General features: G+C 34.0%; 44 protein-coding genes and 1 pseudogene. 29 read left to right on the forward strand and 16 right to left on the reverse strand.

The genetic code is table 11. The features are described 5' to 3' along the window. The first annotated feature begins 1025 nt into the window (after positions 1–1025). From WKH56_RS33880 to WKH56_RS33895, 4 genes are all read left to right on the forward strand, one after another. Positions 1026–2366, forward strand: coding sequence for an FAD-binding oxidoreductase (locus WKH56_RS33880; RefSeq protein ID WP_049166408.1), 1341 nt, complete (start codon positions 1026–1028; stop codon positions 2364–2366). Positions 2367–2860: 494 nt separating this feature from the next. Then, a complete protein-coding gene (locus tag WKH56_RS33885) occupies positions 2861–3142 on the forward strand; it encodes a hypothetical protein (protein WP_014462143.1) in 282 nt (93 codons plus the stop codon). A 72-nt stretch (positions 3143–3214) separates the two neighbouring features. After that, positions 3215–3457, forward strand: coding sequence for a hypothetical protein (locus WKH56_RS33890; RefSeq protein ID WP_342837712.1), 243 nt, complete (start codon positions 3215–3217; stop codon positions 3455–3457). Between the two features lie 208 nt (positions 3458–3665). Next, a complete protein-coding gene (locus WKH56_RS33895; protein WP_014462141.1) occupies positions 3666–3854 on the forward strand; it encodes a hypothetical protein in 189 nt (62 codons plus the stop codon). 152 nt (positions 3855–4006) lie between these two features. Here the strand turns inward: WKH56_RS33895 and hepT are convergent. Next, positions 4007–4410, reverse strand: a pseudogene (gene hepT, locus WKH56_RS33900) (type VII toxin-antitoxin system HepT family RNase toxin). Positions 4411–4584: 174 nt separating this feature from the next. Here hepT and WKH56_RS33905 point away from each other — a divergent pair. From WKH56_RS33905 to WKH56_RS33935, 7 genes are all read left to right on the forward strand, one after another. Continuing rightward, on the forward strand, positions 4585–4728 hold the full coding sequence (locus WKH56_RS33905) for a hypothetical protein (RefSeq protein WP_176551773.1): 144 nt from the start codon (positions 4585–4587) through the stop codon (positions 4726–4728). Positions 4729–4965: 237 nt separating this feature from the next. Next, positions 4966–6213, forward strand: coding sequence for a S8 family peptidase (locus tag WKH56_RS33910; RefSeq protein WP_342837714.1), 1248 nt, complete (start codon positions 4966–4968; stop codon positions 6211–6213). A 212-nt stretch (positions 6214–6425) separates the two neighbouring features. Further along, a complete protein-coding gene (locus WKH56_RS33915) occupies positions 6426–7106 on the forward strand; it encodes a DUF1796 family putative cysteine peptidase (RefSeq protein ID WP_042992647.1) in 681 nt (226 codons plus the stop codon). A gap of 140 nt (positions 7107–7246) precedes the next feature. Beyond that, positions 7247–7942 carry a DUF1796 family putative cysteine peptidase gene (locus tag WKH56_RS33920; protein ID WP_098627427.1) on the forward strand — a complete coding sequence of 232 codons (696 nt, stop codon included), beginning with the start codon at positions 7247–7249 and terminating at the stop codon, positions 7940–7942. 403 nt (positions 7943–8345) lie between these two features. Further along, the gene (gene wecB / locus WKH56_RS33925; RefSeq protein ID WP_098627428.1) at positions 8346–9437 is read left to right on the forward strand and encodes a non-hydrolyzing UDP-N-acetylglucosamine 2-epimerase; all 1092 of its coding nucleotides are present in this window, start codon (positions 8346–8348) and stop codon (positions 9435–9437) included. Beyond that, positions 9430–10416, forward strand: coding sequence for a polysaccharide biosynthesis protein (locus WKH56_RS33930; protein ID WP_098627429.1), 987 nt, complete (start codon positions 9430–9432; stop codon positions 10414–10416). The genes wecB and WKH56_RS33930 overlap by 8 nt, the downstream gene beginning before the upstream one ends. Further along, entirely contained in the window at positions 10417–11241 is an 825-nt protein-coding gene (locus WKH56_RS33935; RefSeq protein WP_154992539.1) for a dTDP-4-dehydrorhamnose reductase family protein, read from the forward strand. 204 nt (positions 11242–11445) lie between these two features. On the opposite strand, the gene WKH56_RS33940 is transcribed toward WKH56_RS33935, so the two are convergent. The 4 genes from WKH56_RS33940 to WKH56_RS33955 all read right to left on the reverse strand — a co-directional run bounded on the left by WKH56_RS33940 (position 11446) and on the right by WKH56_RS33955 (position 14963). Beyond that, a complete protein-coding gene (locus tag WKH56_RS33940) occupies positions 11446–11634 on the reverse strand; it encodes an SPOR domain-containing protein (RefSeq protein WP_099000273.1) in 189 nt (62 codons plus the stop codon). A 310-nt stretch (positions 11635–11944) separates the two neighbouring features. Next, positions 11945–12571 (reverse strand): DUF1796 family putative cysteine peptidase, encoded by a 627-nt coding sequence (locus tag WKH56_RS33945; protein WP_342837717.1) that lies wholly within the window; start codon positions 12569–12571, stop codon positions 11945–11947. 137 nt (positions 12572–12708) lie between these two features. Beyond that, positions 12709–13626, reverse strand: coding sequence for an NAD-dependent epimerase/dehydratase family protein (locus WKH56_RS33950; protein WP_098112992.1), 918 nt, complete (start codon positions 13624–13626; stop codon positions 12709–12711). A 113-nt stretch (positions 13627–13739) separates the two neighbouring features. Then, entirely contained in the window at positions 13740–14963 is a 1224-nt protein-coding gene (locus tag WKH56_RS33955) for a glycosyltransferase family 4 protein (RefSeq protein WP_098112991.1), read from the reverse strand. Positions 14964–15178: 215 nt separating this feature from the next. Here WKH56_RS33955 and WKH56_RS33960 point away from each other — a divergent pair, with 215 nt between their 5' ends. The 3 genes from WKH56_RS33960 (at position 15179) to WKH56_RS33970 (ending at position 18890) form a co-directional block, all read left to right on the forward strand. Next, on the forward strand, positions 15179–16069 hold the full coding sequence (locus tag WKH56_RS33960; RefSeq protein ID WP_098112990.1) for an NAD-dependent epimerase/dehydratase family protein: 891 nt from the start codon (positions 15179–15181) through the stop codon (positions 16067–16069). Positions 16070–16349: 280 nt separating this feature from the next. Next, positions 16350–17081, forward strand: coding sequence for a glycosyltransferase (locus tag WKH56_RS33965; RefSeq protein WP_098112989.1), 732 nt, complete (start codon positions 16350–16352; stop codon positions 17079–17081). A gap of 564 nt (positions 17082–17645) precedes the next feature. Beyond that, complete coding sequence (locus WKH56_RS33970) at positions 17646–18890, forward strand: glycosyltransferase family 4 protein (protein WP_342837718.1); 1245 nt, start codon at positions 17646–17648, stop codon at positions 18888–18890. A 34-nt stretch (positions 18891–18924) separates the two neighbouring features. Here WKH56_RS33970 and WKH56_RS33975 read toward each other — a convergent pair whose 3' ends face one another. After that, positions 18925–20007 (reverse strand): glycosyltransferase family 4 protein, encoded by a 1083-nt coding sequence (locus WKH56_RS33975; protein ID WP_342837719.1) that lies wholly within the window; start codon positions 20005–20007, stop codon positions 18925–18927. 154 nt (positions 20008–20161) lie between these two features. On the opposite strand from WKH56_RS33975, the gene WKH56_RS33980 reads away from it, so the two are divergent. The 3 genes from WKH56_RS33980 (at position 20162) to WKH56_RS33990 (ending at position 21782) form a co-directional block, all read left to right on the forward strand. After that, a complete protein-coding gene (locus WKH56_RS33980; protein WP_205827165.1) occupies positions 20162–20878 on the forward strand; it encodes a glycosyltransferase family 2 protein in 717 nt (238 codons plus the stop codon). A 145-nt stretch (positions 20879–21023) separates the two neighbouring features. Then, on the forward strand, positions 21024–21548 hold the full coding sequence (locus tag WKH56_RS33985) for a hypothetical protein (protein WP_014462121.1): 525 nt from the start codon (positions 21024–21026) through the stop codon (positions 21546–21548). 15 nt (positions 21549–21563) lie between these two features. Next, complete coding sequence (locus tag WKH56_RS33990; RefSeq protein ID WP_014462120.1) at positions 21564–21782, forward strand: hypothetical protein; 219 nt, start codon at positions 21564–21566, stop codon at positions 21780–21782. Position 21783: 1 nt separating this feature from the next. Here WKH56_RS33990 and WKH56_RS33995 read toward each other — a convergent pair whose 3' ends face one another. Beyond that, positions 21784–23067, reverse strand: coding sequence for a glycosyltransferase family 2 protein (locus WKH56_RS33995; RefSeq protein WP_342837722.1), 1284 nt, complete (start codon positions 23065–23067; stop codon positions 21784–21786). Positions 23068–23329: 262 nt separating this feature from the next. Here WKH56_RS33995 and WKH56_RS34000 point away from each other — a divergent pair, with 262 nt between their 5' ends. Then, entirely contained in the window at positions 23330–23764 is a 435-nt protein-coding gene (locus WKH56_RS34000) for a hypothetical protein (RefSeq protein WP_014462118.1), read from the forward strand. 206 nt (positions 23765–23970) lie between these two features. On the opposite strand, the gene WKH56_RS34005 is transcribed toward WKH56_RS34000, so the two are convergent. The 3 genes from WKH56_RS34005 to WKH56_RS34015 form a co-directional block, all read right to left on the reverse strand. Next, positions 23971–24399 (reverse strand): spore coat protein, encoded by a 429-nt coding sequence (locus WKH56_RS34005; RefSeq protein WP_014462117.1) that lies wholly within the window; start codon positions 24397–24399, stop codon positions 23971–23973. A gap of 25 nt (positions 24400–24424) precedes the next feature. Further along, a complete protein-coding gene (locus tag WKH56_RS34010) occupies positions 24425–24985 on the reverse strand; it encodes a spore coat protein (protein ID WP_048022224.1) in 561 nt (186 codons plus the stop codon). Between the two features lie 138 nt (positions 24986–25123). Then, entirely contained in the window at positions 25124–25339 is a 216-nt protein-coding gene (locus WKH56_RS34015) for a spore coat protein (protein ID WP_048022222.1), read from the reverse strand. A gap of 317 nt (positions 25340–25656) precedes the next feature. Here WKH56_RS34015 and WKH56_RS34020 point away from each other — a divergent pair, with 317 nt between their 5' ends. Beyond that, positions 25657–26457, forward strand: coding sequence for a beta-propeller fold lactonase family protein (locus tag WKH56_RS34020; RefSeq protein ID WP_165574251.1), 801 nt, complete (start codon positions 25657–25659; stop codon positions 26455–26457). Between the two features lie 142 nt (positions 26458–26599). Here the strand turns inward: WKH56_RS34020 and WKH56_RS34025 are convergent, their stop codons facing one another. Beyond that, on the reverse strand, positions 26600–27343 hold the full coding sequence (locus WKH56_RS34025) for a hypothetical protein (protein WP_154974752.1): 744 nt from the start codon (positions 27341–27343) through the stop codon (positions 26600–26602). 168 nt (positions 27344–27511) lie between these two features. Here WKH56_RS34025 and WKH56_RS34030 point away from each other — a divergent pair, with 168 nt between their 5' ends. The 6 genes from WKH56_RS34030 (at position 27512) to WKH56_RS34055 (ending at position 32694) form a co-directional block, all read left to right on the forward strand. After that, positions 27512–27667 (forward strand): hypothetical protein, encoded by a 156-nt coding sequence (locus WKH56_RS34030; protein WP_342837725.1) that lies wholly within the window; start codon positions 27512–27514, stop codon positions 27665–27667. A 244-nt stretch (positions 27668–27911) separates the two neighbouring features. Continuing rightward, positions 27912–28568: a PIG-L deacetylase family protein gene (locus tag WKH56_RS34035; RefSeq protein WP_342837727.1), complete on the forward strand. Its 657-nt coding sequence runs from the start codon at positions 27912–27914 to the stop codon at positions 28566–28568. Beyond that, complete coding sequence (locus WKH56_RS34040) at positions 28565–29869, forward strand: glycosyltransferase family 4 protein (RefSeq protein ID WP_342837729.1); 1305 nt, start codon at positions 28565–28567, stop codon at positions 29867–29869. The genes WKH56_RS34035 and WKH56_RS34040 overlap by 4 nt, the downstream gene beginning before the upstream one ends. Positions 29870–29872: 3 nt before the next feature. Continuing rightward, positions 29873–31048, forward strand: coding sequence for a carboxylate--amine ligase (locus tag WKH56_RS34045; protein ID WP_342837731.1), 1176 nt, complete (start codon positions 29873–29875; stop codon positions 31046–31048). A 6-nt stretch (positions 31049–31054) separates the two neighbouring features. Then, complete coding sequence (locus WKH56_RS34050) at positions 31055–32110, forward strand: ecdysteroid 22-kinase family protein (protein WP_226556546.1); 1056 nt, start codon at positions 31055–31057, stop codon at positions 32108–32110. Positions 32111–32250: 140 nt separating this feature from the next. Beyond that, positions 32251–32694, forward strand: a complete 444-nt coding sequence (locus WKH56_RS34055) for a hypothetical protein (protein WP_342837733.1) — start codon at positions 32251–32253, stop codon at positions 32692–32694. 200 nt (positions 32695–32894) lie between these two features. Here the strand turns inward: WKH56_RS34055 and WKH56_RS34060 are convergent, their stop codons facing one another. Both WKH56_RS34060 and WKH56_RS34065 read right to left on the reverse strand, forming a co-directional pair. Further along, entirely contained in the window at positions 32895–33407 is a 513-nt protein-coding gene (locus WKH56_RS34060) for an exosporium protein D (RefSeq protein ID WP_226556544.1), read from the reverse strand. 428 nt (positions 33408–33835) lie between these two features. Further along, positions 33836–34312: a hypothetical protein gene (locus WKH56_RS34065; protein ID WP_033580848.1), complete on the reverse strand. Its 477-nt coding sequence runs from the start codon at positions 34310–34312 to the stop codon at positions 33836–33838. 598 nt (positions 34313–34910) lie between these two features. On the opposite strand from WKH56_RS34065, the gene WKH56_RS34070 reads away from it, so the two are divergent. Further along, on the forward strand, positions 34911–35498 hold the full coding sequence (locus WKH56_RS34070; RefSeq protein ID WP_342837734.1) for a DUF4183 domain-containing protein: 588 nt from the start codon (positions 34911–34913) through the stop codon (positions 35496–35498). 85 nt (positions 35499–35583) lie between these two features. Here the strand turns inward: WKH56_RS34070 and WKH56_RS34075 are convergent, their stop codons facing one another. Beyond that, positions 35584–35868, reverse strand: coding sequence for a DUF4183 domain-containing protein (locus tag WKH56_RS34075; RefSeq protein ID WP_028412741.1), 285 nt, complete (start codon positions 35866–35868; stop codon positions 35584–35586). Positions 35869–36186: 318 nt separating this feature from the next. Here WKH56_RS34075 and WKH56_RS34080 point away from each other — a divergent pair, with 318 nt between their 5' ends. From WKH56_RS34080 to WKH56_RS34090, 3 genes are all read left to right on the forward strand, one after another. Next, complete coding sequence (locus WKH56_RS34080) at positions 36187–36591, forward strand: DUF4183 domain-containing protein (protein WP_028412740.1); 405 nt, start codon at positions 36187–36189, stop codon at positions 36589–36591. A 246-nt stretch (positions 36592–36837) separates the two neighbouring features. Next, the gene (locus tag WKH56_RS34085) at positions 36838–37494 is read left to right on the forward strand and encodes a DUF1796 family putative cysteine peptidase (protein WP_342837736.1); all 657 of its coding nucleotides are present in this window, start codon (positions 36838–36840) and stop codon (positions 37492–37494) included. A gap of 108 nt (positions 37495–37602) precedes the next feature. Continuing rightward, entirely contained in the window at positions 37603–38091 is a 489-nt protein-coding gene (locus WKH56_RS34090) for a spore coat protein (protein ID WP_033580849.1), read from the forward strand. A gap of 420 nt (positions 38092–38511) precedes the next feature. Here the strand turns inward: WKH56_RS34090 and WKH56_RS34095 are convergent, their stop codons facing one another. After that, the gene (locus WKH56_RS34095; RefSeq protein WP_098112975.1) at positions 38512–39039 is read right to left on the reverse strand and encodes a P-loop NTPase family protein; all 528 of its coding nucleotides are present in this window, start codon (positions 39037–39039) and stop codon (positions 38512–38514) included. A gap of 152 nt (positions 39040–39191) precedes the next feature. Continuing rightward, a partial coding sequence (locus tag WKH56_RS34100; protein WP_342837740.1) for an Ig-like domain-containing protein occupies positions 39192–43238 on the reverse strand: 4047 nt, incomplete at its 5' end.

The raw sequence follows: 43238 nt of genomic DNA on the forward strand, positions 1-43238 counted from the left end.
GAAATGTTTGACTTGCTCATTTAAAAAATAAAAATTAACGTTGACGTTTGTCGCTTTGTTCAGTTTTCAAAGTTCAAGCGCCGCCCTTAAGCGACTTTAATATCATAACAATCCATTAAACAAATGTCAATAACTTTTTTAAAAATCGTTATCAACGCTTTCTCTCTTAACGACGCTCTACTATTATAACTCACTTATTTTTAAAAATCAATAGTTTTTTATTTTAGTTGTATTTTGATCTCCTACCTGAATTGGTAACGATTATATTTCAGTTGTAAAATTTATAACTCAACCCAAAATAAGAGATTTGATGAAATAGTGTTCCATAGCTTAAACGAGACTTAATTAAAGTACCGTACCCTTCAGAATATATGTTGAAACAAGAAAAAAGCAAAAAGATTAATCTTTTTGCTTTAAATTAACTATTGCTCTATTCTATAAAAAATAAAAACGATTAGTCTTTAGAAGTACAAGGTATATTAGGTACACAATTTGGAACGTCAGGTACACAGTTTGGTATCTTAGGCATACAGTTTGGCACTTTAGGTAGACAATGCGGTATCTTAGGCATACAACGTGGAACATCAGGTATACATCTTGGCATCATTTTTGTCCCTCTTTTCAATATTCATTTACTTATTATATGTATAAACCTAAGGACAAGCTTGTACGCTCGTCCAATATCATAGAAATTTTTCTAACTTAATATATTGACGCAGATAGAAATAAACTTAGTATAATTCCTTAAATCGCATAATCTTCAATTAACGTAATTCATTCAAAGAAATTAGAATCATTCAGTTCAATAATTTTTATCATGTCTAAATAGGTGCAACCTCTTTTTTTTTCTTAATCCATAACCTTTCTAATAATAAAAATTTCTTTTCTAAAACATATTTATTACAAACAATACCTTTAACAACCTTGGCATATATTTTTTAGTTACTAGATAACTCACCCAAGAGTTTGTCCTATTTTCACATATACTAATATTAGAAATCTAACCTTTATTGGGAGTGAAATACATGTCAACACCGTTAACAGGACGAGTCATCTTTAAGGGAGATCCTGGCTATCAACAAGCGATTAAGAACTGGAACCCTTATGTTGATGTCTATCCTCTTGTCTTTGTTTTTGCACAAAATTCTTACGATGTCAGTAATGCTATTAAATGGGCTCAGGAAAATAAAGTACCTTTACGTGTCAGAAGCGGACGCCATGCTTTAGATAAGAACCTTTCAGTAGTAAATGGCGGAATTGTTATTGATGTAAGTGACATGAATAGAGTTTGCCTTGATAAAAAAAGTGAGATTGCAACGGTTCAAACAGGAATTCACGTGGGTCCACTTGTAAAGATGCTAGCTCGAGAAGGCTTTATGGCTCCGTTTGGAGATAGCCCCACTGTTGGAATTGGAGGAATTACGATGGGAGGAGGATTTGGAGTAGTCTCACGATCAATTGGCCTTATAAGCGATAACCTTCTTGCCCTGGAAACAGTAGATGCCAAAGGCCATATTCTTCAAGCAGACCAATCTTGCAATAAAGACTTATTTTGGGCTTCTAGAGGTGGTGGCGGTGGGAACTTTGGATATAATACCGAATACACGTTTAAAGTTCACCGTGCCCCTAAAACTGCAACCGTCTTCAATATTATTTGGCCATGGGATCAATTAGAAACAGTATTTAAAACTTGGCAAGAATGGGCACCATTTGTAGACGAACGATTAGGGTGCATACTTGAGATTTACAGCAAAGTAAATGGTTTGTGTCATGCAGAAGGGATTTTCTTAGGTTCAAAAAAAGAACTGACTAAATTGTTAAAGCCTTTACTAAATGCTGGAACCCCAACACAAACAGTTATAGAAACATTGTCCTATCCAGATGCTATAGATTTCTTAGACCCTGACGAACCAATCCCTGGCAGATCCGATCAGAGTGTTAAATTTTCATCGGCTTGGGGACTTGATCTGTGGTCCGAAGAGCCTATTTCATTTATGAAAAAGTTTTTAGAAGAAGCTACTGGTACAGAAGCCAATTTCTTTTTTATAAATTGGGGTGGTGCTCTAAGCAGAGTACCAAGTAATGAAACAGCCTTCTTTTGGCGCCGTCCATTGTTTTATACAGAATGGACATCTAGTTGGGAAAATAAATCCCAAGAAGCTTCCAATCTTGCATCAGTTGAAAAAGTACGTCAGCTAATGAAACCATATGTAAAAGGGTCCTATGTTAATGTTCCAGACCAAAATATTGAAAAGTTCGGAAAAGCATATTATGGGTCAAACTTCGCAAGACTTCGAGAAATAAAGGCTAAATATGATCCTGAAAATTTATTTCATTTCCCTCAAAGCATCCCACCATCTTGTTAATTACTCAAAATTCAATCAAGCCTCAACCTATACAACTGAATATTTAATATAGAAAGAACTATTGACGGAAAAAAGCAGCAATAGTTCTTTCTATATTTAAACCCTATATAGTATAGAAATCTCTTCAATACAATGGCCTGTATATCACACCTAAAAATCTTTCACCTTAAAAAATTTATCCAAATATATGAAAAAGAGCTTTACTATTACATATAACCCCTAAACCCCCTTGGCTTTTATAACAGGCTGTTTTAGAAGTCGTAGTTTCCTTAGGAAGGAAATGTTCATCCAATTAGATCTTTTAACAATAAAAACACCCCTTGTACATTTAAATGTACTTACTCTCGTATCACAACAGCCACTAGACCTAATATGAAAGGCTCTTTTTACCAAATATAGGCTTTTTCATATTGCAGCTTGTCTACCTATGAATACACTATTAATGAGTAAAAGTGAATTTACTCACGTCTTCTCCCTAACTTATCAGAAAAGAGGTGATCGAAATAGAAAGGAATAATTCTCATCATAATAAAAAATCTAATTGCAGCTCAAAAAACAAAAAGAAAAAAAGAGAAAAAAACTGCACCTATATTAGCATTTATATTTATAACCATGCAGAAACTGGAGGACAGATTAGTGGTAACCACAGTCAAAATGCTAATCAGGGCGGTCAGGTTGCTAAACATGGGGGACAAAATGCGAACCAAGACGGTGTAATTGTTAAAGAATGTGGAAGAAGAAATAAAAATGCTAAAGTAAAAAAAGTTCAGTTTTGAAGAGAAGTGAAGAAAAAACCATTCTAATAATATCTCGCAAAATCCCTCTAAAATATAAGGGGTATAGAAAAGGTGATTAAAATACAAACATATTATATGAAGTATAATTTTAAAAATGGTATGTATTATGTAGACAAGTCCTTCCCACAAAAAAAGAAGAAAAGAAGTGTAAGTATTAATCCCCCAGCAGAAACAGCCAGTAAGAACCTTAATTCTAAAATAGCTACTCATGCTTATAACGTAGGAATGGGATTTACAAACACTGAGATAATTTCTTCAAGGATAATTGTAATAGATGGCGGTATGAAGTTTTAGCTAGTATGAAAACTCCATTATATGTAAGGGCTTAAAAGAGATTTCATATAACAATTCCCTCTTAAAGTCCTTATTTTCAATCACAAAAAAAGATTAAATGAAAATGATTAAATAGTACAAGCCTTTGCTTAAAACTTACATATAATAAATTAAATATAGATTCATATGATCTGTATTTAATTTGGTATAGCAAGGGGGGACACCGCGTATGATTCCAGAGGTTTTGAGAATTCTTGATCCTGGCACACCGATTGCAAGTGTACTTTTAAGCGGTACTCAAATTAATAACGTTATTTTTTCAAGCTTCGATGAGGCAAGATCTTTAGCTTATTTCGCTACTTCAGCAGGAGTGATTGTTTTAGACGCTGAAGAAATCCAAGGTCTGCAAACAGCTTAATTATTTAAATTAGGACAAGCATTTAGTAGGGAAGCTTGAAAGTATGCTTCCCTACTGTCTAAATATATATTAGATACAACTTTAAGAGATATAACTATTCATTTAGAACAAAAACGAAGATTGTAGGCCTAAAGGTTCTAACACAAACTTAATTACATAATATGTAAGTTTCTACACACCTTATATTTACCAATGCCTTTCCAAAGCCCATAATAAAGAATTTGCTTTGTATAGGTAGTAAAATCACTTAAATGTTTGTCCAAAATTTGCTGAAGAATATCTTGATTAATGGCTTGATAATCGTGAACAGCAATATTTTTGAAACCTACCATAGCTTTCATTCTATAAACAATCTCGCTTGTAATAATAGATTGAGACTCCTACATGTCAAAAGCTTCTCTGCTCGTTTTGGTAAAACCCAAACGTTCTTCAGCTACAATGTGCATCGCTAAATCAATAAAAGCTTGGCAAGCGCGTTGTATATTTAAAATAATAGAGTCCTGTTTCGTATAATCCAGTAAGTTTTGGAAATTTTGCTGGTATACGTGTAGGACATATTGCATGTTTCAATCACATTTATTTTATTTAAAATGATATCATTTTAAATAAATACTCCCAGTCTCATCTACTTTCTGCAGTACACCTTTGCACACACCTTTAAAGCCATCATTTGCTCATTCATACGCAGCGTGTCATCATCTGAATAAATAACAATGCCTGTCGTATAATTTTGGCTAATGGCTTTTCTCATACACAAAATGACGTAGAACAACCTGTAGGAAATCAGGGCATTAAAGAAGGCAAAATTGCAGATTTAGAACACGTTTCTGGACCTTTAGATGACGATGACCTCGAAGAATTTAGCGATTTTTAAAGACTAAGCCACTAGATATACTAGTGGCTTTCTTTCTAATTACAAATTTGGTGCTTTAAAGCGAAACATAACACTCATTATCTAAAGATAAATTAGTAATATGACAGATAGGATAACTTTTCACTTTTAATAACTCTCTTAAAATACACAATTATTTGTTTAAATAAAGACTCTGTCCAAGCCCTTTTAATGCATCGTGAATACTCTATAAAGAGTGCGATTTCTAGGAGGGAACAAATGCTTCATTTATTAACTACTACTTTATCAGTTTCTGTTGTTATCCTGTTGTTTTATGCAGTGAAATATATTATTAAGATTTTAAAACAACAATCAGTCAAAAACCTAAAAACCATTCCAATAAAAAAGGCATCACCACTATTTAAGCGCCGTATCAACGCTAGTACTAAGGAATTTACAGCTGATGATTTTCAGAACTCAAGCCAAATCATTGTAAAGTTCAAAAAGAATGTGTGCTTTGAAAAACAAGTAAATATTCATCGTAAGAATAAATGTACACTAATATATCACAACAAAGATCTTGATTTTCAGGTCTTACATTCTAAAAAAAAGATTAATGACTTAATTAAACGCTATAGTGAATTAACTGAAGTAGAATATGCAGAACCAGATTATACATTTAAAGCTTCATATACCCCGAATGACCCCTTTTTTCCTTATCAATATGGTCCTCAGAAGGTACAAGCCCCAGATGCTTGGGATGTTACTACTAGTAATGGAAATATAAAAATTGCTATTGTAGACACGGGAATTCAGTTAAATCACCCTGAACTATCTATTAAGCTTTGGCCTGGCTATAATTTTGCAGATGGAAATCTAGTTCCTAACGACGGTAATGGACACGGAACTCACGTAGCAGGCATAGCTGCAGCCCTTACAGAGAATGGTTTAGGCATTGCAGGAATGGCTCCGTCAGCATCAATAATACCCGTTCGTGCTCTTGACAACAGTGGAAATGGTCTATTGAGTAACATTGCAAATGCAATTACCTATTCAACAAATGCAGGAGCAAAAGTTATTAATTTGAGCCTAGGTTCAACTCAAAGTTCAATCACTTTAGAGAATGCCGTGAATTACGCTTGGAGCCAAGGAGTAGTAGTTATAGCTGCAGCCGGAAACGAAGCTTCTAGTACCCCAACATACCCAGCTGCTTATCAAAATGTAATCGCTGTGGCCTCTACAGATAGCAATGATCAAAAATCTGATTTTTCCAATTTTGGCACTTGGGTAGATGTTGCTGCTCCAGGTTCAACAATTTTGTCTACTTATATAGGCAGCTATTACGCATATCTAAGCGGTACTTCTATGGCTGCCCCTCATGTTTCAGGACTTGCAGCCTTGCTAGCAGCTCAGGGAAAAACCAATCTCCAAATTAGAAATACTATTCAATCCACGTGCGATGTAGTACCAGGTACAGGATTATACTGGACTTATGGAAGAATTAATGCAAATCGAGCAGTTCGCTAGCATTAAACTTTAAAGAATTCATCTATTGCGGGTGTTAACAATTTTATTTAACACAGGTCTATAAAGGGTATAAAAAGCGCTGAAACCCCGATTATCAGTGCTTTTTATATTATAAGAGCAACTTACTGAATAACCATGTACATGTATGTCTTCTAAGTAAATCTACCAATCAAATATGTGTATATAAAAATTTAAATAATAGGAGAATTAATGTGAATTTACAGGATGTTAAAGGGCAATATGATTTAATCATTAGCTTAGGTAGTGCTTGTAATCCTGCACTACAACTGAATCGATTAAATTTGAGAAGTTTTACCTCAAGTCCACTTGACTGGAGCTATTCTCCGTATCTTTCAGATGTAAATAGACTACTTCAGAATAAGTTTAATGGATTTATGCAGATTGAGAATATGAGTTTAGTAGATGACAGCGGAGATTATGTATATTTTAATGATAAAATGCTTAGATTCCCTCATCAAAATCTATATAAATCAACTAAATCTTATATTATACAGGACACTTATTACAATATCTTCTCAGCTCATGATTTTGCTATAGTGCCTAATAAAGATTGGACCGATATGTATCCAAAATTCAAAAAAAACCTTGATTACAGAGTTAACAGGTTTATGAAAAAGATGATGAGCAGTAAATCAATTTTGTTTATAAGGTGGGGAGCTAAATATGAGGAAGCAACTGAATTACAAAAAATCTTATCCTCTCTTACAAAAGCGCAGATTAGAATACTTATCCTTAATCCCGTAGACGGTATACAGACTCCTACCGAAGTTGACTGGGAAATTAATAATGTATGTATGGTCAATGTACCACACGATCCAAATAATGTTTCGACTTGGGACTATGTTCTAGATGGAATATTACTACGTCACTAGATGGGCGCCACATGGAAATCCCTCCCATTCAGTCCCAGTGTCTTTTTAACTAAGACTTTCTTATAAATATATAGTTACTTTGTCCAATCAAATGTACAAGGTTTAGCATTTACTATAATAGAATTGCTAAATAAAAAGGGATGATTATATTGAATTTACAGGATATTAAAGGATCTTATGACTTAATGCTAGGGCTAGGTAGTTGGTGTGGTCCCTCCCTTAATTTAAGAAGACACAATTGGAGAAGGTTTTCATTCCCTCTAGACTGGATGATATCTAATTCAATTGCTGATGTCAGTAGGTTGTTACAAAACAGATTTAGTGGATTTATGGACCTTGAAAACCTGCAGCGAACTGATGGATATGCTCATTTTCTTGATGACGGAGTCGCAATTTTCCCTGAAGAAGGTGGAACAGAACCGGTTAATGCTCACTTTATTCACGATATGCATTATAATATTATTTCTGTTCATGATTTTCCTATTATTCCAAATGTAGACTGGACTGTAATGTATCCTTCTTATAAAGAGAAGCTTAATCAACGTATCACGAGATTTTTCGAAAAAATTGAGAATAGCCCTTCTGTTTTATTTATTAGATGGGGAGCAGCTACTCCAGAAGAAGCGATAGAATTAAAAACCACATTATCAGAATTAGTAAACGGTCCATTTAATATACTACTACTTCAACCTTTAGACGGATTAAAAGGCGTAATAGATATGAACTGGACAATTGATGGAATTTGTTCAGTTCAAGTACCTCTAGACAACCCAAATGATGAAGCTGTTTGGGACTATGTACTGAGTGGATTAAGTATAACTAATTTTTGGGCGTAATTCCCACAACTATTTTCATACAATTTTATGTAATAAGAATAAAATTAAGCACCAAAGACCTTGTTTCTTTTTAAAAAGGAAGCAAGGTCTTTTCTGATTTTCACCCCCCTGTATTTACTCTTTAAATATTCGTACTTGACGGCCTAAAATATAAGATTTTAGCCACTAGAAGAGAACTTACAGAGAAAGATTTAAACATTGAACCACAAAAAAGCAGTCATCATTCTTATTAATTTAAAGAGGAGGGCTTATTATTTTAGACTTATCACTTTTTATTGGGAAGATTAATAGATTAGCCTATAGCAAGAAAAAAGGAAAAGCATATTTTAATAAATAAGGGGCCGAATGCGAATTAGGAGAGGGTAATTATGCTTATAAATAAGGTGAATAGGGTGTGTAAAGAATGAAAGTTATGACTATTTTGGGTACAAGGCCCGAAATTATACGTTTAAGCCTCATTATTAAAAAGTTAGATGAGTATGCTTCACAGCACGTTTTAGTGCATACAGGACAAAATTTCACTCCTTCATTAAGTGAGGTATTTTTTCAAGAGTTAAACATACGCAAACCAGACTATATATTGGCTAATCAGCAGCTCTCATTAGGTGAACAGTTATCGAAGATGTATAAAGAGCTCGAACAGCTATTTTTAAAAGAAAAGCCGGACAAAGTTTTAATATTAGGCGATACTAATAGTGGTTTAAGCGCAATTCTAGCAGAAAGAATGGGTATATCAGTCATTCATATGGAGGCTGGAAACCGTTGTTTTGATTTAGAAGTGCCAGAAGAAAAAAACCGCCGGATTATCGATGCAATCTCAAGCTTCAATCTACCCTATACTCCTCAAAGTAAAGAAAATTTAATTAAAGAAGGTATCCCCTCAAATCGTATTATTACTTCTGGAAATCCAATTAACGAAGTTTTAAAACATTATGAACCTGCTATAAAAAAAAGCAGCATTCTTGAGAAACTGTCCTTAAAAGAAAATGACTACTTTCTGGTTACAGCCCATCGTGCGGAAAATGTAGATCATGAAGATCGACTGTTGGAAATCATGAAAGGCATCAATATGGTAGCTGAGTTTTACCAAAAGAGAATAATATGTAGTATTCATCCTCGTACTAAATCTCGAATAGAAAATATTTCACTGCTAGAAGTCCATCCGTTAGTAGAATTTCATGAGCCTTTTGGTTTTTTCGATTTCGTAAATTTAGAAAAAAATGCTTTTTGTGTCTTAACAGACAGCGGAACAGTTCAAGAAGAATGCTGTTTGTTTTATGTTCCTACGGTAACTATTCGTAAAACAACTGAAAGACCAGAAACCATTCAATGTGGAAGTAACATGCTGTCAGGCATAGATGCTAACCAAATCTTGACTTGTGTTCATGTAATGGTGAACCAATTAAAAAATTGGTCTTACCCTGAAGGATATGGTGATGTAAATGTTTCAGACAAGGTAATTAAAGTTGTACTAGGAGGAATGAAAGGTGTTTAATAATAAGACAATTTTAGTAACAGGTGGCACAGGTTCTTGGGGATATGAACTTGTTAAGCAACTACTAACACATAACCCTAAAGAAATACGTATTTTTTCGAGGAATGAATCAAATCAATTTACCATGAAACAAGAATTTGATAACCATCCTAAATTGAATTTTATTATTGGAGACATTAAAGAAAGAGAAGCGCTAATTGAAGCATGTCAAGGCGTCAATTATATTTTTCACTTAGCTGCTTTAAAACATGTTCCGGTATGTGAAGATCAACCAATTGAAGCCTTAAAAACCAACGTACATGGTACTCAAAATGTAATAGACGCAGCAATAAGCTGTGATGTAGATAGAGTAGTTTATATTTCCACTGATAAAGCGTCAAATCCAGCTAATTTTTACGGTTTATCAAAAGCAATGGGGGAAAGATTAATCATTCACGCTAACACATTAAATACTAAAACTAAATTTGTTTGTATACGTGGAGGAAACGTTCTAGGAACTAACGGAAGCGTTATTCATGTATTCAAGAAACAAATTCAAGAAAAAGGGAAAATCGGTATTACTGACCCTGGTATGACTCGTTTCTTTTTAACATTAGAGGATGCGATAAAGCTGGTTTTTAAAGCCACATTTGAAAGTCTAGGTGGGGAAATATTCGTCATGAAAATGCCTACTTGTCGAATTATTGACTTAGCAAATGTACTAATAGAAGCTTCTGGAAAAGACAAGATTGAAATTGAAATATTAGGTATAAGACCTGGAGAAAAAATTCACGAGCTTCTGTTATCCGAATATGAAAGCGCAACAACTGTTACTTATGATGATGAGTATTATGTGATTCTACCTCCAATTTATATTAAAGGCTTAAAAGAATATTATTCAAACTATGCTCAAGTAAACTTAGAAAAATATGATTCAAGTAAACAAGTGATTAGTAAAGAGGAAATTAGAGAGATGTTGCTGAAAGGCGGGTTTATCTAAATGAAAGTACTAATTCTTGGTGGAAAAGGAATGGCAGGGCATGTAATTACTAAATATTTTATACAGCATACAAATCACGATGTTTTCTGTACATCAAGAGACCCGAAAGATAAAGATGCTATTTACTTGGACGTAACTAACTTTAAACATGTTGAGGAGACCATAGAATCTATTAAGCCAGACGTCCTTATTAACTGTATTGGAATTTTAAATGAACACGCTAGCCATAATCCAATGCATGCTTTTCAAGTAAATAGCCTACTTCCACATCAGTTAGCTAAATTTGTTGAACGGCATCAAGGAAAATTAATTCATATTAGTACAGATTGTGTGTTTTCAGGAAAAAAAGGAGATTATACAGAAAACGATGTTCCAGACGGTACCTCTGTATATGCTCAGTCTAAACAGCTAGGTGAAATTATTGACGAAAAACATTTAACAATCCGCACTTCTATAATAGGACCCGAGTTAAAGAAGGATGGCATTGGTTTATTCCTATGGTTTATGACACAAAAGGGCTCAATTAAAGGGTATAAAAAGGCACTGTGGAATGGAGTAACAACGTTAGAATTAGCTAAAGCAATTAATTTCTTCTTAGAAAATAATACTTCCGGACTATATCATTTGCACTCACCGAAGAAAATATCAAAGTTTGCATTACTAGAATTGATTAAAGATATCTTTAAAAAAGATGATGTCAAAATTATTCCTGATGAGGATGTAATATTAGATCGTACTATTATTAGTACTCGGACAGATCTTTGTTATCCAACTCCTAGTTACCAGCAGATGTTAATGGAGCTAAAAGAGTGGATGTCAAAATAACTAGTACTCACCATATGTAAGAAAAACATGATAAGATGGGAAACACTAAAAATGATTTCTCTCATACTAGCTTATGATAAACAGATAATAAAATTCATTGTATACTTCTACAAGAATAAGAATAGACAGCTAGACTATTTCTATAAAAATAGCTTAGCTGTCTATTCTTATTCTAATTTATAGTAAAATGAAAATAAAGTTACATTAGAGATTAGACTCAGCTTTTTCAACGTGCTCAGGTATCACGTATACAGTAAGACCATAGCGTTCTTTTATTTCCTTTGCAACTTGTTCTGCTATAATCTTATCAATAAATGCTCCTGTTATAATTCGATAACGTTGCTTTCCAGTTATATCGTATCCTTGTTTCAACTCTATTTGTTTATTATCCATATCCTTTCCCCCCTTATCCGGTTAACAAATTAGTTTTTTTAACATTGACTTTTATATAGGCACCTCGAAAAGCACCTTAACCTTCGCAAGGAAAAGTTTTTTGCACTGTATCCATTTCAATTAATACAACTTGTCCATTAGTATTGTATAGAGATTATATGTATAGAAAATATTAAATAAGCTTCAAGAGGCAAGTGAGTACATACACCAAATAAGTATGGTGGAGGTTTTCTTCCCATTCAAATCTCCTAAAGATGTCATTTGAAAAACATAACCTTTTATAAATACATTAAAGGGAAAGCTAACGTACTTATAAAAGGGAAACACCATCAAGTATCCTTTTCCAATAATGATTATTTGCGTTCCATTTATCTTGTTGATTGGGTAATTCAATAGCACAAACTTTATTTAGCGACCATTCTTTTTCAACTAAATCATTCACATCCGTATGATTAATAATTAGAATGCTAAAGTCACTTTCAATCATAGTAGATAAAATGCTCTCAAGCTCTGCAGCTTCTTCACGATTAGCTTCCGTTCTAATAAACAGAATACGCTGGCCAGTAGATAAATTCTCTAAAAACCGGTGAATTCTTCTATCGTACTTCTCTTTAACCTCCCCGTATCCTCCTAAGTGAGAAAGTGTATTTTTATCAGTCTTAAAATCGTGGTTAAACCCTATATTATAAATTTCATCCCACACTAATAAATCCCAATCAGATACGTACTGGATTATCCTTAAATTATCCGGGTTTAAAAAGTCAGCAAACTGATCTTTCAAAAGCATGTTTACCTTTTTCAAATCCGGTGAGGATACCCAATCTAAAATCCCCGCAAATTTTCTTAAGTTATTGTCTCTCAGTTGAAGAGATGTCAAACATAAATCGCCTAAACTAAAAATGGCGCTATATGCCCCTTTTAAATCTTCTAGTTTCATATGGGTTGCTCCTTAAAGGGTCTTATTGTACAAGGCTATACAATATTAAATGCAGGCCTATCCTAAAATGTTAGGGCTAATGAGCATATAGTTAATAAAATAGACAACTAGTTAAGAAATGTAGAAAAGCTTAAATACTAAGCTTTTTTTCTAGAGAAAGTATATGTTTCCTTTAACCCCTCTAAAACAGATACTCTTGAAGACCATTCTAATAGCTTTTGTGCTTTCTCACTGTCGAGACAACTATGTTTGATATCCCCAGGTCTTCCTTCTGTATAAACAACATCAATATTAGAACCATGAATATACTCAAGGTTTTTTAATAAATCGTTCACTGAAGTTTTGTTTGTAGTACTGGCATGAACAACCTCTTGGTTCCCTTTTTTAATTGCTGCAATATTAGCTTGAACAATATCTTTTACATATATAAAATCACGTGTCTGTTCCCCATCACCATGAATATTAAATGAAAGCCCTTTGCTCAACCTTTCTAAAAAAACTGCTACTACTCCGCCTTCTCCTTTTGGCGTTTGCCGTGGCCCATATACATTTCCGTATCGAAGAATTGTATATGGTAAATTATACAAATAATGAAATAGACGTATATACGATTCAGCAGCTAGTTTCGACAGACCGTAATAAGAAGCTGGCACAGTTGCATCTTGTTCAGTAATTAAGTCCTTTTGTAGATTTCCATATACAGCTGAAGTAGAGGCAAATATAAACTTACCTACCGAAGCATCTCTACAGGCTTCCAGCAAATTTATAGTTCCTTTTATGTTCACATCTGCGTCATATTGAGGCGATTGGATAGATCGTGAAACATCTGCCTGAGCAGCTAAGTGAAAGACTACGTCAGGCTTTTCATCTAGAATGATTTGTTTGGCTTGATCACTACATATATCTTCTATATGAAAAGTAGCAAGAGGGTGTATATTATCATACTTTCCAGAAATTAAGTTATCAATTATGTGGACATTAAAGCCTTGTCTAATGAGCTCTTCTACAAGATGGGAACCAATAAATCCCGCCCCACCAGTTACTACAGCCTTCATATACTATTCTCTCCTCTTTAAAGTTTTAATAGTATATGTCACCTATAGGGCTCCTGTATAAGCTACCTACCCAATAATTTCCAAAAATACATTTAGCTTCCTTTTCGATATATTTACATTTCACTCTTATGTGAAAGCACCTCTTTATAAACATCTAGAACTTTTTGAACTGCATCTTTCTGATCCCAATGTTTTAAAGCCCATTCTTGTGCATTGGCTCCTAACATGCCTCTATATGCTGGATCTATTAGCAAATTATAAAGATTTTCACATAACGATGTGGCATCACCTGCCGGGAAAATTAATCCTGTGGATCCATGCTGAACCATTTCAGGTAATCCCCCTGCGTCACTTACTATTACTGGTTTTTTAGCAATCTGAGCTTCAATAACTGATAAAGGTTGATTCTCTATAAGACTTGGCAAAACAAAAATGTTAGCAAGAGAGAGTAAAGAAGGCACATCGTTTCTATTACCTAAAAATAAAACCCTCTTACCTAAACCGAGCGCTCTACTCTGAGCCTTCAACTCAGCTTTTTGATCTCCATCTCCAACGACCCAGCAGACCCAGCCTTTCTTAATTTTTTTGAGTTCACTGAGAGCCTTTAATAGATGATGAATACCTTTAATTTCAGCTAATCTCCCTGTATAAATAATTACTTGTTGACCAACTGGTGGATGAACCTTAGATGGTGTTTGCATTCGCTTTAAAAAAGAATCTATATCATATCCGTAATGAAACACTTTAAGTTGATGCTCATTAACCCTAAATTCCTGAATTAAAATTTCCTTTAACCAATGATTTGCAACTATAGTACAATCAGCAGCCATAGCACCTGTATGTTCAAGTTCATTAAAATATTTAGTAGCTATATCAGCTGTAGGAGCCTTCAAAATGTCTTTGATGTAGCGATTTAACTCGTGAGCAACACAACCATGTATAGTTGCTACCACCGGCGTTTTTACACTCTTTAAGGAACGAATACACGCAGTTGCTACAACGTCTTGTGTGTGAATTAAATCATATTGGTTGATATTTAACCGAGAAACACCTCTTGTATAACCAATACGTTCTTTTTCATAAAATTTCACTACTGGATCTTTATATAGAATAGGAGTATTTTTCTCATGTTGTTCCAATTCTTCTACTAATGATAGTTCATCTTTAATTACCTCTATATTTTTATTAACAATATGAACTGATTTATTTCCAAGTCCATGTCCAAGTAAATCTACTTCATGACCTAACCCTTCAAGTTCTTGCTTTAATTGCTGCATATAATTCCAAACTCCACCTACATGGGGAACTTCCCAAAATGTAGCAAGCAGTATTTTCATTATGTTCTCTCCTCTTCCCATAGCATTCACGTTCTAAAAGTCTCTCTATATAGGTATTCATGGAATTTGGTAATGCTATAGACCTCTGCCTGTATTTTTACCCTATGTTTTAGGATCGTGTCTTGTTGAGCATTAGATGAAATATTTAGCTTTTTAAGCATACATCTATAATAAGTTTTATTTATTAGATTATTATTCAGAGTGGGGTGTCGTTAGTGGATAAGAAACCTACGTTACTAATTACCGGTGCTAGTGGATTTACTGGACTTCACGCATGTGATTATTTTTCAAGATTAGAGTTTGACGTCGTAGCTATCACAAACATGAATTCATTTTCTAATAAGCAAATTAAATGCAGAACATGCAATCTATCTAATAATGAGTCAGTAAAGGAGTTAATTTCAATAACCAAGCCGGACTACCTCCTTCATTTGGCAGGTCAAAACGCTGTGGGATTATCCTGGGATAATCCCATTCAATCTCTAGAAGTAAATGCAATGGCTACAGCATACTTACTCGATGCTCTTAGAAAAGAGATGCCTTCTTGTAAAGCTGTTATTGTAGGTTCTGCTCTTCAGTTTGATCCAACGGTTCCAGCCACGTTTAATCACCCCTATGGTCTGAGTAAGACCATTCAAACCCTCATTTCGCAATTTTGGTCAAATCAATACAATATGAATGTTGTTGTCGCTCAACCATCAAATCTTATAGGTCCTGGCTTCTCTAAAGGAGTTTGTTCCATTTTCGCTAAAAAAATTATAGATATGGAGAAAGCAGGGGAAGAACAATATCTGAGGGTCAGTAACTTAAATAATCATTTTGACTTCTTAGACGTACGAGATGCCGTTAGAGCCTATGATTTTCTACTTAGAAAAGGAGAGAATGGGCGTTCGTACAATGTCTCCTCCGGAAAAAATCATTCTTTACAAGATGTTATAAATATCTTCAAAAAGATAACTTCTATCAAGTTTCAAGTGAAAGTAGATGATACAAGTCCGTTAAATACTTTTGTTACTTTAAACCCTACAGCACTAACTGAATTGGGTTGGCAACCAACTATAACATTAGAATCTACTATCCAAGACATTATTGAATTTTATCGTTAAAGAACCTTTCTATCGTTAGAATCCCTTCCCCTTTACCTTTATGGAGAATCAAAATTCAAGTGCGTAAAAGTAACCATTCTCTTATAAAATCGAATGTTTTATGTAAATGAAGTTTCTGAGAAAGCATGTCACTTAAGGAGGTTTATGCATATTCTAATCAAGAGTGTGCTTTCATTAATAAACTTAAAATGATCATCTTCACCTTTTATTCACCTGCAAAAGTCGTAATTTAGACTACGTTTCACTTATGCTATTAAAAATTTTTTTCGGAGGGGAAACAATGGGTCCAAAAGTATCAATAATTATTCCTTTTTACAACTGTGCCTTTGTCGATCAAGCGATCGAAAGTGCCTTAAACCAAACTTATGAAAATATCGAAGTAGTTGTGGTAGACGATGGTTCAACGTCCCACACTGCGAAGATAGAGTCATTTAAAGATAAAATTGTTTATATAAGAAAAGAAAACGGTGGAACGGCTACTGCAATAAATACTGGTTTATTCGTTGCTACAGGAGAGTATATAGCTTGGTTAAGCTCAGATGATTATTTTGTTCCTGAAAAAATTTCTAAACAGCTAAACTTTATGACGCAAAAGAACATAGATGCCAGCTTTACTAACTTTGACTACATTAATAAAGATAATGAAGTTTTAATACCTTGGTGCTGTAAACGTTTCTCCAGTTTAGAAGAAGTGTATAACGCCTACTTAACGTATAATGCTATCAACGGTTGTACCATTCTTATAAAAAAGAAAATCTTTGATGAAATTGGGATTTTTTCTCCGGATTTTCGCTATACTCAGGATTATGAGATGTGGTTTCGTATGCTTGTTAATGGCTATGAAATCCATTATTATGATGAAGCACTTACAAAATTTCGTTCTCATGAACATTCGGGCACCAGCAGATACCAAAATGAGATGAGAGAAGAAATGAAAACTATCGAGTTTCATTACCGCCCTCTGCTGCAAAAATATATCAGCAAGTCAAAATCACACCCTTCGCAAGATTAGGTGAGCTTACTCTTCTATGATTACCCTTCCCCCCCTATTTATTCCTTTTATAAGCATTCCACTCGTTACTTTCATTTAATAAATGAAACGCATTATTAGGACACAAGTTTATCTTTCACTCTAAAAACTTTACATGGAAATGTGTAAAGTTTATTACATACAAATCTGTATGGAAACTTTAATAAACACACTTTGTAAAAAAATTTGCAAAACTTGTCATTATATTTATCTACTATCAGCGTGCACTCGTCCGTGCCAATTAAAAATTTTGGACATATTATATAAATAGGGATTTGCAAAACAATAAAAATTTAAGCATATATCAATTTTGAGAAAAGAAGGGACATACATGAAGGATAATAAGGATTCGTTATTTGATGAACATCTAATTGAGTTTTTAAATGAAATAAAAACTAATTTACCTACCAATTATAAGATACCTGATCCTGGGGTTGTAAGTATAATTCTTTCTCATACTAAATGAAGTGCTTTAGACGTTGAAAATTCTTATTCTTCTCCTCTTCCTATTGAATAGAGAGAAAATAATTAAAGGATGATTATAAAATGAAGATTTTATTAGTTTCCTATTACCCACTCCCCTATACCGGAGGCGTTTGGACATTTGTCTCCTCACTCCAACAGTCACTGAAAGAGTCAGGTCATACAGTTCATGTCCTTAGTCAGACGCCTGATTTAAATAAATATCGAATCATTGGACAAAAGCCAGAAATAGATATTGAAGTTTTTTCCTCCTATATTGAAGAAAAATTGCTTACTGAGCTTCCTTCACTCCCAGTGAAGAGTTGGATATACAACACTGAGTTATTTCGTTATAGCTTAGAGCTTTCGGCAGCATATTATAATCTTCAGCAATATGACCTCATACATGCGCTAGATGTCACAGCGGCAAACGCTATAAATCGAGTTAAACCTTCTCATACCCCACTTGTGACTAGTGCTCTTGGAAATCTGTCAAAAGATATTTTTTTCACACTCAAAACCATGCATCCTCATAAAACAGACAAACAAATAGAGGCCACATTTGAATATCAATATCACCAGGTAATTGAGAAGTTAGGATATGAGGCAAGTGATTTCATTCATAGTCCAACCGAATGGATGTCTCATAATATCGTAGATAATTTTTCTATTCCTTCAGAAAAAATTGTTACCTTCCCATATGGAATTAATATCCAAAAGTTCCATATGGATGCCATAGAAAGGCCATTTATCGGGCCTAAGCAGAGTAGAAAAATTATCCTTTATATGGGAAGGCTCGTCTATTTAAAAGGCATTCATCACCTCTTAGATGCCCTTTCCCTCTTAAAAGAAGATAGAGAGGATTGGGAATGCTGGATACTGGGGGAAGGCGAAATTAAAGGGGCATTAGAAAAACAATGCACAAACTTAGATCTAAAAGATAAAGTTAGATTTTTAGGTGCTTCGAATAATGTTCTTCATTTCCTTAGAGAAGCCGATATCTTTGTTCACCCTAGTATTCACGATACTCAGCCTTATTCTGTTATGGAAGCCCAGCTTGCAGGTCTTCCTGTTCTTATTAGCGATACAGCTGGATTACCTGAAATGATTGAAGTGGGAAGGAGCGGGCTAGTCTCTTCTGTAGGAAATATTTATGAACTGTATGAGCAATTAAAGTATTTGCTTGCAAATGATTTACTTCGAAACCAGCTAGCTTCTTGTACAAAAGAGTGGGCTCAAGATAAATGGGACCTTAACAAAATGGTTACTAATTTTTTGTCGCTTTACGAACAAGCAGAAAAACTTAACACAGAAAATCAAGAAAAATAAAATACCAGATACTAGAAAATATCTGGTATTTTATTTACTTACTGAGGTTTAGTCCCAGTGATTGAATCATTGAAATAAAATTCACACAGTATAAATCTGGGTTGAAATTTACTTTTACGTGCTCAAAAGCATCTTTACGTATCTTTTCTCTTAACTGAGAATCCGTCATTAACTCCTTTGCCTCTTTAACAGCTTCGGTAACGTCACCTAATGTATAGTATTTCCCCGTTTTATTATGAATAATTGAGCTTCTTACGCCATCGGAGTCAGTGGTTAAAACCGGACATTTACAACTCATCGCTTCAAGAAGAGAATATGGGGCTCCTTCTACCTTTGAAGTAGAGCATAAAAATCCGCCTGATTCCCCTATCATGGAAAAATAAACGGCCATTTGATCATTCGGAACGTTTGCATGAAGAAAAAGATGTTTTTCTAAATCTAACTGTTTAATTAATTTTTCAAATTGACCTCTTTCCTTAGCTTCGCTTAGAGTAGGGTCTTCAAACATATGTAATCGTATGTTTGAATTGTGATTATGGATTAATTCGCTACCGATTTTTAAGAACTCTCTCCAATTTTTGTTATCTTCGATTCGCCCAATCCATGCGACGTTAGGCTGATGACTAGTAGGTACAGCTTTATAGGAGAACTGATTAGTATCAAAACAATTGTTGAAACTAAACTTTGGAAATGAGGGGTAGAGTTCATCTAGTAATTGCACGATATGAGGAGTCTTGGGATTAAGAAATCCTGAAGCATAGTTAGTGACAAGAGGTATAGCATCTGTAAGAGCAGATTTCGCTGTACTTTTTGGGCCGTATCCTTGTATTTCAATAATCATTTTCCCTTGATATCCAAGCGATCTAAACCGAGGAAGAGCTTGAAAATCTGAGACAACGACAATGAGACTATAATCTCCTTCATCAAGTATTTTTTTAATTTCATGGTCTTCATTCGTTACAAACGTTTGGGTCCCATGGTCATTTATGCTTTTCTTTCTATTTTCATAATAAAGGCAATGAGCATTAATGTTGTACTTTTTAAGGGCTTTACACCTTTGACGATTTAACGTTTCTACTCCTCCACTTGGAACATAAAACACGAATAATACATTCATTTTCCCTCTCCACCTTTACGTGTAGAATTAATAAACTTCTATTTCATATGTAAACCGTGTTACATATGTTAATAAATGCGATGTAAATTTAAAAATTGTTATTTTTCCTAAAAACATAATCACAGATTTTTAATTCTTGAAAGGAGAAGTGAATATGTCAAAAGTATCTATTGTTGTGCCATTCTTTAATTGCTCTTATATCGATCATGCACTAGATAGTTTAACTAAACAGACCTACACCAATATTGAAATTATAGTAGTAAATGATGGATCTACTAAGCATACGGATAAAATCCTTCCCTATTTAGATAAAATCATCTATATTATAAAAGAAAATGGTGGCACAGCGAGTGCTTTAAATGTAGGAATTCAGCAAGCAACAGGTGATTATATATGTTGGCTTAGTTCTGATGATATTTATGATCATCGTAAAATCGCCATACAACTAGAATCGATGAAAACTCATAATGCCTTTTTTAGTCACACAAATTACTACGCCATCAATTATAGAGGACGAATCATTAGTCCGCCTTTAGGTATTCAGACGTTAAATAAATTAGATCTTATCACTAGAATAAGCAAAGGAAATATTATTAACGGCTGCTCAATTATGATTCACAAAAGTGTGTTTGACCATGTGGGTCTTTTTGACGAGACACTTCTTTATACTCATGACTATGACTTATGGTTACGAATCATTCAAATATTCGATTTACAATACATCCCTCAGCCCCTTTTGTTATCAAGGATACATGAAAATATGGGGAGCAAAAAATATGCTTCTTTTATAAAAGAAGAAAACAAAATTGTAATTAATAGTCATAAACACGTAATGGAACAGCTAGCGTTAAAATATAAAGAACACTCTTAATTACTATTTAGTTCTTGCTACTGTATAAGAAAGGCGGATTTTTAAGTAAATTAGGTAAACCGCCGAGCACCTTAAAATCGGATAAGCATATTATAAAACATAGATAATAATGCAAAAACTTTGCTTTAAGAAAGGATGAATTCTATTGGCACTATCAAGTGAAGCAAGAGCAGCGTTGTTAAAAAACCTGCTTTCATTACCTCAAACAGTCAACACAACTACTACTTCTGCTACAGACCTTTTAAATGCTGTCAACCCTGCTACTACTGTAACTAACGCCTTAAATACTATTAATCCTACTACTGTCGTAACAGATCTTTTAAATACTGTTAATACAACTACAACTGGCCTTTTAAATACCGTTAATACGACTACAACTGATATCTTAAACACTACTACGGGCCTTGTAAGTACTACTACTACTTCTGCTAGTGATCTTTTAAGAAATCTTCTCTCCATATTAGCAGGACTACCAATTTCATCTGGTTCAGCCCCGATTAGAAACGACTTAAAAAATCGTGTTAATCAAACAGTTCAACTATCTACACCAAATGAAACCATTACAGGTGTTTTACTTGCTGTTTTATCAGACTACGTGGCAGTTGCCGAAAGTGACGGATCGTTAAACTATATCCCACTTTCTAAAGTTGAAACAGTATCATCACTTTAAGGAAGGAGTCATACTATGTTTGAAAGTACTTTAGTAGCTGAATTAACAAAGCGTATTGGTACACCAGTCGAAATCGCACTAGCAGATGGCTTTGTTGAAGGAATTATCACTGCTGTAACAAATGGCCTTATTACAATCCTTCAAACTGTGGGATATGGATATGGCGGAACTACTCTTCCTTTAACTATTGCTCTTCCATCAATTACTTCAATTAAAATTTCACCAGTTGCGTAAACTAGTCAAGGTATTTTAAGAAATCACTCCAACTGGAGTGATTTCTTTTCGTGATACTTAACGGATGTTCCCTGACGTTATAAACTGTCATATCCTTATATAACAATCGATGTGTTTTTATTAGATCATTTAATACACTTACATCCTCATACATTCGTCCTCCTTCAAAATCAATTAAAGGAAACCCGTTATTTTGTTTTAAAGTCGACGTGCGATAGATGCGAGGTCCTAAGGGAAATACATAAGAAAGAAGGTCGTTTCTATTGAGAATCGCTCGTCCTTTCCTTAACCCTTTATACCTTATATTTTCTTCTCCATTCTGCTTCCATGCTCTTAAATTACCGTAGAGAACAGCTACATCTTCCTTTAAATTTTCTAAACATCTTCTTATAGTGTAAAATGCATCTGGGTCTAGCCAGTCATCGGCATCTAACTCCATGACAAATTCTGTTTCAACATATGATAGAGCCGCATTAAGAGCCTTTGCTTTCCCACCATTATCTTTACTAAGAAACCTAAAACCTGGTGTGTTTTTAAAACTTTTTATAATCTCTAGGGAATGATCGTTTGATCCATCATCAACGACTAGTATTTGCTCTGGAAGGCTACTTTGTAGAATGCACGAGTTAATAGCTATTCCTACGTAATTACCCATATTGTAATTAGCTATCATAACCGTAATTGAAGGAGGTATGTTCTGTGTTTCTAATTTTTGCTGATACTTTTCGATAAAATTCAATTTTTGAAGGTGACTACTGGTCTTATCTATAGATACCTGATTAACTAATTTATTGGGTGAAGGAAGGATAGATAGTTCATTTATTTGTGAAAGCCAAGATGGAAGAACTGATTCTTTAAATGGAAGATAACTCTTAGATAAGAAAGGGTTTTGCTTCAGAAAAGATGTTTTTATGAGAAACGGTCTTTTTATAACTTTATTATTAATTATAAAATCGTAAGTCATAGCACCTTTTTTATCATTTAAAGTTAATGTGTGCTTCATTACATTATCATTCAAATAATCATAACTATACAAAAACATAACATATTCACACGACAATCCGTGAATGTAATAATTTAACGTTAATCCTAGGTCATTATTTATTAAGTTTATACATTGTATCTTTGTGTCTTCAAAAGTCATTCCTGATTGCAGTAAAGTCTCTGGTATGTCCAAGATTATAATTTCATTTATGCGGTTATTGATAAAATGTAACGAGTCCACGGCCTTTTTTATCGAACTTGAGTTTACATAACCAACTAAAAATATCTGAATATCCCTCATTTATATTCCTCCGTCCTTAAGAACGCTAACTATGCTGCAGCTTCATGATACCTTATTTATTGTTTTTCATACCTTCAGTTTATGTGTATTGATCTATATGTATGGTTTAAACCTAAACGCTTTTTATAAAAAAGCATTCTTAATTGTATCTTGATTTAATTGAGAACAGTTTAATTAACCTTATAAATTAATTAGTTTGTCCAATCACTGGGGGACAAGTTTTCATATAGTAATAGTACAAAGAAAGGGGGTTTAAAATACCATGACAATATTATTAGATTCTAGAACATCTCAAAATGCTAGTATTGCTAACTCTATTTCTATCCCTATTACACTTCTCTCTAATCCAGGTCTATTCGGTCAAATTGGCCTCAACGTTACAAGTGCTACAGGTGCTATCCGTACTCAATTAAGTGGTACTGTAGCTTGCCAATTACCACTCCTCCCTGTCGCAACTACTGTTACAATTACTATTGTAAGAGGTACTGCCTTTAACGACCCAGTTGTCTACTCTTCGTCGGAGGCGTTGAATATTAATCTTTTAGGACCACAGCTTTTTACGTTTACTGCTTCAGATTTTAACGTACCAAAGCCAGCTTCTAACCTTTTAATTTACACAGCTTTTATCACTTGTAACATCCTAGGAACTGTGAGAGTTGGACCAGAAAGTTTTAATGGAGTTGCTTATTCGGATTAAGGATATTATTGAATTTTATTTAATAAAAAAGTCTTCGCTTTTGCAAACGCGAAGGCTTTTTTACTTTCTTTTATTTACTAAAACACGCACGAATAAATTTAGCTAAATGCATTCACAGAATAAAAATTCCTCTTTATTCTGTTTTCCTATATAGGATTAAAATGATTTCCCTTCCTTGTTTTTACGCTCAGAAGGTTAGTTACATATTAAAGGATGTCTAATGTAACTAAGATAGCGATTAATACTTGTAATAGTACTTGAAGGTTTACAGCGATATCTGTGTCAGTAGCTGTAACATTTACATTTGTAGAGTTTTCAATAATTGTTTTTTGAGAATTTTTTTGTTTAATGCTAGCGAATTGTTTTAGTTCTTCAACGACGCTGTTTCCTTGAACATTATCACCGATTGTAATACGAACTACTACTGCAATAGCTATTTGTAAAGCTACTTGAATAGTTGCTGCTATTTGAGTATCTGTTGTTTGTACTCTAACACCTTCTGAATCTTTAACAATAATTTTCTCAAAAGATTTTTGTTCAGTAGCTGCTATTTGATCAGCTTCTTGCCATACGTCTCTACCACTGAACCGTTTATTTTCACAATGGTCTAGTGCTCTCCATTTTCTTTCACCCATTTTTCTCACCTCGTTTAATTTTTAATTAAAGAACATCGACAAGTACAATAATAGCTACTAATACTTGTAACAGTACTTGAACGTTAAGAGCCACGTCTGTATCAGTCGTTGTAATTTCTACATCTTTGGAATTCTCAATATAAATTTTTTGTTTATTTGTTTGCTCTATTTCAGATAGCTGTAATAAGTCTTGAAGCACACCATCTTTTTGAACAGTATCGCCGATGGCAATACGGATTACAATAGCGATGGCTACTTGGATAGCCACTTGAATACCGATAGCTGCTTGAGTATCTGTTGTAGTGACGTTAATATCGCAAGAATCTTTAATCCAAATTAATTCGTCTGATTCTTGATCGATTAAAGAAAGTTGATCTGCATCTTGAACTACTTCTGCATTAAAACTTTCGAAACTCTCGTTGCTTTCGAAACTCTCACGACTATTATAGTAATCATATTCTGTAGATTCACTTTCATAGTGATCTACTTTACAGCCATCTTTACAATGCTTCTTAGAATCATCTTTTTTATGTTTGCTTTTGCATTTTTTCTTTACATCGTAAGAATAATACTTTTTAGATGACATAACTAACACTCCTTTTTCATGGTATGTATTAATATATGAACATACCAATCAATAGGATTGGGCCAATTGACCATTGAGTGCAACCATTTTAAAAAACAACAAAAACGCCTATTTAACGGCGTTTATGAATGGTATAATTCATTTTTTCTTGTTGGTAGCATTTGTTTGTTTTACAAACTCATCCACTCGTTTTGACAAATCTTCAACCATTTCTTTAAGCATTTGCTTCTTCTCTTCAGATAAATTTCCTTTGATCTGTTCTTTATCTATGCCATGTTTAGAAAAAACGTCATTTACTAATAAGTCCATTAGCTTATTTGGAACAATCTCTGGTCTTTTGGGTGAATCACTCATATTAATCGCTCCTTTTGTATAAGGTCGTATTCATAACAACATATGCAGGAATGGCCTAAAAGGAAACAATTCCCCAGTGTTTTCCTGTGTTATTGAAGCGATTTTTTATTCACCTATATTTTCATTTAAATAAAACAGCAACATGTCTATCTCAGGTGCACTCTAAATAGTCATATTCTTTCCCTAAAAAATTTAAGATAATAAAATAAATTTAACATCATATATTTGTACATAAGGTAAGTGCCTTATGTTTTCAACGATTTTCCTAACAGTATTTATGAAAAGAGTTGAGTTAAATGGGAAAAAAAGCAAAGGTTGTGCATGTTGCAGGTGATTTTTTATCTCCAAGAGGAAAGTCATCTACTAATCAAATTTATACAATAAATGAGGATAACAATACGGTTTCTGTAATGGATGGATCAACAAATGATTTTATTGCCACTATAAATGTAGGTCGTCAGCCAACAAATGTAAATGGAAATCCATCTACTAATCGTATTTATGTAACTAATAAAGGTGATGATACTGTTTCAGTTATTGATGCAGGAACTAATACAGTTATTGGCATTATTCCAGTTGGTGATCAGCCTTCAGGTGTAGGAGTTAACCCCTACACAAATAGAGTTTATATCACAAATGCAGGTCAAGATACTGTTTCCGTCATTGATGGTGCAACAAATATTGTTATAGCCACAATTGCTGTAGAAACCCATCCAATTAATTTAGATGTTCATCCCTATATTAATCGTATTTATGTAGCAAACAAGTTCAAAAATACTGTCTCTGTTATTGATGGATTAACAAATACAGTAATGTCTACAGTGCGAGTGGGTGATCAGCCTACTGACTTAGGGGCTAATCTATCCAGCAACCGTATTTATGTAGCTAATAAAAATAGTGACACTGTTTCCGTCATTGATGCAGGTACAAACGCTGTAATTGGGATAGTACCAGTCATAGAACAACCGTCTATGGTTGATGTTAACGTCGATAATAATCAAATTCACGTAACGAACGAAGAAAATAGTGTAGTGTCTGTCATTGATGGTGCAACGAATATTGTCATTGCTACCCTCCCTGTAGGTGATCAATCAACTTATACAATAACTGATGCCTAATACAAGAACATAATGTGGATATTTATGCTCTATAAGAGGTGGCATAACAGTGATTTTATGTTATAACCTGTAGCGACAATAACCCTATTAGCACACAGTTATTGTTGCTACAATTAATAATTTTGACTACTGCTTAGAGAATTCACTTTTCATCAAATTTTTTCCACCTTTGATAAAGAGAAGGACGGATATCTTTAACATGAGATAAAAATTCTTTTGATAATTTTAGTTCCTTCAAATCGGTTAGCAATTTAATAGGAATAGGTCGGTTAGAAGTAAAAGCTCTTTTAAGATCAATCATTTTAAAATTCCCCTGTTCATTTATTAAAATATGTCGTAATTCGGTATCTTGTCTACGAAAATTTAATTTTTTTAATTCATCAAAGAAATCTATCAACTGTACAACCAATGACTTTTCTATATCTCCGTTTTTTTTAAGCTGTTTTGCCAAAGAAATCCCTTCAATATACTCCATGACTATGTAATTTGGTCCATAACCGTAGAGTTGAGGAATAATAGAAGAGGGCTGTCCCACTTGTATCGCTTCCAACTCTTTTTCATATACCTCCTCTTTGAAAAATACTTTTATACATCGATCAGAAGACAATCGATAAATAACACCATCTTTTCCTTGGCCAACTACCTCATACCTTTTAAAGCTCGTAAGTACATTCTCGTTTTTTTCCACCAACCTCTCAGAAGAGTGTACAAATACTTTGTCACTCAAAAAATCAAGTTGTTTAACGCTGCTAGACGAAATAAATTGATCATTATTATTACTAAGCATTTGATACTTTTTCTTATCCTGCCATTTAAAGAAAGTTGTTTTCGGCAACCTATCCCATCCATTATGATTATGTTGGTAATGAAAATATGATTTCCCCATTCTGTTCCTCCTTCCCCATTTATTATTCTATTCCTTTATAAATAAATTGCTTGTATGCTTATCTATCTACATACAATTTCACAAAAAATTTTTGTTAAAATCCAAGACAAGCACCCTCTCCTGTTACTAATGGTTACATATTATAGTAATGAAAGAGGTGATATTGGTATGAAATACAAAGAAGATTGGACTTTAGAAGAAAAAGCTCACAAAAATCCGTGCAAAAAGTGTGAAAAGCATGAGAAGCATGAGAAGCATGATTCTTGTAAAGATATTTGTAAAAAAATGAGAGTTATTAATTTATGGAAATTTAATTCTAAATAATAATTTTAGCTAAAAAAGAAATAAGACCTATTGGCTTTTATCAACAGGTCTTATTTCTTTTTTATTGGGAACCTTTCATTACTACTAAAATTACATAACAAAGGATACAACAAATATCTCTTCTATGTTAACTAGTAGAGCTCTAATTTTTAATTCTCCGCCAATGACGGTTTCTAATATATGGATAACCTCATATATTGTTTATAGTACAAGTATAGAAGAAAAAGTTACAGGAGGCACAGATATGAGCGATTGTATATTAGTGATCGGGGCTCATCCTGATGATGAACTATTGGGAACTGCAGGAACCTTAAAAAAATTTGTAAATGAAGGTTATAAAGTAATTTCGGTAATTACTGCTTTAGGGCGAAAGGAAGAAGCCCATCACATTCAAAAATTTGGTCGACTTGCCAATCAAGAAATTGGCATTGAAGAAGTAATATTTCTTGAGCATGTCAATCTGGAACTAGAAATGATTCCTCTTCACGAGTTAACTAAAGAGATTGAACAACTTATCAAACGATACAAACCCGTCAAGATTTTTACACATCACTATGGAGATTTAAATAAAGACCATCAGATTACTTTTCAAGCAGTGTTAACTGCAGCTAGGCCAATTCCTTATATGCCCCCCATAGAATTAATTACATTTGAAACCGTTTCATCGAGTGAATGGGGTACTTTTGGTTGCGAAAAAACATTTAAACCGAATTACTTTGTAGATGTTACGGACACTATGGAAAATAAACTTAATGCCCTTAAACATTATGATCTCGAAATGAGAGCGTTCCCTCATCCCCGTTCTTACGAAGGCATTGAGTACTTAGGAAGGGTAAGAGGCATGAGTGTTGGCGTACCTTATGCTGAAGCTTTTGAAATTATAAGGAGGGTTTGGAAATGAACCATGAGATTGCCTTTCCCTACCCCTATCTAATTGAAACATTAGATCAATATTATGAACTTAAGTCACGTTCTCCTAAAAAATCCGTTGCAAAGGAAATCCCTAAGAGGAGAAGCTCATCAAAACAAAGTTCAAAAAAGAAATTTTCTATTTTAATTGCTACCTTTTGGAGCTTTCCTCACGTAGGTGGACTTTCAAATTATATTTCTACTTTAAGTAAAAGTTTAAAAAGCCAGGGACATAGAGTAGACATTATTTCCCCCAATCAATTTTCAACTTCAAAAGTAAAGCAATTTCGAGAGATTGCCACTCCAAACCTAAAACATTTGTTTACCAAACGCTATGGAAATTACAATGAGAGAATTTTAAATCATCAAAGGCTTATATATGTATACGAAAAAATGCTTGAAACAGTGAATTTAGAGAAATACGATATTCTTCATGCACAAGATTTGTTTACAGCAAATATTCTAGGAAGGTTTAATGAATTTTACAATAAACCCTTATTTTTTACACCTCATGGCATGTTTACATCTAATAGACTCAAATTTAACATCATCAAAAAAGGTTCCGTAGAAGAAGCGTATTTTACGGAGCTTGAAAGTAAAGCGATTGAATATGCAAGTCATATTATTGTTTTAAGTGATTCATTTCGTGAACCTTTAATAAAGCTAGGAGCAAAAAATAGAAACATTACTACAGTTATTACGGGAATTGATTATCCAGTGAACCAAAGGGAAAGAAAAGAAAAGAACTCACAAAAGCTAGTTATTACGTGCGTAGCTAGGCTTGGTCCTCGAAAAGGACATAATTATCTGTTTGACGCGCTGGCACGCCTGAAAAAATACACTTCCAATGTGGAGGTATTAATCGTCGGTGATGGACAAATGAGAGAGAAATTAGAAAAACAGAAAAAGGCTCTAGGTTTATCAATGGTAAACTTTTTAGGTTCCAGAGATGATGTACCTTCACTCTTAAATAAAACTGACATTTTTGTACTTCCAACAATTAATGATAGCTTACCCATTTCAATAATTGAAGCTATGCATAACGGCACTGCTGTAATTTCCACAAATTGCGGAGGAATTCCTGAGCTGATAAAGCATAATAAAACCGGTATTATTGTTGAACCTGGAGACCCTGAACAGCTAGCACATGCACTAAAATTTCTTATTACAAATAAAGAAGTGCGAAATAAAATGAGTATGAATGCGAAAATTCATGCTAAAAAACACTTAACTATAGACAGCATGGTAGGGAAAATACAGCATTTGTACACTGATTTTTGGGAGATGAATTAAAGTATGAACCATGAACATTCTGCAGTTATCCTTGACCTAAGTGCTAACGGAGTTGGCATTATTAAAAGTTTAGCAACAAAAGGCATAAAAGTTTATGCTTTTGACACGAAAAAAGCGTATAAAATAGGAAAATCACGCCTTGCTACTTGCGGTATATGTCCTAGTCCTTTAACTGAGGAAAAGAAACTATTAAACTTCTTGATTACCCTGTCTAAAAAAATCGGTTCAAAACCTGTTTTATATACAGGAGCAGATGACTACGTACAATTCATTTCCAAAAACCGAGACGAATTGCTAAATTACTTCTTGTTTTTATTACCTGATGATAATTTAGTTGAGCAAGTGCTTGATAAAAATAAAACTTACGAGCTCGCTGTCAAGCATAATATTCCATGTCCAAAAACATATGTAATAGATAGTAAAGAGGAACTTGAAGAGGCTATCTTAAATGTTGAATTCCCATGTATTTTAAAACCTGTTCTCGGCCACGAGTTCAGAAAGAAAATCAACAAAAAAGCAATTGTATTTGATACTCCAGAGCAGTTAAGGAATGATTATTGTTTTTATAGAGAATGCGGACAATTAGTTATTCAAGAACTAATTCCTGGAGACAATCAATGCTTTTATAAAGTAGCTACTCTCTATACTGAAAATATGGAACTACTTGCATTATTCTCCTTACAAAAAAACCATCAGTTTCCTGCAGAATTTGGAACAGGTGCTCATATTGTCAGCAAAAGAGTTCCTAAACTTATCGATATATGTCTTCCATTTTTTGAAGAAATAAAGCTCAAAGGCATAGGTATGGCTGAATTCAAAAAGGATCCAAGAGATGGAATTTATAAATTCATTGAAATAAACCCTCGCTTTTGGCTTACCCATAGTCTCACAGGCCCCTCAGGTATTGACTTTGCCTACACCTATTATTTATACCTCACTAACCAAAACCCAGAGCCTAGATTGAATCAAATAGACGGTATTAAATGGATTTACCTTATAAGGTATTACCTTACTTTCCTTCAAAAGAAAAAAACTTCCGAAATGACATTCAAAGATTTTTATCTGGGGCTGCAAGGTCAAAAAGAGTTTGCTTTATTTGCATGGAATGATCCAATGCCATTTTTTAGAAGCGCATGGTCTCATTTAGTTAATACGTGGAAACGTAAGCGAAAGGAATGACTACTATTGTATGATCCTAAGGCACTCTATTATCGGATTACAGATTTAAAAATAGCAGAAAAACTTTCTTATTCGATGGGTGAGAAAATTACAATTATCCCTTCAGAAATTAAGTGTTTAAAATCCACAAAACGAAGTAGTATATATAAATTACTGCTTCAAAGAAAAAATGGTTATTATCCAATTATCTTTAAGGTCTACAATTCAACAGCCTATAAAAATGAAGTAGAAATCAATATTTATAAAAAATCTTACCCAATTTTAAAGGAGTTTTTGCCTCGTATTTATCTTGTAGAAACAGTAAAAAATGAAACTTGGATCTTTATGGAATTCGTTAGTCAAATACGTGGACAATTGACCTTCTCTCCGTCTCACTTTCAATATATTATCCCAAGTATAGCTAAACTTCATGCTCAAACTTTTGAAAACAGGTTCAAAAAGAAGGAAAACGTTTGGAAAAATTGGCTCCCTGTTTATACTTCTACAAAAAAGACTAGGGCCAAATCTATGAATGAAACAGTTGATCTGTTGCACGCATCAATAAAAGATGCTCGGGTTAATCATATTGTAAAACCTTATTATCTATCATTAATTAAGCTATACAATAAAGGACCAGATTTCTTCCCTGAATTAATTAAAAATGGATTAGCTATCACCCATGGGGATCTGCATATGCAAAATATATGTAGCAAAAATGTTACTGGTCATACACCATGGCCTATTCAATTCATCGATTGGGAATCAGCAAAATACGCTCCAGTATGGTTTGACATGGTTGTATTAGTAGAACTACTGCTAGGCTTCAGAAAAGATTGGCAAGCCAATGCAGAAACAATACGTACTAAATGTGTACGTCTGTACGTGGAAGAAATGAAAAAATACGGAATTACGTTTAAAACAAACCCTATGACTCTTTATAAAATGGCCTACCTCCAGCGCACCTTAGAAAGAGGTCTTCATACTCAGTTGAGAAGGATTGCTGATAATCGTGAAGGTGAGCTCTTAAGTTATCACCTTGAAAAAATTTCAACATGGGGCAGGGAACTAGGAATATACGAATAAATAGATTTTGGAAAATAGCTTTTAGACTATCGATTTAACAATAGTCTAAAAGCTATTTTTACCTTAATGTACAAGCAATTTCCCTTTTCAAAAATACAATATATAGAAACACCAATTTTAAATAAAGGCAGGGAATTTATTTGACTAAATTTTATTATGATTCTAATGAAGAAAGTAAGCACTGCTTGAAAGCGATGTATGACATGCGTAAAAATAAAGAAGAAAAAGACTATGGCAAAGATAAATGCAAAGACAAACACGAAAAAGACTACGGCAAAGATAAATGCAAAGACAAACACGAAAAAGACTACGGCAAAGATAAATGCAGAGATAAACATGAAAAAGACTACGGCAAAGATAAATACAAAGATAAACATGAAAAAGATCATGGCAGAGATAAATGCAAAGATAAACATGAAAAAGATCATGGCAGAGATAAATGCAAAGATAAACATGAAAAAGATTATGGCAGAGATAAATGCAAAGATAAACATGAAAAAGATTATGGCAGAGATAAAGTTGTCTTTTACGAGAAAGACTATGCTAAAAATAAATGTAGATGCAGTAAAAGTTACTACAATTAAGCTATTTGATTCTAACTCTAATTACTTGTAACTAAATAAGTATCAAGAAAGGACTATTGACTCTCGGGTTAATAGCCCTTTTCTTTTTCACAGACAGAATGTCTAAAATATAGCTGCAGTAATCAAGATACTTAAAATTTTCTAGTAATAAAAAAACCACCATGCACAAAGTAAATTGTACATGGTGGTTTTTTATTATTTTAGAAGCAACAGCCTTTATTGGATTTTTTATTTTGACTGTTACAACCAATACAAAATGTTTTCTGTATAAAGACATTTAAAGTTCCAGCCGTAGTAGCAGAAGGATTCGAAACAGTTAATTTTTCAAAGTTTTCAACTTGAAAAGCTCTTGTAGAACCTGCAGGTATAGTCGCTGAGATCGGTAGCCTAGATCCTCTAACAAAAATTGATACCGTAAGACCAGTAGCTACACCAACACCAGTAGCTGCAGCTGATAACTGAAGAAGCGTTTTGTTATGGTTTCTAGTAAAGTCTTCAAAAACAGTTACATCTATAGCATTAGCAGGAACTGCAATAGTTAATGGGATATTTCCTGTTAAATTGGTTCCAGAACCCTCAATTGTATGATTTTCAATAAAGAATTTTTCATTCTCTTTTTTCTTATTATATGAACCCTTAGATGGGTAAGCTGCTTCTACATAATATACTTCATCGTTTTTATTATGGTGACGATAGCTTTTTATAATAATCACTCCTTTTTTATTTATATACTATTTTATTCATTTGTTTATAAAATGTTTGTGTGCTTGTCCAATAATAGTCATTTTCATAAAAAAAGTGATTATTAGACTATCTAATTTCAGGTTAACAACACGTTAAAGGAATTATTTGTATGTAGAGATAAGGTAATTAGAGTAGAAATTTCGCAGAGATTGGTTGTTTTATAAGCTAATAGAAACAGTAGTAGTGAAGTTTAAGGCGTAAACAAAGATGTAAAATTCAAGTACAATACAATGCTTTAATTGCAGAATTTCACCACCTCACCATTTGGTGAATAGAAAATGCATTCATGCATGATTACTTTAACAATTAGAGCATTCACCTTTTGTTCCCTCTCAGGTTTCTTTCTGGAATCAAAAGGTGAATCTCCACACCTATACAAATACATATAATAAACTGTTTACAGAGTTAGTTTACGTTCATTGATCATTTTGTAAACTATATCTTCATTGTTTTCTAAAAGCTCTTTAGTAGTGGCACTATGGTTTTTGGCATGGCGAGAAAAATTCGCTTTGCTATACCATTGGTGACATAGAGGACAAGGTAATTCGTTTTCAACTTCATAATTAATTGACGTCCACCTAGTAGAAAAAAAAGGAGATTTATCTGTATTTTCCTTTGTATACGAAGTGTTTTCACGATGTATACGATTTTGTATTCGCTGTGTAGTTGCAGCAACTTCATTTGTACTGGCGTTGTATAGACCATCTTCTAATTCTTCTTTAATGAGCAAATATCCAGCTTCAGACATAGATAACCCTAACTCTTCACAACGTTGTCGAAATTGCTCATATATACTTTCAGGTAACCGAATGGGCAGAACCTTACTTGGTTCTTTTGCTTTTGATTGCCGAGCGTACTTATCCAATTTCCCCAACCTTATCACCTCATTTATACAATTTGTATATACATTCAATACAATTCTTTATTGTTCCTGCTAACGCCTTAACTACATCCTGTATACGCTATGTAGTTAAAGCGTTTTAGAGTGAAACCTATTTACTTAATAAACTTGGTGGATGAAGAGGTGAAAATTGTATCGATAATGCTCCTAAACAATGAGCCCGGATGATGCTAGTTATCAGTAGGATTCACTCTTAGGTTATAGATTCTATATCACTTATACTATCATTAGGCGCTCATTTACCAAGTAAATGAATACCATAAGTATTGGAAGTTCTATTTGAAGAAACAACTGAAAAACTTACAGTTATTTTAATATTTGTTAACAAACCTATATATAATCATTTCAGATAAAGAAGGCACGTGTGAATGTATATGTTGGACAAAAGTCGCTAGAGTAATATTTTTTCATCTTTTCCTTATAACAGCTATAAAAGGTCAAGTTATAATCAACTACTCTAATGTATAAAGAACCTCAAGGTTACCTTTCTTCTTTTATCCTTCTTGTATGTCTACTCTCCCCTTCACTGATTTAAGGTAGATGAAATTGCAATAAAAGGAGGTATTGACACTTGATACGTAGATACGTTCTCTGTAAAAAGATCTCTTACAAAAAAAAGAAACGAAAAGCTCATTGTTACAGATCACCCCATTCTGTATATGTTTCCAATTCACAATCTATATTGGTATTTTGTTCCATCCATAACCTCTGTAATCAAAAGTACAGAGGGCCTCAGGGGCCTCAAGGGCCTCAGGGATCTCAAGGGCCTCAGGGATCTCAAGGGCCTCAGGGACCTCAAGGGCCTCAGGGACCTCAGGGGCCTCAGGGACCTCAGGGACCTCAGGGGCCTCAGGGGCCTCAGGGGCCTCAGGGGCCTCCACTCTCAGATTTAATTCCCTCCACTAATTTATTATATTTTACTTTTTCAGATGGTCAAAAACGCCTATATACCAATAATGATGGGATAGCTCAATATGGAACCACTGAAATATTGGCACCTGAAGAAGCTTCTTATATCAATTTATTTATTAATGGTATTCTACAGCCTCATATTAATTATCAAATTCAAAAAGGAAGCTTAACTTTACTCACAGAAGAAGTACCTTCAAAAGGGGTTCCTATTATTATCCAATTTGTGTTAATTAATAAGGAATTATAAAAAAGTTTATAAATTCTAAGATAGTCATAAAAAAAAGAACTGACTTCCCCAGTTGGGAAATCAGCTAAAAAATAGAATACATTAGTTAGTTTACAACAAACTCAACCACAATAGGGGTAGCAGATGCAAGGGTGTCTCCATCAGGAATGGTAATAAAACTATTAGTAACTGTTGAAGTATCACCTGTTTGAATTTGCCCGTTAATATAAAGATTATAATAAGCAGGAGCAGTTGGAAAAACTGTAGCAGCTGTTCCTCCATCAGTAGTAAAAGCTGTAGCAAGAATACTATAGGTAGCGCCAGTACCTGTTCCTGCTCCTGCAGTGCTACTAAACCTTAAAGAATTCATAAAGGGCTTAACGATTGGCATTTATGATCCTCCCTTCTTAATTATTGAATTATTTATCGCTCTTCTTTTTTAAAAATTTTAAAATGCTTCTTTACGAATACACTTTGAAATCATTAAAGGAAATATAAAACAACGCTAATTCTCTATTTATTATTCTTCTACTTTAATTTAGAAACGGCAAAAGACCTAAATGGTAAAAAAGATTCTTCACCATTTAAAAATTTGGACTACCTCTATAGACTATTGACCGTGGCAAATAATAGAAATCTGACTATTAATAGATAGAGGGGATATTAACATTCTTTCTACATCCCATGCTTCGAAAGGAGAATAAGACATATGCCTATTATTAAACCTGTTTTTACAGCCACTAGTACAATTGCTGGAGATATTACAGTAGCAACAGCAACGAGTGTGGCTCCTACCCCAGCAAGATTTACAACATTTGTAACGGCCCCAATGGTTGCAGGAGGAGTCACATCGATACCTGCTGGAAGCTTTATTGATGATGTAGGAGCAACAATCACAGCTTTGCCTGATGTAACAGCTAATTCTTACGCTAATATATATATCAATGGAGTCATGCAACCTACTAATGTCTACACTTTATCTACTACAGCTTTAAATATTGATGATACTGTAACTGTTGGAGCACCTGTAATTGTAGAATTTGTTACTCACTCTGCAACTTCTACCTCAACTCCAACTAGTACGTTATCTGTCACTACCGTAATTAATACGTAATCCTATATAAAATAAAAAACATGACAAACCTTTAATATTGTCATGTTTTTTATTTTATATTGGAGTGTAACATTTGAATTTCCAATATAACTAATTGCTCTTTATATAGACTCGTAAAAAAGATTCTTTTTAAATATGCCTTTCATTGTCCAATCAACTGAAAACCCTATTCTATATACTATAGTGTAAGAAAATAAAGGAGTGATTGATATAAACTTACAAGATATAAAAGGCTCTTATAATTTGGTGGCTGGCTTAGGAAGCTGGTGTGGCCCAGCGCTTTATTCCGAACGTCACGGTTTGAGAAGGCATTCGTTTCCTCTTGATTGGATGCAATCTCCTTTTCTCCCTGACGTAAATATATTATTAAGAAACAAATTTCAAGGTTTTATGGAAGTAGAAAACATAATTGAAAAAGACATACTAGCTAATTATGTAGATGATAATGGATATCCTATTTTTAAATCCGGTACTTCTGAATCAATAAGAGCTCATTATGTTACAGATATTAAATATAACATTGACTCTGTTCACGACTTTCCTATGGTTCCTAACCAAGACTGGTCTGTCCAATACCCACCTTATAAAATAAGATTAGATCATCGTATTCAAACATTTCTTAATCAAATTGCACAAAGTCAACGTACGTTATTTATAAGATATGAATGGATGCCCACAAGCTACGAAGACGTAATTAACTTAAAATCAATTTTAACAGACATGACTAACGGTAACTTTAACCTTCTGTTAGTTGAGACTGTTGACGAAGAATTACCTGGAGTAAAAGACATGAATTTTGGAACACCTGAAGACAAAATTTGTTGGGTTCAAGTTTCGCGAGATAATTGCACCAATACTTCTGTTTGGAATGATTTATTAAGCGGAATAACACTATTAAATTAAACGTTACTCTTTTTTCCTATAATATATAAAAGAAAAGGGACAAGTATACAAGCAAACCTCCTTAATTTTCATATTAATATAATAGAAACATATAAAGGAGGTTACACTTTGAGTTGTTCTAAAAAAAGAAAGTGCTACTGTAGTTGTCTAAATTCCAAACCTTCAAGAAAAAAAGAAAAAAATTGTAAAAAAACAAGATGTGCAGAGAAAAATTATTTTTGTTCCAATAGATATAATAATGCACTTATTGAAACTGATACAAGACAAGAGATCCTCAGTGATCAAGTTTCTGATTCAATCATTCTTGTGAAAAACTCCTGTGATGTTACTATTACTGCAACAGATACACAGACAACCATATTTCTTCAAAGCTTCATACAAATATTAACCATTTTCTTACTTTCAATAGGTCTCGATGCCAATTCAATAAGGCTGTTTTTACAAGAAGTTTCTCAGACCGCAAGGTCACTTCAATTAAATAGACAAAGAGTTATCGTTAAAAACAGTAAAGGTGTCAATGTAACAACATCCAATAACGATACAGCTGTTTTTATACAAAATTTTTTACAAGCGTTGACCTTATTACTAACTCCTTAGAAAACCATTGAACCTTTAATAACCTGTTAATAGAATTGTTGAAAATACTATGCGAACAGAGTTATGACAAGTAGTATCTTCAATATATCCTCATAAATTAACTAACAGTGTACAAGCTATTGAAAATTCTTTGCTACTACAGCCTGTACACTATTTTATTACAGAGAAAGTTATCTAAAGCCACTGCATTTATAGAATGCCTATGTTACAACAAAACGCAAAACACTTTTTATAACCTCTATTTAAACGATTTTTCATAACTATAAAAGAGTTTTTCAGTCATCATAAATACATATGTAATACTCATAAAAAAGAAGCGTGTTAACACACATTCCATATCTAGGAACAAATAAGTAACGCTTGAAGGAAGAAATGGAGTAATTCAGTAACTTATAAATTACCTATAGGTAAACGTTTTTTCTATCCGTATTTCCCATTTCTTAATGTAGCAAGTAATTGTTCTAAATTGTATTTTCTCGCAATAGGAAATAAGCTTTTACCTGGTTCTCCTTCATACTTCTGAAAAAGATCCAATATAATAGGTCGGTTTTCTTCATGAAATCTATCTATTTTGTAAAAGCTTTGTTTAATCAGTTTTTCAGTTATTTTTATATGCATCTGTTGATTCTGTTCTCGTATTAAAAATCGTTCTTTAGATTCTTGGGGGACAACATCTAAAAAAATAATAATATCGGCTTTACTAAAACGTACATCATAAGTATCTACATATCCCCATCCCTCAACAATCCAACTCGCTGTATTTAACACCTTTTCCAACTTCTTTTTAAAATATCTCTTTCGTTGCCTAATTTGCGATATTCTTCTCATTTTAGGTTCTCTGAACCACAAATCTAAATGATGGATAGGTATATGCAAATTCTCACCTAACTGTGTAGCTAGTGTAGTTTTACCAGAACAACAATTACCAAATATAACAATTTTACACATAAATATCACCTCAATTCATATATAAAATTAAATCAAGCTGTTTATTACCATTTTTATACATTTAATTATGCTCGCTACGTACAAAACATCATAAACCTTAATTGAAAAAGCTATCCAACAAATAACTTGTTGGATAGCTTTTTAGCTGCTACTTATTTCCTTATAACAAATTTAATAGTAACTTGAACCGATACCCCTTCTATACTTACTATCTGTACAATAGCTGAATCATCTCCTGCAAAGTTTACGTTAGGAATGTAAATGAACTCACCTGTCTCCGTGTTAAGTTTAAATTTACCGTTTTTCGTCCCCTTGAAGATTTGATATTTAAGAGGTAGGTTTTTGACTGTACAAGCATCAATTTCACCACATATTTTCTTGTTAATGGTTCCTTTTATGCATTGATCAGATACCTTTATAGGACATTTACCTTTTGATTTATTTTTGCGCGGATCTCGCAACGATTTCTTTTTATTTTTAGATTCACCAGGAACTGGTGTCGGTGCTGGCGATACTCTTCTTTCCACGATGAAAGTAAGTGCTGCTTCACTTGAAGCTCCATCCGAATTAGTGACCCTTATAATCACCCTATCGGTCCCCACAAAATTAACATTAGGAACATAAATGAACTGGCCTGTATTCTGATTAATTCTAAACTGACCATTTTGAGCACCTGTTATGGCTTGATAAATTAGTGGTAAAGAATTTGGATCAATAGCAATGAGCTGACCAGTAGTAAGAGTATTAACAAATAACTTTATTACTTGCCCTACCACATTAGGAGGCTGAGGGTCTCTGCCTACTACAACTGTTACCACTACCAGTAATTCTGTTCCTAGATCATCTCGTACTAATACAGTAAAGGTATCCGTTCCTACAAAATTAGGCGCAGGCTGATAGACAAACCTTCCATTGGAATCAACGGTTACGCTACCACTTAAAGGCGCTGTTGCTAGTGTATAATTTAATGGACGTGCCAGCAAATTTGTTACCTGAATATTACCAACTACTTGAACACCCTGCAAAGTAGCAAAGGTATTATTTCCTGGAGTAATTATATTATTGCTTGCGGTAGAATTAACAGTAACAATTGAAAACGCTTGTTGTCCGTCACTGTTTCTTACAGATACCACAAATTGATCCTGACCAATAAATCCTAAATTTGGTGTATAACTAAACGTTCCATCTGATCGTAGTACAAGTACTCCATTTGTTGGTGGGGTAGCCACAGCAAAGCTAAGAGGTCTTCCAAGTGCATCTGTTGCGATGATTTGGCTTTCAATAATTTGACCAGTTGGTGTAGTTAAAAGCTGATCTTCAACTGTAATTGGATCATTAACTCCCTGAATCAAAACAGTAACACTAGTTGTTGCTGACTGACCAAGATTATTTGTAACAATTACTGTGAAAGAATCTATACCAGTAAATCCGAGGTTTGGCGTGTATATAAATGAACCATCCGGATTAAAATTCACTGTTCCGTTTGCAGGTAAACTCTGAATTTGATAGGTTAATGGATTACCTAGTGCATCAACTGCCGTAACTTGACCGGTAACAGGTTGATTCGTTACTCCTTGAAGCGTAAGAGGGGTAACAACAATGCTATCTTGTTGTTCTTGAACAACTATCCGCACAATACCAATTGCAGAGTCGCCTCTGTCATTTTGAATTAATACAGTAAAACTATCTACTCCAAAAAATGCTGGACTTGGTGTATAGCTAAACGTTCCATCTGCATTTACCACAGCTGTTCCATTGGATGGAGATGCATTTAAAGAAAATCTAATTGGTCTCCCAAGAGTATCAGTAGCCGATATTGTCCCTGAGACAGTTACACCTTGCTGAGTCTGTACTGTGACGTCTTGTGGTGTAATAGTACTTTGAACCGGATCAATTATAATTGAAACTGAAGCAATTGCTTGATCTCCTTGGTCATTTTGAACCAGAACGTCAAATTGATCTGTTCCACTCACACCAATAGTCGGTGTATAAACAAACGTTCCATCTGGATTTAAAATAACCGTTCCATAAGCAGGGAGATTGTTAAGGGTGTAGGTTAGTGGCCTATTTAGCTGATCTCGAACTGAAAGTTCACCATTTACACTCTGCCCTTCTACTGTTCGAACAATGGTATTACTGGCTACAATTTGATTAGCCAATTGTGTAACAGTTATTTGAACCGTAGTAGCTGCATTTAAACCCGTTTCGTTTTGAACAGACACTGTAAAAGAATCCGTTCCGATGAATCCTGGATTTGGTGTATACGTAAAAGTGCCGTCTGGGTTTAGTATTAAAATTCCATTCACTGGTCCGCCAAGTAAGGTATAAGTTAATGCTTCTCCTTGTGGGTCAATAGCTGCAATACTTCCTGTTACAGGCTGCTGTTCGGTTGTTGATAGTGCTTGATTAGCTACAATTGGCGCCTGTTCTATCGGTCCCTGAGTGACAACAGAAATAGTTGCAACAGCTGTATTGCCAAGAACATCGCTTACAAGTACTTGAAATTGATCTGTTCCAAAGAATCCAGGATTTGGCGTATAGATAAATGTCCCATCTGGGTTAACTATGACAGATCCACTATTTGGATTAGACGTAAGCGTATAAAACAATTGGTTTCCACTCAAATTTGTAGCACTTACTTGCCCAGAAACTGGCGTATTGAATAAAGTCGTTATTTCAGTATTTACCACTGAAATTCTGTCTCCTACTACTACTGTCACAACAGCATTAGCAATACTTTGATTTCCAGCTGAATCTATAACAACGATATCAAAGATATCTTCTCCTGTGAATCCAGGATTTGGCGTATAAACTAAAGTTCCATCTTGATTTAATACAACAGTTCCATTTGATGGCGGAATGGCTACAGCATAACTTAATGGAGAGCCTGCTGGATTCACAGTAGCAATAGACCCACTTACAGGTTGATTTGCTAAAGTAGTTAAAGTTAGCCCTTCAGCGCTAATCGGTAAATCTTGAGACTGAACTTCTACAGTAATAGTTCCAAACCCCTGGTTTCCAAGAGGATCTCTGGCAAAAACAGAGAATGAATCTGTTCCTACAAAACTTGGGTTCGGCGTGTACGTAAATGTTCCATCTGAATTAATAATGGCAGTACCATTAAGTGGTGCTAAATTTAGACCATATACTAGTGGATCTCCTTCAGGGTCAAAGGCAGGAACTTGCCCTGTTACAAACTGACCCTGTACAGTTGATAGTGATAAATCTACGACAATCGGTGGTTGGTTCACTCGAATTACACTGACAGTTACAAGAGATTGTGCACTAGCTCCACGACTATCCCTTACCTCCACTGTGAAAGAATCCAAACCAATAAAATTAGGGTTTGGGGTATACAAAAAGGTGCCATCTGGATTTACCACAGCTGTTCCATTAAAAGGGGTACCCGATAAACTAAAAGTGAGTAAATTATCGTCTGGATCTGTGGCAAAAACTTGCCCACTAATTGCTACATTTTCTATAGTCTGAAGGATAACATCACTCGTAATTGGCGAATTGTTCACGTCAATAACTGTAACATTTACAATAGACACTGCTGTAAGACCTGTTGAATCTTCTACGATAACCGTAAATAAATCTGGACCTACATAATTAGAATTAGGTGAATATATAAAACTGCCATCTATATTTACTGTGGTGCTTCCATTCACTGGAGAAGTTCCTAAGCGATAAGTGAGCAGATCTCCATTGGGATCACTTCCTACTACCTGGCCAGTTACAGATTGATTTTCAAGAGCAGTAATCGAATAATTAGGTACAATGGGTGGCTGTTCAACTGGTATAACAATAACAAATACATTCGTAATAATAAACTGTCCAGTTGGATCGGCTATACGTACAGTAAACGTATCATTTCCAGCAAAATTCTCGTTTGGTACATAAGTGAATAACCCTTCTTGATTGATTACTGCTGTTCCATTAGTCGGTAAATCTTGTAAGGTGTACGTCAGGGGATCTCCTTCAGGATCAGTTGCTACGATTTGGCCTGTAACAGGACTTTCTTCAAAAGTAGTAACCGTAATAACATCTGGACCTACTGGTGGATCATTTACTGGAAGAATCGTAATCGTGATGGTGGAAATGGCTGTTCCTCCTTGGCCGTCGCTTACTACGACACTAAAGCTATCTACCCCGTTGTAATTTTCATTTGGCGTATACGTGTAGGTTCCGTCTGGATT

Source organism: Priestia sp. SB1 (genome assembly GCF_038898415.1).

What these genes read in the sequence shown, in the direction of transcription:
- WKH56_RS33880 (WP_049166408.1), top strand. Translation starts at nt 1,026, where the DNA reads ATGTCAACACCGTTAACAGGACGAGTCATCTTTAAGGGAGATCCTGGC.
- WKH56_RS33895 (WP_014462141.1), top strand. Translation starts at nt 3,666, where the DNA reads ATGATTCCAGAGGTTTTGAGAATTCTTGATCCTGGCACACCGATTGCA.
- WKH56_RS33910 (WP_342837714.1), top strand. Translation starts at nt 4,966, where the DNA reads ATGCTTCATTTATTAACTACTACTTTATCAGTTTCTGTTGTTATCCTG.
- WKH56_RS33920 (WP_098627427.1), top strand. Translation starts at nt 7,247, where the DNA reads ATGATTATATTGAATTTACAGGATATTAAAGGATCTTATGACTTAATG.
- wecB (WP_098627428.1), top strand. Translation starts at nt 8,346, where the DNA reads ATGAAAGTTATGACTATTTTGGGTACAAGGCCCGAAATTATACGTTTA.
- WKH56_RS33935 (WP_154992539.1), top strand. Translation starts at nt 10,417, where the DNA reads ATGAAAGTACTAATTCTTGGTGGAAAAGGAATGGCAGGGCATGTAATT.
- WKH56_RS33940 (WP_099000273.1), bottom strand. Translation starts at nt 11,634, where the DNA reads ATGGATAATAAACAAATAGAGTTGAAACAAGGATACGATATAACTGGA.
- WKH56_RS33945 (WP_342837717.1), bottom strand. Translation starts at nt 12,571, where the DNA reads ATGAAACTAGAAGATTTAAAAGGGGCATATAGCGCCATTTTTAGTTTA.
- WKH56_RS33950 (WP_098112992.1), bottom strand. Translation starts at nt 13,626, where the DNA reads ATGAAGGCTGTAGTAACTGGTGGGGCGGGATTTATTGGTTCCCATCTT.
- WKH56_RS33955 (WP_098112991.1), bottom strand. Translation starts at nt 14,963, where the DNA reads ATGAAAATACTGCTTGCTACATTTTGGGAAGTTCCCCATGTAGGTGGA.
- WKH56_RS33965 (WP_098112989.1), top strand. Translation starts at nt 16,350, where the DNA reads ATGGGTCCAAAAGTATCAATAATTATTCCTTTTTACAACTGTGCCTTT.
- WKH56_RS33970 (WP_342837718.1), top strand. Translation starts at nt 17,646, where the DNA reads ATGAAGATTTTATTAGTTTCCTATTACCCACTCCCCTATACCGGAGGC.
- WKH56_RS33975 (WP_342837719.1), bottom strand. Translation starts at nt 20,007, where the DNA reads ATGAATGTATTATTCGTGTTTTATGTTCCAAGTGGAGGAGTAGAAACG.
- WKH56_RS33980 (WP_205827165.1), top strand. Translation starts at nt 20,162, where the DNA reads ATGTCAAAAGTATCTATTGTTGTGCCATTCTTTAATTGCTCTTATATC.
- WKH56_RS33990 (WP_014462120.1), top strand. Translation starts at nt 21,564, where the DNA reads ATGTTTGAAAGTACTTTAGTAGCTGAATTAACAAAGCGTATTGGTACA.
- WKH56_RS33995 (WP_342837722.1), bottom strand. Translation starts at nt 23,067, where the DNA reads ATGAGGGATATTCAGATATTTTTAGTTGGTTATGTAAACTCAAGTTCG.
- WKH56_RS34000 (WP_014462118.1), top strand. Translation starts at nt 23,330, where the DNA reads ATGACAATATTATTAGATTCTAGAACATCTCAAAATGCTAGTATTGCT.
- WKH56_RS34005 (WP_014462117.1), bottom strand. Translation starts at nt 24,399, where the DNA reads ATGGGTGAAAGAAAATGGAGAGCACTAGACCATTGTGAAAATAAACGG.
- WKH56_RS34010 (WP_048022224.1), bottom strand. Translation starts at nt 24,985, where the DNA reads ATGTCATCTAAAAAGTATTATTCTTACGATGTAAAGAAAAAATGCAAA.
- WKH56_RS34015 (WP_048022222.1), bottom strand. Translation starts at nt 25,339, where the DNA reads ATGAGTGATTCACCCAAAAGACCAGAGATTGTTCCAAATAAGCTAATG.
- WKH56_RS34025 (WP_154974752.1), bottom strand. Translation starts at nt 27,343, where the DNA reads ATGGGGAAATCATATTTTCATTACCAACATAATCATAATGGATGGGAT.
- WKH56_RS34030 (WP_342837725.1), top strand. Translation starts at nt 27,512, where the DNA reads ATGAAATACAAAGAAGATTGGACTTTAGAAGAAAAAGCTCACAAAAAT.
- WKH56_RS34035 (WP_342837727.1), top strand. Translation starts at nt 27,912, where the DNA reads ATGAGCGATTGTATATTAGTGATCGGGGCTCATCCTGATGATGAACTA.
- WKH56_RS34040 (WP_342837729.1), top strand. Translation starts at nt 28,565, where the DNA reads ATGAACCATGAGATTGCCTTTCCCTACCCCTATCTAATTGAAACATTA.
- WKH56_RS34045 (WP_342837731.1), top strand. Translation starts at nt 29,873, where the DNA reads ATGAACCATGAACATTCTGCAGTTATCCTTGACCTAAGTGCTAACGGA.
- WKH56_RS34075 (WP_028412741.1), bottom strand. Translation starts at nt 35,868, where the DNA reads ATGCCAATCGTTAAGCCCTTTATGAATTCTTTAAGGTTTAGTAGCACT.
- WKH56_RS34080 (WP_028412740.1), top strand. Translation starts at nt 36,187, where the DNA reads ATGCCTATTATTAAACCTGTTTTTACAGCCACTAGTACAATTGCTGGA.
- WKH56_RS34095 (WP_098112975.1), bottom strand. Translation starts at nt 39,039, where the DNA reads ATGTGTAAAATTGTTATATTTGGTAATTGTTGTTCTGGTAAAACTACA.